The organism is Pseudooceanicola batsensis HTCC2597, from assembly GCF_000152725.1.
Taxonomy (GTDB): Bacteria; Pseudomonadota; Alphaproteobacteria; order Rhodobacterales; family Rhodobacteraceae; genus Pseudooceanicola; species Pseudooceanicola batsensis.
The window spans coordinates 225,579-282,030 of the sequence record NZ_AAMO01000007.1 but is presented as its reverse complement, the minus strand read 5'-3'; the positions used below and the strand labels follow the sequence as shown (position 1 = coordinate 282,030).

Here is a 56,452-nt window from a genome sequence, read left to right as displayed (position 1 = left end):
CGGCCATGTCACGGACCTGGGCGAGGAAGATCATAAGGTCACGCTCCATCGCGGCGGGATCGGTTCGGTCCTTGGGCGCGCGGTCGGGATACTGGTCCCAGAAGATCTTCACCGCGGCTTCGGGATTGTTCTTGAGGTAGACGGTGGCCCGGGCCATGGCACGGCCAACACCCTTGATGACGTCCGGGTTCTCAGCGATGTAATCCTCGGTCGCGAACATGTTGTAGCTGTACTGATTGCTCTCGGCTTCGGGTGCGGGAAGCATTCGCACGTCGTAGCCTGCAACCTTCATCCGAGCGATCCCGCCGGTGAAACTGATCGAGGCATCGGTGACGCCGTTCTTCAGCGCCTCGTGCCCGGGGGTGCCGTAGCCGGTAGCGAGCAGCTTGACGTCGTCCATCGACATGCCGACCTCAGTCAGCTTGGCCTTCAGGTAATTGACCGAACCTGAGCCGAGATCGCCCACGCCCACGGTCTTGCCCTTAAGGTCCTCGATCGTCTGGATCGGGCTGTCGGGCCGCACGATGAAGCGGTTCGTGCCGCGGCGGCTGACCGGGTAGACCGAGACCAGCGGGATGCCCGCCTTGGCGCGCTGGATCATCACCGGGTCGGGCTGGGCGACGCCGACATTCGCACGGCCGGTCAGCAGGAGCTGGACCGTCGCCGCCGAGGACTGGCCGGGAACGACGGTGACGTCGAGCCCTTCATTCTCGAAATAGCCGAGCGCCTTGGGCAGGGTGGCAAAGGGGTAGCCGACGTTCAGGTCGGCGGTGGCGACGGCGAAAGTGACGGGCTTGAGATCGGCGGCCAGAGTGGCCCCTGCCTGGGCCAGCGCGACGACGCCGGCAAGAAGGATGGACTTGGGAAGATGTCTCATGTTGCTGGTCTTTCCTGTTGGCTTGAGTGGTTCTTGTTGTTCGTACCCGGGGCAGGCTCACACCTTGGTGGCGCCCTGTTTCGCGCGGCCCCAGAAGACGACGCGCTCTCCGATCTGCCTGACGATGAAGTGCAGGATGTAGCCGACGATCGAGAGCACGATGATCGCGGCGAACTGACCGGCCATGTCGAGGTTGGTGTTGAAGATCATGATGCGGTAGCCGAGCCCGCCGACCGCACCGAGGAACTCGGAGACAACGGCCATGATGAGCGCCAGCACGACCCCGAGCTCCAGTCCTGCGAAGACCGAGGGCAGCGCGGAGGGAAGCTTGACACGCATGAACACCCGCGCGCGCTTTCCGCAGTAGGCACGCAGCAGGTCCAGCTGATCCGGGTCTGTCCGTTCAATGCCCGCCAGCGTATTGACGAGCACCGGGAAGAAGACCGTGGAGACCACGAGCGCCACCTTGGATTCGATGCCGAACCCGAACCAGATCAGGAACATCGGCGCCAGGGCGGTCTTCGGAACCGACTGGAAAGCGATCACGTACGGGTAGAGCAGAACCCGCACCGGGCGGAACTCAGAGATCAGCAGGGCCAGCAGGAAGCCCAGGGTGGCGCCACCGAAGAAGCCGATCATCACCTCCTTCATGGTGAACCAGAGGTCACGCACGAAGGTGCCGTCCATCATGTTGACGTAGAGCGAGTCCCACACCGCCACCGGCGTCGGGAAGACGGCCGGAGAGATCTCCAGCGTCACCACGAGGTATTGCCAGACGATCAGCAGCACCACGGCGGAGGCCAGCCAGATACCGAAGTCCCGCAACCGTCCGATCATGGCGGCACGGCGCCTTCGACTCAGCCGCGCGCGGCGGGCTTCGGTGCTGTTGGCGGTGGCCGGGTTGGTTTCCATGGTCGTCATCCGTAGGCTCCCACTTTGGCGAACCGGTCCTTCTGCCAGGTCAGAGCGGCAGAGACGCCACGTTCGCGCGATATCTTGACGAATTCATTGGGCTCGGCAGTGCTGAGCCCCAGAACACTCGAGTCCTCCGAAGCCGCCAGCAAGGTGGCGAGGCCCGAAGCCTCCATCTGCCGTCGGGTCGCCGCCTTGTTTTTCACCAGCGTCCCTTCGGGCAGCAGGCACATATGCGCGGCCACCTGGTCCACCCGTGCGGCGAGATCGGCGTCGGGAGTCACCTCGTTGATCATTCCCCGGCGCCAGGCCTCGTCGGCCGACATCGAGCGCCCGGTCAACATCAGCTCGCTCAGCACCTTGGGGCCGATGAGGTTCTGCAGGATCGGGAACATGTTTCCGCCGCCGCCGAACTTGATCTCGGCATCGCCGAAAAAGGCGCTGTCGCCGGCATAGACGACGTCCGATGCCATTGCGAGCGCCAGACCACCCCCCATGCAGGCCCCCTGGACCTGGGCGATCACCGGCTGTGGCAGCCGCCAGATCGCGATCAGCGTCCCATAGGCCAGCCGGAAGTGATAGCGCCAGTAGGGCGGCGTGCGTTCGGGCATGTCCGGGCCCTCGCTCACGTCGTAGCCGGCGCAGAAGGCCTTGCCCGCGCCGGACAGGATCACAACCCGCGTTTCCGGCGTGGCGGCGATCTTTGCCAGGGCGTCCTGAAGTTCGAGGTTGGTCTCGTCCCTCAGCGCGTTGCGTTTCTCGGGCCTGTTCAGGGTCAGCCGGGCGACCTCGCCACCCAATTCGGCAGTGATATATCGGTAATCTGTCATGTGTCTGTGTCTCCGGTCAGGATCAGGCGGGCATCGGCGATGCAGCCGCCGGGGCGGTCGTGTGTGACGATCACCGGGTTGAGGTCGAGCGTTTCCAGCCGCGCGCCGAAACCCGAGGCGATGCGCCCGACGGTCACGATCAGCCGGGCAAGCGCTTCGCGGTCCGACACCGGGTCGCCGCGGAACCCATCGAGAAACCGCCCGGCCCCGCTGCGGTCGATGGCGGCAAGGGCGTCGGCCTCGGTGAAGGGGCAGACCAGCAGGGCCGTGCGCTCCATCAGTTCGAGCATCCGCCCGCCCATGCCGCAGACCACCACCGTACCGAAGGTCGCGTCGCGCTTGGCGCCGACATAGAACTCCGTCCCGCCGTCAAGCTGTTCGGCCACGAAGACGCCCTCGCCGGGCTCCGTGCCGACCGGTGGCGTCAGCGCGGCGCAGAGCCGCTGGTAAGTTTCGGCCGCGATATCCTGAGTGACGTTCAGGGCCACGCCCCCGATGTCGCTCTTGTGGACCGCGCGGGGGGTGTCGATCTTCATCACCGCCCGTCCCAGGTCGGCGACCGCGGCCTCGGACAGCGTGGGATCGGTCGCCCGCAGGGAGCGCGTGACCGGGAGTCCCGCAGCGGCCAGTGCCGGAAAGAGCCGCGCCTGCGGCACGGTGCCGTCAGGCCAGGGCGACAGCGTCTCGGTGCTCACGGCGAGCGTGTCCGCGCTCTCGGGCGCCTCCGCCGTGGCCATGTAGGCGTTGAGGGCGCGCAGCGCGGCCAGCCCCGGCCGGATGCCGCGCAGGATCGGGATCCCGGCGCCGCGCAGCAGGGCGGCGATCGTCTCGTCCGGCGGGGTGACCTGCGTCGGCAGGAAGACCATCGGTTTCGACTGCCGACCGGCCTCCTTCGCCGCCGCCTTGCAGATCTCGTGGTTGAGCGAGAGGCTCATGTCCTCGCTGTCACGGTGAACGCCCTGCACGAAGGTCACGATGTCGACGGACGGATCAGAGGCCACCGCGTCGATCGCCCCGCTCATCCGCTCCTCGTAGGTGCCTGCGAATGCGAAGCCGGTGCCGACGTCGACCGGGTTGCGGGGCAGAACGTCTTCGGGCAGCGCCAGCCGCTCCTGCAGCGTCGCCAGCGTCGCCTCGGAGAGCGGCGGCAGGTCCACGCCCGCCGCTTCGCAGAGGTCGGTGACATTGCCCAGCTCGCCGCCCGAGGTCGAGAGCATCCCGAGGCGGCCGCCCGTTGGATAGACCTTCAGCGTCGCGAAGAGTTCGACCATCTGGGCCAGCTCCTCGAAATCCTCGGCCATGACGATCCCGGCCTGCGCCAGGGCCTGCCGGTACACCTCGCCCGACCCGGCCAGAGCCCCGGTATGCCCGCGCGAGACCTCACCGCCCTTCGCGGTCAGACCGGCCTTGAGCAGAATGATCGGCTTGCCCGCGGCACGCGCCTTCCAGGCGAGGCCGAACAACTGTTCCGGACGGCGCAGCGCCTCGACGAAGCCGACGATGATCCGCGTATCCGGATCCTCGATGGCGTGATGCATCAGGTCCTCGGCGGTGGTCACCGCCTCGTTCCCGGTGGAGGCCACCAGCGAGGCGCCGAAGGGCTGGGCGATCTGCATGAGGATGCTGGCGACCGACCCGCTCTGGCTGATCAACGCCAGAGGCCCCTGCCCCAGCTTGCCCGCCTTGAACGACGACACCGACGCCTTGCGCGTCAGGCTCATGATCCCCAGGCAGTTGGGCCCGAGCGCCGCGACCCCGGCCTCGGCGCAGAGGGCCTTGAGTTCGGCCTCGCGCGCCTCGCCATCCGCGCCGCGTTCGCCGAAGCCGCCGGAGTGGATCATCAGCGCTTTCGTCCCCGCCGCGATGGCGTCCCGGGCGGCGTCGAGCACCATCTCGCCGGGCAGGTTGATCGCGGTGACATCCGGCGCCTCGGCCAGTTCCGCCACATTATCCCAAGCCTTGAGGCCAAAGATCTCGTCCCGCTTCGGGTTGATCATGTAGAGCGAGCCACCGAAGCCGAGCGCCTCGTTCGTGGCCACGAGGCGCGAGGTGAAGCTCACGCTGCTGGCCCGCCCGCTGGCGCCGATCAGCGCGATGGATCGGGGCGCCACGAGCGCCTCCCAGCCGGTGGCCGAAAGGGCGACGCCCGCCTCGGGACTCAGGGGTTTCAACAGGGTCACGACGCAATACTCCTTCGTTGGCCCGCGCGGGGCCTGATCCGTTCCACGGATGTCTCGATGCCCCGGGGGGCGCTGTCGGGCGCGTGCTAGGGCGCCACGGGGTTCTCTGCCTCCCGGACGACGGCGTCGATCCGGGCGAGATGGGCCGCCTTGTCGGCCTCGGGCAGGAAGGCGGCGGTGATCGAATTGCGGGCCAGCGTGATCAGCTCGGCCGCGGTGAGGTCCAGCGCGGCGGCGCACTGGCGATAGTTTTCGTTCACGTAGCCGCCGAAATAGGGCGGGTCGTCGGAGTTGACGGTGACATGCAGGCCGGCCCGCAGCAGCCGCGCGAGGTTGTGCGCCAACGCTCGCGATCCTATCGCCCTACACGGCGCAGTGCCGCATCCTCCAGGCGCGTGTAGCTTCGCGCGTCGACCATGAGACCGGGCTCCTGAATGGCTTCGCCAGCCCCAAAGGCGACGGTGTGTTCGTTCAGACGATCGACAGCTTCCAGGGAGGCGAGGCCGACCTGGTGGTCGTGAGCACCGTGCGCAACAACCAGAAGATGGGCCGGCATGCCCTCGGCATCCTCGGCGACCGCAGGCGCATGAACGTGTTGCTCAGCCGTGCCAAGCACAAGCTCGTGCTCGTAACATCAACCGGCTTCCTCAAAAACGCGGTCAAATGGTCCGAACCCGGTCGCGGGTCCGGACACGACCTCGAGTTCCTCGGGGCCTTGATGCGACGGATCGACCTGATGGTGGCGCCGGACGATCCGGACATGACGCCCACGGCGTCGATCATCGCCTGCGGTGAGGACGGGAAGGTGGTTCAATGACGCTGTTGATCCCAGCGGTCTGGTATCGTGCGCGTGCCATCATCGAGCGTCGATGGGGCTGGAGCCCCGTCGAAGAGGAGGTGCTTCTCGCCTTGCGTGAGAAGCCCGGGACCAGCGCCTCGGTGGCAGTTGAGCTTGGTATTCCCCGTCAGGTGGCAGAAGCGGCAGTGAGCCGGCTGATGCGGTTCGGGTTGATCGAGGTTCGCATCGCGCCCGAGCCTGCACTTGCGATGACAGATGCTGCGCGCGCCCATCTGCTGGCCGGCCGATCGCTCCCTGAACGGGCGCAGCGCCGCGAGATGACGGTAAGCCTCGTCTTCGACAAGCTGGGTGGCTCGGTGTTTCGCCGTCGCGAGGTGGTGATCAAGCCGGTGAAGAAAATCCCGAAAGGGGCGACGATCGTCGACTTTCCGAACGACGACGAGGTTGAAACCGACTCGTCCATGGAAGAGCGCGTGCGCCATCTGTTGAGTTCGTCGCTGCGTCCCGGCGAGGTCTTCGCCATGGTGCGCGCCAACCATTCCGTGTTCGAGAAGCGGTTCATCCACCTTGATCTCGACCGCGCACGGGAGGGTGCGCTTCCCGAAGGCGCGAGCGACGCTCTGCGTGCGGCGGTGCGCGAACATCTCGCCTCCGGTCGTCTTCCAGCCGCCCAACCCAGTCAGCCGGCGCGCCCCGCTTGTCTCGATGCACCGATCGAGACGACTTTGGCGCCGGAACAGATCCTGTTTGGCGGCGGCGATCACCTCGACCGCCTCGAGAATGTTGTGGATGCAGCGCGCAGCGATGTCTTCGTGCTCTCGACCTTCGTCGCCGCGCAGGACGACGAGAAAGCTCGGCATGGGCAGGATCGTGTCTGGGCCGCCTTGGAGCGTGCCGTCCGGCGTGGGGTCCGGGCCCACCTTTTCTTCGGCTCTTCTCTCGACGAAGAGGGCAAGCACACGCGAGCGATGGCGGAGCTCCAGACCAGGTTGCGGGCGGCCGGCGCGGGCGTCGCAACTCATCTCGAACCGGTGCATAGCCACGCAAAGATCCTCGTAGCTGACGACGGCAGCGATGGCGCTCGTGCAATGCTGGGGTCATGCAACTGGCTCCAGTCGCCTTTCCGCGCCCACGAGCTCTCGATCGAGCTGCGCGACCGCTCTGTCGCCGCCTGCCTCGAACTCTTCGGGGCCATAACCGCAGCGGTGCCGACCTCCCGCGACTCGCGCGATGCCATGCATGCCATGCGGACAGCGCTGAGGCTGAAGCCCGGACGGCTGCTCGACGCCGACCCGACAGAAGATGCAATCCCGGTAACGCTTCGCATCCTCCCCGCGCCCGATCACCTGCCGCTGCTTCGGCGCGCCGCTCATGTTGCGAAGGAACGCCTCATGGTGATGACACACCGGATGGGGTCGCCCATGATCCAGAATGTCTTCGATCCGGCACAGGTGGCGTCGGAGCGCATTGAGACGGTTCAGGCGCTCTACTCAGTGCCTTCCGGTGAAGTGAAGAAGCGCGACGTGCGCGCCGCCGGGGAGATGGCCGGCGGGGGTATCGACCTTAGAAGAATCCAAAGCAAGCATGCCATGCTGCACGGAAAGGCTCTGCTCTGGGATCATGACGACATCGTGGTGACGAGCTTCAACTGGGGATCGCAGACCGCCTCGGAAGACAAGCCTCTCGATGAGATCGGTCTCCACCTAAACGGTAAAGGGGTCGCGGACCTCTTGCAGACGATTGTCGACAAACGCGTTCCGGACGGCTCTGCCAGTTAAGTGAAAGCGGAGTGCGGCCCACGTAGAGATATCAGCTTGAAGCAGACTGCCCTGATTTCTGCTGCGAAAGGAGTCACGGCCGGGTGGCGTTTGATAAATGTGGTGGATGGCCGCTTCTGTATTCTCGGCAGAGAACCTTCGCAGATGCAGCGAATTCACACTTTCCGCCCACCACGACATCCGACCCGATCGCCTCTGCAATCACCAGCAAGAAAAAGGCCGAGCCAAGCTCGGCCAAAGTCGAACAGGGAGGTAGGCCGGTTTGGAAACGGGAGGCGTTTCCGTCCGGACCTATCCAAATTTATGTGCTGCTCCTTTGTTCCTCAAGCCGTGTGGCAAGGACAAGGTCTGCTAATTCGTCGGTGAGGTGCACCCTAGCGGGGGGTTTCAATCCCGATTGTACCCCCGTTTCCGCTTGACCCTTTCCAGAGCCAGCATGGCTGCGACGGCCTCGGGCTCGTCGGAGTGCTTCTCCACCAGGAACTGACCGCGTCGGCCGATCCTGCCCCACTCTCGAATTAGATCGACGCCACCGAACAGATCCGGCTGCAGGCTCATCCTGTAGAACCGCCTCATGTTCATGGACGGATCGATGCGACGCAGGTCAACCTGCGCCGGGCCACAGGCGCATTCTACGGCATCATCGAACATATTGGGCGCGATCTTCATGATCCTACAATATCAGGTAGACTCAGATGTTTCTAGTATGTTCTACTTTAGTTCGAGTCGCGGTCGAAATGTTCTGGCGGATTGCTTGTGTACCGATGAATTTCCTCGAGCGGCCCTGACCTGGGACTTAGAACGACACGGAGGCCACAATGCCCAAGAATATTTGCATCTTTTCCGATGGCACGGGGCAGTTGGGCGGCGCTCGGCCTGATCAACGCCTGTCCAACGTGTACAAGCTCTACCGCGCAATGCGACCGGGTCCTGACTCGCCGATAAGTCCGAAGGATCAGGTTGCGTTCTACGATCCGGGCCTTGGGACCGGCGAGTCCGGCGGCATCTTCGGACGGATCAAACCTGTCCTCGAAAGTGCGGTCGGCACTGGCATCGACCGTAACATCATCGACTGCTACGAGCAGATCATCGCGCACTACGAGCCCGGCGACCGCGTCCACCTCTTCGGGTTCTCACGCGGAGCGTACACAGTCCGGGCCTTGGCCAATGTGATGAACCTGTGCGGCGTGCCGACCCAGATGCCGGACGGCAGCGCGATCCCGCGCCACGGACCCCGGCTGCGCAAGATTGCCACGGACGCGGTCAAATTCGTCTACAATCACGGAGCCGGTAAGCCGCGAGGGAAGAAACCGTTCTTTGATCGGAGAGAAGAACTCGGTCGGAGATTTCGCCAGAAGTACTCGAGTTTCCCATTGGAGGGTGACGACAACCAGGGGAATGTGCAGCCCTATTTCATCGGGGTTTTCGATACCGTCGCCTCGCTGAGGACCGCCGTGGTCAGATCCCTCGTGTGGGGCGTTGACCTGCCACTGAACTTTCATCCAGCCGCGACCGGAGCCCGGTTGGTGTTTACGCCGATCGGCGCAGGTTTAGCAATCGCCCGACGCGCGGAGCTTTCATCTCGCGCAGCGGGGCGGGCGATTGCGGTGGTCAGGGCCCGTGCGTAGTCAGCCGGGGTCTGGTAGTCCAAGGCCGAATGCGGGCGTTCTGTATTGTAGTCGGCAGCCCAAGCGGCAATCACGATCCGCGCGTGGGCCAAGTTCCGGAACATGGTCTCGTTGAGCAGTTCATCCCGCATCCGGCCGTTGAAACTCTCTACGAAGCCGTTCTGCATCGGCTTGCCTGGCGCGATGTAGTGCCATTCGATCCGGTGCTCGGAACACCACCGCAGGATGGCGTTGGAGGTCAGTTCCGTGCCGTTGTCGCTGACAATCATTCCTGGTTTGCCACGGCGTTCGATCAGGGCCGTCAGTTCACGTGCCACGCGGCGCCCCGATATCGAGGTGTCCGGTATTGCCGCGAGACATTCACGGGTGACGTCGTCGACCACGTTGAGAACCCGGAAGCGCTGGCCATTGGCGAATTGGTCATGGACGAAATCCAGCGACCAGCGCGCATTGGGCCGCGCCTCGACCAGGATCGGGGCTCGCGTCCCGACAGCCTTGCGCCGGGCCTTCCGCTTGCGCACCGTCAGCCCCTCCTCGCGGTAGAGCCGATAGATCCGGTTGATCCCCGAGGGCTCACCCTCGCGGCGCAGCAGGACGAACAGGCGTCGGTAACCGAACCGCCGCCGCTCGTGGGCCAGGTCCCGCAACCGACCGCGCAGAACCGTGTCCGGGGCACGCCGAGATCGGTAGCGTATCATCGTTCGATCCGCGCCGACGATATGGCAGGCCCGCCGCTCCGACAGGCCATGCTCGGCCCGAAGATACGCGACGGCTTCACGCTTCACGGCGGGCCCTACCACTTTTTTGAAACCAGATCCTTCATCGCAGCCAGATCCAGCATTTGCTCGGCCAGCAGCTTCTTCAGCTTCGCGTTCTCATCCTCCAGCGCCTTCAGCCGCTTGGCCTCTGACACCGTCATGCCGCCGAACTTGGCCTTCCAGTTGTAGAAGGTGCCTTCGGACATGCCGTGCTTGCGGCACAGGTCAGCGCACTTCGCACCAGCCTCGTGCTCGCTCAGGATGCCGATGATCTGTTCGTCCGTGAATCTCGTTCGCTTCATTGTCCGTCCTCAAGATAGGCCGGACTCTAATCGACGGTGGAGGAAAAATCCCGTGGCAGGTCAGCGTCACGGTGGCTACTGCGGTCGCTTTCGTTTTCGGCATGGTTCGAGACTGGAGCTGGATCGTCGTTCTTCCGCTCGGCGGTCTGCTCGCGGCCCTGCTTTGGCAACTCGGTCAGCTCCTCGTCGACAATTTCAAGTTTTTCTCGGAGGATAGAGACCACCGGCTACGTCTTTGGCGCCCAACAGACTGGCCCCAGATCTTGAGGACTGGGCACTTCGCTGCCTGGAACAAGCGAAACTACGACATGTGGCTCGACCCGGACGTCCAGCACGCTCGGCACGCCATGGCAATCGACGAAGACAGGGCGGATTTTCCAAGGGTCGGATGGGCGTCGAAACAAGCCGCGATCGAAACCAAGGACCGACGCCCTGAATGGCTCAAGCAGGTCTGGTTCCCAGGGTGTCACAGCGATATCGGCGGCAGCTATCCCGAAGCGGAAAGCCGACTGAGCGATATCGCGCTGGACTGGATGGTCGAAGAGCTCCGGGAATGCGTCCCGTCGATCCAGATCAACGAACACATGCTCAACAGGTCACCGGATCCCTTGGGCCTTCAGCACAGTGAAGATGCCATGGTCGCGTTTGGGCCGATCCGAATTCCGTGGAAGAAGAAGGTCAGGGAGGTTGGCGACGATTTTCCGCTGCATCCGTCCGTCGAAGAAAGGCTCAAAGCCTCCGCGGTTGCCCAAAGTGGAACGGTCAAACGCTACCGTCCTGAACAGCTTCGGTCGCGTGCGAGCCTGAAGAGCTACTATGACGAATAGGACCATGCCTTGAGTCAGTATCAAGGGCCCGGAGTTCTCGCGTATCGACACCATGCTCAACTCTTGCCGTGAGGTCATCCACCACCTACGATCGCCGATGTGAGTGAACTATTTTCCTTCGATTCTGGGACTGCCAGTCGCAAATGCCTGGCGGTCCTTTTTCGTCAGAACCTTCGATATCGCAACGCCACCTCCCAGCCGCGCAGGCTCATCGCCAGAGCAGATTTATCGCTGATGCAAAGCGTCTGTCACGCGTCGCCCTAGTGCGGTCTGCGCATGATCGCGACCAAACGCCTTTGTCATCTCGGGATCCAATTTGGTCAGAAGCCCCTTTCTCACCAAGCCATTCAATGTCTCAATATCGATGTGACGAACGTGTCCAAGGAGCACATTTGTCTCCAGCACATCCAGCGCGTCGATGATGGCGTTGATCTGAGACATACGGTGCCCTGCAACTCATTTTGATAGAGCACCAGAAGGCCTCTTGGGGCATCTCAAACGCTCGTGTGAAGTGTTACAGAAGTGCCGGGTCACAACAAGATTCATGTACACAGCCGACAGATTGGCGATCAGTACGGGCCGAAACTCGTCGGGTCAGCGAACCCCTTTTACGGGACGATCCCTCGGCCGCGGCCCTGCAATCGCCGCCCCACCAAACTGAGCCGCTTCCCATTGCTCGAACATGTTCGCGAAGAGCCCGGCGCCATCACAGACGCGCTGCTACGTGTCCCGACGCCTGCCATGTCGACCTCCACAACGGCGGATTACCGCGCAGACGCTAAATGGCGTCATTCCAGCTTGCGCGCGGTCGATTCAACTCGTAGTCAAAAGTAGAGCTTCGTTAGGCGAGTTATTGCCCTAATTATTCAACCAATGAGTGTTTTCCGATGCGCCATCTCTATCTGTCTGCATCACTTCCCCGCAAAGCCCAAGCCGGCCAATCCAGGTATCAGCAAACACCGGCGCTAGCTGACCCAGAAATTTCCGGCAGGGCGGCTCCAGTAGAAGGCCTAAACCGGGGTCCGCTGCGATGAAAGTGGCCAAGTCAGAGGCGGCACCGCTTGCTCGCCTGATCGGCACTGACCCCGACCACACGCTCGCATGGGTTTATGTCTGGAATACCTCGGAACTCTCAATCCTTTGGCTCGACCGCCGCGTCCCGCCAAAGTTCATCGACCCTCCCCTACCGAAGGGCGTGCTTGACCAGGCCATGACTGTGACATCCGACGACGTGACCGATTTGCTGAAAGCACTTTCTGAGCGCGCGTCAGATGCATAGCCTACCAAGGCTCGCGCGACACATGCTATATCAAAGTATACATTAATATAGTATTGTTGGAGTATGGTTAGGAATCGTCAGTAGCTCCGGAGACCAAGACATGCGCAAACGCCTCGCTCCTCTCGTTGCCGCTCTTGGCCTTGGGATCGGTCCCTGGAGCGGGACCACAGCCGCTGCTCAAAGCTATCCGATCGACTGTGCCATTTTGCTCTGTCTGTCCGGTGGCTGGCCTGCGTCAAAGCCCTCTGCCCGTGCGCGGGCGGAATTCATCCGGCGGATCACCCCATGGCCAATCGAGCCTCCTCTTCAGATCTGGCGGTGCCCCATGGGCGCAGCCTATCCAAAGAACAGTGACGAAGGCCCCCTCGCCCGCCTGTATGACGCCGTGTTTGACCGATCCGCTCCGAACATGCCTGCGCCGGGTCCAGCAATCTTGAGCCGCAAGCTTTCACCCCAACATCCACACGACGCGGGCGAACTTAAAGACCGGCGACTCCCGGAAGGTTTTGCGCAGCAGCTCGCTCAAGGCGCCGACATCGACATCAGCGGCCCGGAGTTCAACTTCGTCCGTTCGATCCGTGTCTATGATGTCCGTTACGTGGGTCAGTACGACGCGAGTGAGGCAGGGTGCGTGAGATCGGCAGCAGTCTACCTCGGGAGCTATAGCACCCAAGGCGCATTCTCCTGGGCAAGATCCTCGCCAGAAGCCCTGCCCGCAGCCCATGTCGGCCTGGAGACCTGGGGCATGAACTGCCCGGAACTCTACCACAGATCCGTCTTCGTCGACTGGCGAGACTACGAGGGCAACTACGGCTTCGAGCAGGTCAACTACTAACAGCTTTCGTGGCCGGAGCATCAGATCCGATGATCCGCGTCCGTGGCGCCTTCGGCCTTGGCAAGCAACGTCGACGCGTCTACCTCCATGGCCCGCGCCAAGACGATCAGCTCGATCACGTCGATCCGACGCTCACCGCTCTCGACCCGGGCCACGAAGGATTGGTGGCACTTGAGCCGGTCGGCGAGCTGCTCCTGCGTCAGGCCAGCCGCTTTCCGCGCCGCGACCAATGCGTCGCGGAGTGCTTCATGCCCGGAACTCCTGATTGTCTTTGCCACGCGTCACATGCCTCTTGCGACGGGGCTAATCCAGTTTGCAGATTATCTAAAAAGTAGATAGTTTGTGCTCACGAACGATAGCAACGTCGCGGCCATCCTGCGGTGGCGTGCAAGATGACGGTTCTCACTTATTGGGACAGTCAGTCGCCCGCTGTCTGGACGAAGCGGCCGTACTCCTGGCTCACGTCTCGGGCCTCCGCAAAGGCTCGGGCCCGTTCCTCGTCCAGGCAGCGCAGGTAGGACTGGATATCGCGGAAGTAGAGATCGAAGTCGCGGCGGATGAAGTCGGCGTAATCCTGGGCATCCCGGGCGTCATTCGGCACAAATGGTCGCTGCGGCGCGATGCAGGTTTTAGCCGAGGCCGCGTGCACCGAAAGGGGCAAGAGTATACAAAGCGCGAGGAGGAGCGATTTTGGAGCAAAGATTCGGCAAAGCCTAATTCTCTTGATCGCAGGCATGGGAGGCGTCTATCCGTTCGAATGAGCGAGAATCCGCTAGGCGGCGCATGGATATAACTTGTGCGTCAATACTATATCATCGTATGACTGGGCATCAACTGATGATGCCCGGCCATTCGCCTTATTGGAGAGTGTGACCAGGGTGATGGATCTAGAAAAAGAAGCCCCGAATGTGGTCACCGAACCCAGATTCCGCGATCTGGTCGCCAGCGGCTATCGCGTGGAAGTTGTCTGCAAGGCGAATGCCTTCAGAAAAGGCCCCAACTGGCATGGGTCCTGGATCCTGCGCGCCGTCAGCGACGCAGGCGTCGAAAAACTCCTCGTCACCGCGCGAACACGGACCTCACGCAACGACATCAAGATCCGCGAAATCAAGACCGTCACCGGGGTCATCTCCCTGCTTCAAGCCATCGGTTTCTCCCACGCGGATGTGCCGCTCGAAGAAGGCCGACGCACCGTGCACAAGCTCTCCAGCGAAGAGATGGCGGCACTCCGGCTTTAGCGCCCTCCTCCTCTCCCTCCTAAGCGCTCCTGTCTCAGCCCAGATGGTGCTAGTGATGGAGAGCGACGGCACCCTCCGCCCGAGCCAGCGGCAGGAAAGGTTCGCCCGCAATTACAACGACGGCATCGGACAGGGCTCCGCGACCGACGAGCTCAAGGTCTTGGGCGACAAGGCCGCGACGGTCAGCACCTCCGCGTCCCTCCCTGCCCCTCGGGTTCCCAAGCCGCATATCCTCGCCGCAATTGAAGAGACGGCTCTCCGCTACGCCGGTCATCGTGGCCTCCGCGCCGCGGACATCACCGTCACCAACTGGCTCAATCTCTACCGCGCCAATATCGAGATCGAGAGCGGCTACAATCCGCACGCAGTTTCTCGGGTCGGCGCCATCGGCCTCGGACAGCTCATGCCGGACACCGCTCGCGTCCTAGGTGTCGATCCCAGGGACTGGCAGCAGAACCTGACCGGCTCGGCGCAATATCTCGCGATGATGTTGGCCGAGTTCGGCGACGTACGACTGGCGCTCGCCGCCTACAACGCCGGGCCCGAGGCCGTCCGAAAGCACGCCGGCATTCCCCCGTTCACAGAGACCCGGAACCACGTCCAGCGTGTGCTGGCCGTCGTCCATCGACTGGAAGGAGCATCTCAATGAAGTCCCGATCCTATTCGCTGCACATTGCCCTCATCGCGCTCTTCGCGCTGCTGGCCGATCCCGCAATGGCGCAGAGCATCGACCTCTCGCCGATCCAGAGCCTCCTGCAGGGTATCGTGGACGCGCTGACCGGTCCGCTTGGCGTGGTCATCGCCACCCTGGCCGTGCTCGGCGTGTTCCTCAGCTGGTTTTTTAACATCATCGACCTGCGGCAGGCCCTCTGGGTGCTCGTCGGCATCGCGGGCGTCGCCGCCGCGCCGACCATCGTCGCGGCCGTCTTCGGCTCCTGATCGGAGGCCATCGTGGCAGAGCGTTCCCCCCTCTTCCTGGGCCTCGTCCGACCGCCGAAGCTCCTCGGCCTGCCGATCATGTACGCCATGGTCTGGCTCTTCGGATCGGTGCTGCTCTTCGTCTGGATCCAGCACCTCGCGGTGCTGGGCCTGGCCGCAGTGCTCTACCCCGTCCTCTGGAAGGCGGCCGACTGGGACCCCCGGTTCCTCGATGTGATGGTCACGGCGCTCCAGGAAACGCCACCAACGCGGAACCGAGGCGTGCACGGAGGCGACAGCTATGCCCCGTGATGCCGCGCTCGACGAGCGCACCCTGATGCCGGACTGGTACGCGCGAGAAAAGCGTCTCGCCCATATGCTGCCCTATGTCAGTCTCGTCGATGACCTGACGGTCCGCACACGGGCCAACGAGATTTTCCAGTGCGTCCGGATCAGCGGGGTCAACAGCTACACGACCGACGACGCCTATCTCGACAAGGTCACGGCGCTCTTCGCCCGCATCATCGCGCAGCTCGGCCCGGAGTTCAGCTACTACGTCCACAAGGTCTCCAAGGCGATCACGCCCGACCTGCTGCCGGTCCGGGGCGATACCTTTGCGGCCGCCGTCGATGCGACCTGGCGCCAGAGGCTCGCGACCAGCGGGCTTCGCGACAAGACATTGACCCTGACCGTCATCCATCGCCCACCACCCAGAAGCTTTACCGAGTTCCTGAACGGCAGCGATCCGGAGCGGCTGAAGGAACAGACCCGAAAACGCCTGCGGCGTCTGAAGGACGCGGTCGGGGTGTTTCTCTCGGGGCTCAGCAATCTAAAACCGCGCCTCCTCTCGGCCGCCTCTGGTGAACTGGTCGGGTTTCTGGGCGCGCTGAACACGGGCCGCGAGCTGCCGCTCTACCCGGCGAACCGCTTCGGCTTCCTCGCCACCAATGTCGCCAATACCCGCGTGACCTTCCTGGAAGATCATTTCGAGCTCTCCGAGGGCGTCGTCGGCAGGCGCTTCGGCAAGTGTTTCACCATCGGGGAGTATTCTGAGGCAACAACCTGCACCATGTTCGACATGTTGAACCTGCCAGTCGACATGATCGTCACGCACTCCTTCACGCCCATCAATTCGAACCTGATGGCCGGACGGATCAAACGGCAGAAACGGCAGATGCAGGCCTCGCGCGATGCCGCCCTGTCGCTCCTCGAGGCGCTCGACATCGCCCATGACGATCTCGAGGCCAAGCGCCAGAGCTTTGGCGAGCATCACATGGTCGTCACCGTCTTCTGCGAAACACTCGACGAGTTGGAAACGCTTGGCGCCGAGATCGTCAACGCGGCCGCCGCCGAGGGCGTGAAAATGATTGGCGAGCGGGTCGCGGCCAAGACCCACTATCTGAGCCAGCATCCGGGCAACCAGCCGAAACGGGTCCGCGCCAGCGCTGTGACCAACCGCAACTTTGCGGACTTTGCTGCGCTGCATCGCACCCAACTCGGTAAGGACAAGCATCAGCTCCCCTGGGGCCAGGAGATCACGGTCTTTCCGACGCCCGAGCAGAGCGCCTACCGCTTCTCCTATCACGAGCAGGGATCGCCCGACAAAGAACCGACCGGCGGCCACACCCTGATCCTCGGACGCCCGGGCTCCGGCAAATCCGTCCTCTCGGCGTTCCTCATGACGCAGGCCCGCCGCGTCGGAGCACGGATCTTTGTCTTCGACTACCGGCTCGGGATGGAGATGGCGGTGCGGGCCAATGGCGGGCGATACGCCTCGGTGAAAGCCGGTCAGGCCACGGGCCTGAACCCGCTCTGGACAGAGGTGGACCCGCGCGGCACGGCCTGGCTCTCGGACTGGCTGGGCTCACTCCTGCATCGCGCGGACAAGCCGCTCACGCCCGCCCAGACCAACCGCATCCAGGAGGTGGTCCGACAGAATGCGACCGCCGCCAGCCCGGAGCTGCGCAACTGGAAGGACTTTGCGTCGCTCTTCGTCTCGACCGACGACAGCGGCGATCTGCATGAGCGGCTCCTCGAATGGACCGAAGAGGGACGCTACGGCTGGATATTTGGCCAAAGCCTGAAGGACACGTTCTCGCTGGAAGGGGACGTTGTCGGCTTCGACCTGACCGGCATTCTCGACAGCGAGAGCGAGAAGGAACGGATGGCGGTCCTCAGCTATCTCTTCCGCCGGATCGAGCGCGAAATCGAAGACCGTCGCCCGACGATCATCATCATCGACGAGGCCTGGAAGGCCCTCGACAACGCGTATTTTGCCGAACGGCTCTCCAATTGGCTGGTGACCGCCCGCAAGCAGAACACGGTCGCCGTCATGATGACGCAATACGCAAGCCAATTGGAGCGGACCCGCACCGGCAAGACCATCGTCGAGGCCGTTCCGACCCATATCCTGCTGCCGAACATCCGGGCCCATGCCGCGGACTACGCCATGCTGAACCTCTTCGAGAAGGAGCTCGACGTGCTGCTGAACACCGGCAGCGACAGCCGCCTGGCACTCATTCGCGATGACACCGGCTCGGTTGTGGTCGACGCCGATCTGTCGGCCCTTGGGCCCTACCTGACCATCCTCGGCGGCATGGAAAAGGGCGAGGCCCTCGTGGGCGCCGACTACCGGGATCGCCCGGATTTCTGGAGGCGCCTATGATCCGTTTTCTTTTGGTGCTCATCGGTCTCGGCACCCTCGCGGCCTGCGAGCCATACCAGGAACCCCGCGCCAACTGCTTCAGCTTCGCCGCGAGCGACCCAGGCGCCGATGATTGCTCCTTCACACCCTTGGCCGGCGCGACCTTTGCGGACCTGCGCCGTGAATAGCCCCGCGCTGATCTTCGCCCTCGCGGTCCTGGCCGGGCCGGTCGCCGCGCAAGGCGTCCCGACCAATGACAACGCCCTGACCGCGCGGGACATCGTGGAGACCGCCGACCGGGAGACCGATCTCGCCCTCCAGCGCGACAAGCTGGCCGTCAAGGAATTAATCTCCGAGATCGAAGAGGAACAGCTCGCCGTCCTGCGCAACATCCTCGAGGCGCAGACCAGCTTTGGCGGTCTGGGCGTATCCGACATGGTTTCGGACCTAGAGACCGGGAATCGGGATGCCGAGCGGTCGGTCGAAGCTGTCTACGGAAACGCCGATGTCGATCCCAATCCCGGCGGCGCGGCGATGTTTGGCGATGCGGCCGAGACCATTGAACAACTGATCATCCGCGTTGCCCGCGACACCCATGGCCAGCCCGGTGTCGGCCGCGCAGGCCTCTCGGTCGTGCAGTGGCGGGCGCTTCTGCAAGCCCTGATATGGCAGGAGAGCCGGTTTTCCATCGGGGCGCGCTCCCCGGTCGGAGCTTTCGGTCTCACCCAGATCATGCCGGGCACCGCCAGCGATCTTGGCATCAACCCCGCCTATTACGACAGCCCCTATCTGCAGGTCGAAGGCGGGGCGCGGTACCTCGCAAGGCAGCTCAACACCTTCGACGGCAATGTCATCAACGCGCTGGCCGCCTACAACGCCGGTCCCGGTCGCGTGTTCGAGTATGGTGGCGTGCCGCCGTTCAAGGAGACCCAGCACTACGTCCGGGTCATTCCCGAGCGCTACAACCTCTACCTCTCCCGCATCGGCGGGATCGAGGCGCTCGGCACCATCGACCCGGCGCTTCTCGCGAACTCCAATCTCTCCTTCGCGGGCTTTGGTGCGGCCCGGTACGGCAACGCCTCTCCGGTCGCGATCCGCCAGGCCGCCCTGCGCATTCAGGACATCGTTCTGCGGATCCGGGGAACCACCGACGTTCAGGACAGCATGGCGCTCAACACCTATGCCCGCGCCGAACTGGTCCGCTTGGTCGCTGCCCGCGTCCGCCTCAAGGCCGTGCGCACCAAGCCATTGACCGCCGCCCAGCTTGCCCAGGCCTCCGCCCGGATGGCCGAGGCCGAGTTCATGGACTTCACGATCAAGGAGGTACGTTGATGCCGGTAACCTGCCCCCCGTCCAGTTGGCTCCGTCACGCCGCCGTCGTTGGCGTGCTGGTCCTGTCGAGTCCTCCGTACCTAATCAGCGGCGTCGCGCAGGCCCAGGGCGTGCCCGTCGTCGACACGCAGAACATCGCCCAGAACATCCAGCAGCTGCGGCAGATGATCGAGGACGAACTGCTTCAGAACGAACAGCTGACGCAGCTGCGCGAACAACTGACCACCCTCAAGGAACATCTCGCGGAACTCCAGCGCACCTATCAGGCCCTCACCCGTCTCGCAGAACTGCCCGAGATCATCCGTACCCAGATGGAGGATGAGCTGAACGGCCTTCTGGACCAGGAGTTCGGCGACATCATCGCCACGATTGAGGCGATCAAGACCGGGGATTTTTCCCGACTGACCGGGTCTGGTGCCAGCCAGATCGAAACCCAGATGGACCGGGTGCTGGCCGATCTGGGCTTCGACGAGGACACACTCGCGGAGATGGCGCGCAGCGGCAATCCCGGCGCCGAACGCGTGGCGACCCAGGCCACCACCGGGGCCCTCGTCTCCGCTGCCGCGCAGAACAGCTACGATGACGCGGGCCAGTCGCTGCAACGTGTCGAGCGGCTCGTCAGCCTCATCGACGACATGGACGAGCTGAAGGAGAGCGTCGATCTCAACACCCGCGTGACCGCTGAACTTGCAATCGCCCTTGTCGCCATGTGGCAGCTCGAGGCGGTCCAGACCGTGGGCGACGGAACCGGCGGCGTCATCGATGCCGCCACCATCGCCGAGGAGCAGAAGTTCATGGACTTCACCCTCCCCGAGCTCCGGCCCGAGTGAGGAGATGGCGCGGTGGACGAAGAGCTGGCGATCATCGAAGAGGAACTGGTCTATGGGGCGCTCCGGCGGGAACGGCTCTGGCAGCGCCTCGGGCTCGTGGGCCTGATCTTCGGCTGTCTCGGCTGCCTGAGCGCGGCCGCCGTCGCCATCCTCGATGTCGATCCCCCGCCCGTCGTCGTACCCTACGACCCGGCCACCGGGTTCGCGCTTCCGGAAGCCTCCGTCGGCGCCACCTCCGTCACGGAAAACCGCGCCATCATCGAGGCCGAGGTCTTTCGCTACGTGACCGACCGCGAGGTCTACAACCAGCTCGACAACGATGTCCGCATCCGCAGCGTCCTCCGGCGCTCGGATGGGGCCGCGCAAGCCTCGCTCCGGCGCATCTGGAACTCGGCCAATGCCGACTATCCGCCCACGATCTACGGCCCAAACGCCCGCCTCGAGGTCGAGATCCTCAGCATCAACCGCATCGGGGCCAACCGCGCAACCGTGCGCCTGCGCAAGCGTCTGACGTCGATCAACGGCGTGCAGGCCGGTCTCTTCACCGCCACCCTCCTCTTCGAATTCCGCCCCGAGACGCGCCGCACCATCGACGAGGTCTGGAACAACCCCTTCGGCTTCACCGTCGTCGAATACGCCATCCGCTCGGACAGGCTGGAGAACTGACATGCGCCAATGCCTCTCCACCCTGTTAAGTCTGGTCCTGCTGACCGCCCCTGCCCTTGCGGAGCAAGTCCCCCGGAGCGGCCCGAACGACAAGCGCGTCCGCATCGCCACCTACCAGGACGGTCAGGTCTTCCGGCTGAGCGTGTCGCTCACCCATGTCACCACAGTGGAATTCGGTGAGGGCGAAAGCATCAGCTCGATCATCGCGGGCGACACCGTGGGCTTCGAAATCGACGGCGTCCCCGGGGGTCGCGCCTTCGCCATCAAGCCCCTCGCCCGCGGCGTAAAATCCAATGTCACCGTCTACACCAACCGGCGGAGCTATTATTTCAACGTGGAGGAGGTCTCGAGCCCGACCTTCTACGTCGTCCAGTTCCGCTACCCGGGCGACACCCGCCGCCCCTCGAACGCCATCGCCAAGGCGGCCCCGAACCACAACTACGCCGTGAGCGCACGCAAGGAGTTCACACCCTCCCGGATCTGGGACGATGGCACCTTCACCTACTTCGCCTTCAGGCGGAACGCGCCCGTCCCGGCCATCTTCCGATACTCCGGGGGACGGGAGCGCACGGTGAACACCGGCGCCGTCGAGGATGGCGTGATCCGCGTCTCCGGCGTCAACCGGTATTGGGTCCTGCGGCTCGGGGACGACACCGTCTGCGTTTCCGCAATAGTGCCCGAAGGGGGAACGTCATGAGCGATGATCCGAACCCCGATCTGGAAAAGCGCCTCGCCGCGCTCGAACAGGGGACAGCGAGACGGGTCTCACAGGGCAAGAGGCGATCCCCGCTCCTCGCCCTCCTGATGGCCGGCCTGATCCTTGCGGGCGGTCTCGTGCTCTATGTCTTCTCGCGACCGGATGTGGAGGTGGCTCTGCCGACCGCGACGCCGGACGAGTTCCAGCAGGAAGGCGACGGGTTTGGCGAGATTGAGCCCTTCCGACCACCGCCGCCGCCGGAGCCCGAGGTCGTCATCGTGCCCGAACCTGCCGAACCCAATGCCGAGCTCCTGAAACAGATCGCGGCGCTGCAGGCCCAGATCGAGGAATTGCGCTCCGCACCGCCGCCCGAGACCGGCGAAGACCCGGCAGCCGCGGCAGCGATCGATGCGCTGACCGCGCAGGTCGCGGCCCTCCAGAAGGCCTCGGAGAACGCCCAGGCGGAATTCCAGAAGGAACTCGCCGCCCGTGACCGCGAGATGCAGCAACTGCGCATGGATCTGGAACTCGCGCAGCTCGAGGCCAAGAAGCCCGTCCTTGCCCCGCCGGGTCCGTCCGAGGAGGACCTGCGGGCGCGGGAAGCGGAGCGCCTGCGTCAGGAGGAAGAGGCGCGGCGGATGGAAGAGTTGCGCAGGCGGGCCGAAGAGGAACGCGCCTTTCAGCAGCGACGGGTGGCCTCGCCCGTCATCGCCTTCGGGGGCGCAGGCGCGGACGGCTCCCAATCAACCGAACTGGCGAAGCGTACCCTGAACGAGGTTACCGACTTCGTCCGAAACGGTGCGCTGCCGAGCGATGTCACCCAGGCCGAGGTCATCGCCAACCCGTCAAACACCGTAGTCCAGGGCACGATGATCCAGGCGGTGATGGAGACTGCGCTCGACAGCTCCCTGCCCGGCCAGACCCGCGCCATCATCTCCGAGGATGTTTACAGCTACGACGGGTCTCGCCTGCTGATCCCGCGCGGCTCGCGGCTGATCGGGCGGTACCGCTCCGGCGTCGAGATTGCGCAGCGCCGTGTCACCATCGCCTGGGACCGCATCATCCTGCCGACCCAGCAAACGATCCGGATCAGCGCCTTCGGCGGCGACGAACTGGGCCGCTCCGGCGTCACCGGGTTTGTCGATACGCGGTTCGCGCAACGCTTCGGCTCGGCGGCCCTCATCTCGATCATCTCCGCCGCCCCAAGTGTCGCAGCCGGCGAGGTCAAGAACAAGAACACCGCAAGCGTGCTCGAGGATGTGGGCGACGATCTGGCCGACGCGACTGACAGCGTCATCGGCGAGTACCTCTCCATCGGCCCCGTCATCTACATCGACCGGGGCGCCCGCGTCACCGTCATGGTCGACCGCGATCTGGAGATTTTCTGAGATGACGGTCAGCTACCTCCAGGCCTCGCTCGACAAGCTGAAGGACGCCGCCCGCGACGACGTCATCGAGATTTGTGTGAACCCCGACGGCTCCTGCTGGGGGGAATTCCAGGGCGATCATTTCATGCGGGCGCTCGATGACCGCCTGACCGTCACCGAACTGCGCGACCTCGGCAACCAGATCGCCTCCAGCGCCAATACGACCATGAGCAAGGACAAGCCGATCGTCTCGGTCTCGATCGCCTATCGCGGGCGGCCGATCCGGGCGCAGGTCATCACACCCCCGGCCGTCATCTCCGGCATGTCGATTTCCCTGAGGTTCTTCTCCAGTCTGCCGCTCGACGAGATCGAGTTGCGCTATCTCTACGGCAAGGAGCGCAAGCTCGAGGAGCTCCGCCAGCAGAAGAACCGGACCCTCCGCGAGGTCGTGGCCTCCGGGGTCATCACCGACGCCATCCGCTTCTGCGTCGAGAACAAGCTCAACATGATCGTCTCCGGCGGGACCTCCACCGGCAAGACCGTCGCCGCCCGGAAAATCCTGTCCTACGTCAGCGCCGAAGAACGGATCGTCACCATCGAGGAAGCGGCAGAACTGCTCCCGACCCAGCCGAACGCGGTCACGCTCATCGCCAACCGCGATGCGGAATTCCAATCCGCCGACATCCTTCTGACCGCAACCCTGCGTATGCGCCCGGACCGGATCATCCTCGGCGAAGTTCGCGGCAAGGAAGCCATGACCTTCCTCGAAGCAATCAACACCGGCCATGGCGGGTCCATGACGACGCTTCATGCGGAAACCCCACAGCTCGCCGTCCAGCGCCTCGCCATCGCCGCCCTCAAGACCGAGATCCCAATGACCTATCAGGACATGGTCCAGTACATCGAAAGCTCGATCGACGTGATCATTCAGGCCGGGCGCGAAGAGGGCCAGCGCGGCATCACCGAGTTTTACTTGCCAGGAACAGAGTTGGAGGAAAGGCAGACGCCATGAAACGGTTTGAGTATGAGATCCTGTTCTTCGAGGTGAAAAAGACAAAGGACTTCGAGACGATGCGCCGGACCCTGAATGACCACGGGGCAGACGGATGGGAAGTCATATCCGCAGAAGCAGGCGATTATGGGTACACCACGTTCTTGAAACGCGAACTTGACCCCAACACAGCGTCCGGAGCGCCATGATACGGCTCGCGCACATATTGGTCATGGCGGTGGTCACGTCCGCCACGAGCAGCATTGCTGAACGCAGTCAAAGCCCGGCGCGTCTCAACACGCCGGACGTCTGCCCCGACCAACCTCCTGAGCCGGAATGGATGAGGGAGATGGGACCGCGCGATGCCCACAAGAGGTTGCTCATCCAGCAGATCTACAGAGCCGAGAGCATGCAGCGTATCGTGGAGGCCCAGAGCTGTGAATGCGCGACGCGATATCCTCCGTGGGATGCAGCCGAGGCCGAGTACCGGGACCGGTACGCCACCGGGGAATACTGGGACATCGTCGAGGCAACTTCAGAAAGTCGGCGGTTGGCGAACGAGCTCCGGAAAATTGCCAAGCCGATTTGTGAAGCGGCCGGGAACTGGTAGTTGGAGGCCTGACCATGAGCGTTGTCGCGTACTTCGTCGAAACCGCCCAAGGTTACCTGGATACCGTAGCAGAAACCCAGTTCGGGGCCGTGGCTTCGACGGTCGGGACGCTGCTTGTGCTCGGAGCGACGCTTGTCGTGGTCCTGGTCTGTCTGAACATGATCTACCAGTACCGCGCCATGGACGGCCGCACGGCATTCTGGTTGGCAATCAAGATCGGGCTCATCGGTGTCTTTGCGACAAACTGGGTCGAGTTTAACGCATTCGCCACCGCCATATTGAGCGGCATCGACAGTATCGCAGGATCCTTGGTGGCCTCGGTTGGAGGAGGATCGCCTGGTCCTTCCGGGACGTTCGCGGAAGAATTCGACGAACTCATCGCCGCTCTCGGGGATTACCTCAACGCAGCGGGCTCTGAACTCAACTGGATGGCGGGCGCGTTGCTGGACACCTTGGGCGTCCTGCTTCTTTCGATCCTGGGCGGCCTTGCAGCCTTCATCGTCATTGCCTCCCGGCTCATGATCGCCCTGTTGATCGGGATCGCTCCGATCATGATTTTCCTGACTCTTTTCGATGTCACGAAAGACTATTTTGCGCGCTGGCTGTCCGCGCTCGTCTCGTTCGCGATGTATCCAATCGTTGTCGCCGGAATATTCGCGACCATCACGGGTGTTTCGCGTGCACTGCTCGCAGAACTAGGCGATCCGGAGGGCGCATCGAACATCGGCGCGCTGATCCCCTTCTTCATGATGGTGCTCATGGCCAAGGGCTTTATCATCGCGACGCCCTTCATCGTCAGGTCGGTGTCGGGAAACATCATGATGCCGGCGCTCACCGCAGGTTTTGGGGGCAGCTATTCCTTCGCCCGCGGGTTGGCTGGAAGTCAGCAGGTCTACAACAGGTACGCAATTGGTGGCGCGACAGGAGCCGAGTACGCCGCGCTGCGGGCTCGGCAATTCCTCGGCGTTCAACCACTTCCCGCCCGTCCGAATTCTGCCGGGGGTCCCTCACCGCATCCGGGTAGTCGTGCGACCGGAACGGGGGCGCGGATGTTGGCTCAGTTGGCTCGACTGAGCAGGTTGGGAAAGCGGTAGAGCTTTGCCAAGTCGGCCGTGCTGCTCTCGTAGACTAATCCTCTCGGCAAGACAGGCGATAAGCTGTCGTTAGCGGCGCGGTAACCGAACGACAGCTTTGCCTCCGAAATCGCAACCATGCTAATCCATCGGGAGTGCCAGGGCATTGGCTTGAACCTAGCTGGTTTTTTTCTGCTTCGATGTGCTGACGGGATAGCCAAAGGACAGAAAGAAATGCGAAACGCGGATAGTCCCATATTTCGGCCCAAAAGTGGGATCGCGCTCATGCTCTGTGTCGAAATCTGCCATGCCGAAAATCTGCGATGGCCGAGTGATCGACGTGCCGCTCGCTGTCGGCTTTAGTCTCAGCTCGGCAGCTAGCGCGGCATCGTCAAGCGCTTGCCGGATGGGCGGTACGACCTCCGTCTCGGGATCGAGAAGCACCCCTACCATCGCCGCGACTGCCTGGTCGCGACTGTAAATCCCAGTGACGAAACGGCCGAGACCCCTGTTTTGGAGATAGTGGTCGCGATGTTTCTTTTGACGGCCGAGGCGTTTGAACTCGAACACCAACTTGATTTCCCGGGTCTCATCGTTCCAGCCGTAAACAATATCGGTGCGGCGCTCTTCGATCCAATCACCAGTCGCGGGGTCGATCTCGCCAATAACATTCTCGGCTGCCCACATGCCTAGCAGGCCTCGCTCGCGCGCAACGTAGTTGTCGACATAGACCTTGAGCTTCTTGGTCAGCTTGTCCTCCTTGGTCTTCGGATTGAAGTCCGGGAGTTCGCGAACGGACAAGTCTGCCCAGCCCTGCAGCAAAGCGTCGACCGCCGCCGTAGCGGGCTGAAGCGGAAATGCCGTGAGCCAATCAGTCGTTGCAGTCACGCAATCACCGTCTGCTTACCTTGCTCTGCACGGGCTTGAACGTCGCGTACAATCCGCTCGGCGTCTCGCATCGCCTGTCGGACCGTCCAACTGCGCCGCGTCAAGGGTCGAACCAGATAAAGCGCCCCATCCACCCAGAGCAGAGCGTCGGGCACGAGCGTGAGGAAGTCGCCTGATGGCAGCGCACGGAGACCCGAGCTGCGCAACTGAGCTAGGGTTTCCAAGACCAGCTCGTCACTCACTTCAGTGTCGAACTCGGCGCTTCTGTCTTCGTCGCTAGAGAAGAGCACCCGGACAATTCCCGATGGCCCTGCGCGAGAGGGATCACTGGCTGCAATTTCGACCCGAAAACTGCCCCGTCCGCCCATGCGCTTCCGCCAGTCGGTCAGTGACTGGGCGAGCGCCTTTGCGTAGATGCCGAGATCCTCCGCCTTCACGAGATGCTGTGCCGGAGTGTCGAGGCTCTTGAAGCTGCGAGGACGGATCGAGGGCATCAGGAGGCTGACAGTTTCGCGCACGAGCCTCCGCTCGTCTTGGCTCAGCCCAAAATAAGTAAAGATCGCATCGTCCAACTCGCCGTAAAGAGCCGTGTATCGTGGCGCTTGCTTGAATTCGTCCAAGCGGGCAATCTCGTCGAGATGGGCCGATACCCGTTCGACCACGCCCACCGCCGCCTTGGGATCGGGCGCGATCGAGGGCTCGAAGAATGGGAAGGTCTCGACGTCCGCGAGATGGACACCGTTGCGCTCGCACAGCATCTTCCAGCCTCGCATCATCAAAAAGTAGCGAGCCAATGATGACCGCAGAAAGACTGCGGCAAACTTGAGCAGCCGCGCATCGGCCTTAGGGCCCGAAATCACGCCGACACTATGGGTGAAGGATGCCGGCCGGTCATAGTAGACCGCCCGAATGTTATGCTCCTCTCGCGAGAAGCCGTCGGGAAACAAAACACGTGGCCCATCGAAGACCGCCATGATGGCCTCGTTGAGACCGACCACCGTGGTTTGGTCGGCCGGCCAGCTCGAGAGCAGGGCCTTGTGAAGTACGGGCGAACCGGCGCTGAGCGCGGCGACGGGCACAAACCGACGTTGCTTGAGCGGTTCAGCGCTCATCGCATCGCGACTCTTGTCGTTGAGATGGATTCCTTTGCGATATACCCATCGGCGTGAAGCCTTCTGCCCTCGCCAAAATTCGGCAAAAGTCCCGCGCATCGTGAGACGGGTCCAGATCGCCAGATCGCTCGCATCGCCCCACATCATTGTGACTAGCAATTGCGGGTCATCCGCTACCGATCGTGTCTGGAGCTTGTGCCGATCGGCAGACTGCATGGTGAGACGGCCGAGTGCGAGACTGAGGTCAGCCTTGGGCACGAGGTATTCGAAGGTCTCGTCGAACGGCACAAGGTTTCTTGCGTCGGCGGATCGGCCTTCGCCAAGAAATACGTGGCAGGTGTTTTCTGCCGTGGGGAACAGCAGCCCCTGCAGATCACCGAAATTGATCAGGCGGGTTGGCCGGTAGGTATTGAGCAAGGTCTCGACGAAATCCTCGCTGGATGCACCGAGCAACTGGCCAATCGGCAGTATAAGACATATGCGCCCGCTCTCGGCGAGGAAGTCCGCGGCTCTTAGTGCATAAGCACCGGCAATTTGCCGACGGACAAAAGGAACGCCTGCCTGTTCGGCCCAGTCGTCGGCGGAAGTTCGGCTGGCGCCCTCCGGCTCGGCCCAAGGAGGATTGGAAATGATCAGCGAAAAGCGCCTTCCGCGGAACGCGTGAGCCTCGCGGAAGAAGTCGCCCTGCTCTGATCCGTGCGCCAGGTTGCTACCCTTGAGCGGCGGCAACTTGGTTCCGTCACTTTCCTGGGCTTCGAGGATGTCGGCCGGGTCGAGCCCTTCGAGCAGCGACAGATACAGGCTGAACGCGGTGACGCGGCAAGCCATAAAGTTGATATCGCTACCGAAAATACGTCGTTTGAGAAGGTCGCCCCGCTCGGCAAAGCCCAGTTGTCGGCCCAGTCGCGCCTCCTGAAGCGCCAGCAAACGGCGATACGCGGTGGTAAGAAGGATTCCCGATCCGCAAGCCCCATCGAAAATGACCTCGTCGAGAGGATCTTGCGAGGCCAGAAAGGCCTGGTCGACCGCCAGCATCGCCAGATTGCGTGGGGTGTAATAGGCGCCTTCTTTGGCCTGTTCTTCCGGGGTCAAAAATTTCTCGTAAAGCCCAGACAGAAGTTCGACAGGAATGTAGCTGAAATCATAGTTCCAGAAGTCTCCCTGGCCTGTTTGCATGTCGGTGCGGCGGAGAAACTGATTGAGGAGCGCGAAGCCGTTGGCGGTCAAGGCCTGCCACGGATCATGACGATCATCCCCGAGGAAGTCGCCGTTGAAATCCGAGCGCAGCTTGTCGATGAGCGACCGCAGCCCGGGACGATCTGCATCAGCAACAAGGTTGTGCAGTTGACCGACACCGCGGCGGCTCCGATAGGTCTCACCGACGATCTCGCGATGCTCGAGATAGGAGATGAAGAGCACCTGCCCCATTAGAAGCTCGGCCAAATGTCGCCGAATCCGCTCGCTCGCAATGCCATCAAAGCCATCTTCGGTGAGCTTAGCCACGGCGTTCGTGAGGTTGTGAAGCAGCTTACGGTCGACACGTGCTTTCACGTCGAACCATTTCGGAACGCGCCGCGACAGATTGGCCGTCGCGACGTCGAGCGCGGAAAAAGGGCCGTCCGGCCGGGCGTCGGCAAGGTGGAGGCGTTCACCCGCTTTCTTGAGCTTGCGTGCGGGCAGTGCGAGTGCTTTGTCGCCCACGACTTCGATCACGACCGTGGCTAGATTCTGGTTCCAGATCTTCTTGCGTGCTTCGTCGAGCGCTGCGCTCGACAACCGTGCGCCGTCCTCGCTGACGAAGACGACGGTCGGCACGCCTTCCACTTCGAACACCGCCCGAGCGCGAATCGCCCCCTCGGGCTTGAGCAATGTCTTGATCTCGAGCGCATAGGGATGCGCATCGGGGATATCCTCGCCGCGCCGGTGCAGCACCGCTGGCTCGGCAGAATAGCCGAGTCTGTCGAGCCATTTTTCGAAAGCATCCGGACTCATCGCGTACCTCTCGCACAAATCCAGGACCGGAACATAATGGGAACAAAAACACTTCGCAAGCGAGGCGAAGTGGTGTTGTTCCGTGAAATGCGGAGGTATCTCATGCCGATCGCCGTTGATAACTTGTCGAAGGCACGAAGCTGGCGCGGTCCTCATGAACCCCGCGAGTTGCCGGAAGGCTGAAGAGATCCATCTGAGCGTGATTTGCGTCTGGCAAAGCGAAACCGTCGCGCAGTATGGCCAGATGACGATCGAGTTCCATCAAGAGGACGTCGGCTCCGCAGACAGTTTCGTTGGATTCAAGAAATGTCCAATTGCCGTCAGAAGCCAATCCCAGCCTCTGACCCCACAGACTGATGAAGGATCGATTCCGCAGCTCCTCGCGCAAGAGGGCGAAAGACGCTTTATGCGTTTGCAACTCCATGCTGAACTGTTCGCGCAAGAGGACTGCAATGCGAAGCACGAGGATGGTTTGCCAGCCGAACTTTGCCGGTGCACCTTTGCATCTAGGCCGCACGTCGACTGAAACAAGGGCGCGCCGACTAGTCCACTCTCGGAGCTTTTCCGTTGAGAGGCCCGTCAATTCGCAGGCGACCGGCGTGGGTACAAGGCGCAATGGAAACTCTCCCGAGATCGGGTACCGCACCCGACCTTGTCAGGAAAACGGGTATCATACCCGTTCTTGGCGGTAAATGCATTCCGGGCCAGAAGGTACGTGAAATCGTGCAGCTCGCCCTTGTCCGTTTGGACCAGTACGTCCGCTTTAAGTATCAAAAAATCGAATACACGAATGGCGACAAAGCGGAGTGTTCGGAACTTCAGCCTGCAGGCCCCCCGAGCAGAAGCTTTCGACCGTGGTTACCAATTCACAATCCCTACCTAACCCCAATCCTCACACCCGTCCGCCGATCCAACTCCTCCATCCCCGCAGCGATCTCCCCTTCCAACTTGTCGAGATCATCCAAGGCCCCTTCGACCTCAGCAACATCCCGATCAGTCGGATTTTCGACCATCAACTCCGCGCTCCCCGTCAGGTCCATCTCCAGCTGCCGCCCGTCCGCCGCCAGGATTTCGGCCCGCTTCTTGGTCTCCGGCGCCGATAGCATATTGCCGGTCTCTAGTTTCAATTCGCCCTGCCGGGCAGTCGCGACGGCTTCACCATCCACCATACCCCGTGTCGGTGGTGCCAAGGGCATCGCCTGCACGCTCAACGGCACCTTCGCCGGTCGCTGCGGAGACGGACCCTTCGGAAACGGCATCTCGCCATCCTGCGCCGCGTGAATTTCCTTGAAGAAGGGGTCCTCATAGTAGACGACCCGCTTCGCCCGGATCGGCATCTGCGCATCGACCACGACGACGATCTCATCGAGCGGCAACCGCCGCGCCTCGTCCTCGGGAAGAAGCGAGGTCTCTTCTGTCCGCGTCGACTGGCTACGACCCTCGAACGGGTTCTTTCCGATGGAGCGGGAGCGGGTCACCACCGTCTTCGTGGTCTTGCCGACGGCCTTGCTCAGCTCTTCTATGGTCTTCTCGTCCGAGGGTGTAAGGTAGAGTTTGACGCCGGCGTTGCCTTGGAGCGCGCGACGGGTGTTTTCACCGTAGATCTCGTCGATCGCCGGAATGGTCTGCGTGACCACGGCCAGATGGCCGCGGTAGTGCCGAAGCACTTCGATGCTTTCCGCCACAATCGGCATCTTTCCGAGTCGGTTGAACTCGTCGAGCATGATCATCACCGGCCAAGGCTCTTCCGGCCCCGGCTCCTTGTCCTGCAATGCGGAGAGCAGGTCGGAGAAAAACAGCCGGATCAGCGGCGCGAGCGGTTTGACCATGAGGGGCTGGACGACAAGGTAGACGCTGAACGGGGTCTGCCGGATGGTCCGAAAATCAAAATCGGAGACCGAGGTGGCCTCGTCGATCGCCGGATTCTGCCACTGATCGAGGCCAGAAGTCATCAGGAGCGAGACATAGGAGGTCAGCGTGTCGTTGTTGGTCGAGGCGAGCCGGATGAAGATCAGCTTGGCCGCCCGGTTGTCGACCTCGTGGGCGCGGGCAAGATATTCTTTTTGCTTGTTCCCGCCTGACGCTGAGATCCTATAGATCTCGCCAAGGGTGGGACGGCGGCGCTGGAAGGCCAGCAGCCCCGCCGCGACGAAGAGATCGATGCCGCCCTTTAGAAGACCTTGGACCCGGTCGTTGTCGTTCTGCAGGAAAAGCGTCGCCAGGAGCTGCAGCTCCATCTGCTGGCGTGCGGGGTTTCTCAGGCCATAGATGCGCAGGAGTGGATTGTAGCGATGTGTCCGCTGGCCCTCCCAGTCGGTCGGCGCGAAGCGGTATACACGGTCGCCCTGCCCCGCACGATGCCGGGAGGTCGCCTCGTAGCACTCGCCCTTCACGTCGAGCACCACGGCCGAGCCCTGCCAGGTCAGGAGGTTCGGGATCACGAACCCCGTGGTCTTGCCGCGCCCGGTCGGGGCGACGATCAGCGCATGGGGGAACACCGTCGAGGAGAGAAACGGAGCCCGCGATCCGGGCTTGCCCAGCTTGCCGATGATGAAGCCCGTGCCCGGGGTGCCGAAGAACCCGTTGCGCTTCATCTCGCGGCCGGTCTGCCAGTGGGTCATGCCGAACCGGGTGAGCCCCGATCCGGACATCGCCAGGCTCATCAGGAGACCCGCCACCCCTGCCCCGCCCATGATGAGGTTGATCAGGCGGAAGTCCTCGGGCCGGTACACCCGGATCGAGAGGTAGTTGCGCGCGATGTAGAAAAAATCGATCTCGGCCTGGAAGCCGACATCGCGGAACGTCAGTACGGCCGAGGCGATCACGTAGCCCATGGCCACCGCCACGAGCGTGACCGACAGGACCCCTAAGGCGAGCTTGGCGGGTTCGAGCGGTCCCATCAGTGGGTCTCCCCACGTTCGGTCTCGCCATCGGTGAGATCGGCCCGGTCCCGCTCGTATTCCCGATCGGCGATCTCCTCGACCACGGCGCGCGTCGCCGCGCTGTTGGCGGTCGCGGCGTCGGATTGCAGGTAGTGCTTGGCGGCATAGAGCCGATCGAGGCGGTCTTCGATCTGGTCTTTCAGGACGTCGACATCGCCGTCGCGCAACCGGTCGATCTGGGCCTCGTTCAGGTCCCGCTCAATGGCGTCGCGGTACGTCGCCCGCTGCTCTGCTGTCTCGAAGGGCGACGACCAATCCGCCGCGCGTTCATGATCGATGACGCGGCGGACCTCATCAGACTCGACGCGCTCGCGGGTTGCGGCTGGGGCATACTCCCGCAGGAGGGTGTCCAGGCCTTCCCGCTCAGACCGGATCCGTTCATAGTCCATCTCGGTGACGGTCTTGTCGCCGTCGCTCCCCGACAGAAGTGCGGCCTCTCGCGCGGACATCCTCTCCAGATAGTCCCGCTCAACATCACGGGACATGCGATCGCCGTGCTGCTCGATCGTCTCCCGGATCAGAACCTCTGCCCGTTGCGCGGCGACCGGATCCAGCCGACCCGCCTTGAGATCGTCATTCAGGTCCTGAACCGCCGAACTCAGGTCAACGCCATTCCCGTCCGTCGATCGGTCGTTCTCCAGAAGATCACGCTCGACGACGACGCGTTCGAACCGCGTGAACTCGTTCGGCGCCCGGTCGAACTGATCCGTCACGCCACTCCTGATCTCGGTGACGGTGGAGCGACTGTCCCGTTCCGCCGCGCGCCGCACCTCGTTGATCGCTTCTGTGTCCCGCGTCTCGACAACTGCGGCATAGGTCGCGCCAAGCCCGCGGGTGAGATGCGCGGGCATGTCCGGGTACCGGTCCCGGAAACTCTCCGAGACCGCCTCCGCCATCGGCGTCCGGACATCGCGCCCGTCCATGATCCGGTCAACCTCAAGAGCAATGTCACTGGCCCGGGCGTCATCGGTGATATGTTCACGGTAGGGCTCGGACCGGTCGATCACGTCGCCCGGTCGCGCCAGGATCTCCGGATGCCCGGCCAGCCAGTCGCGCTGCTCGATCTCGATCCGCCGTTCCGCGCGGGCCAATGCCTCCCGGCCCCGGTTGTCGATCTGACGATCCGTCAGACCCTCGGCCCGCATCTCGCGACGGATGGTTCCTTCCATTACCCGGACAGACTCCGGATCGTAGTGGACGCGCTCCGCCACGGTCTCGACCTCGGTCACCCCATCCCGGCGCAGTACGCCCGCCCGCTCCAGTGCGGTCCCGAGCTTCACATGCGCCCGGTTGAGCGTCTCCCGCGCCGTCTCCAGATCGTCCCGCCGTTCGAGGTTCAAACCGTCCCGCTCTGCCACCCGGCTCAGATCATCCGCGATCCATTGCCGCTCGAGCGCGGCGTTCTGTGCGCCCGTCTCCATCCGGGCCACCACCACTGAACTGCTGATGCCGGTCCCCCTTAGCGCGGTGTCGACCTGCGCGCGGATCTCCGGATCGCGCAGCCGATCGAGCTGGGCCGCGTCGATGTTCTGCTCTGAATAGACCCCGCCCTCAGAGGGTCGTTCGGTCAGCGTCCCCGACCGAAGGCCGAGCGGCTGCATATGCGCGAGCCGCGACTGGATCTCGTTGAGACTTTTCTCGAGCCGCGGCCGCTCGGCCTCAGGTTTCTCCGCGATCATCCCCTGGATGCGCTCGACCTGCTCGGCATAGCGTGTGCGCAGGTCGTCGAACGTTTGATCCTCGGCCATGTAGACGCCTCCTTCCGATGTGAGTTTGCCGCCCTTCGCCAGAAGCTCCCCGGCCCGGAAGAGCGCATCGGCAATATCCTCGCGGGCCTCCTTTGACGCCTCAGCGGCAAGCGAGCGGTAGACGGTTCGGGTGTTGGCGATCTCTTGTAGGGCGCGATCCAGATCGGCCCCGACGCGGGCCCGGGGCGCGGCCACGCGACCCTCCGCCTTCGCCGCGTAGACCTCGCGGGTCCGGGGTGGGTAGTGCACCTCGCCCCGGTCGATCCGCCGCGTGGCCTCCAGCTGGACCCCGTACTTCTCCGCCTCCTCCACCATGGCGAGACGGAAGTCGTCGTAGTTGAACCGGTGGTTCCGGCCGAGATAGAAGAACTCGCCCTCCTGCGACCGCCGGTTCAGCACAAGATGGGCATGCGGATGATCCCGGTCCTCGTGCACCGCGATGATGTAGTCGAAGTGCCCCTCATCGGTCTGGAGGAACCGCTCCGCGACATCCGAAGCGATGTCGCGCACATCCTCGCCGCGGGTGCCGATCGGGAAGGACATCAAGAGATGCGTGGTCTGCCCGAGCTTGGGTTTGAATCCGCCGTCCCACCTCTTCGCGAAGCGCTCGATGAGGTCCTTGATCTCGCCCGCCTCAAGCTTCTCCTTGCCGTCCAGAAACCCGCTGCTGTCGACGATGAAACTCGACTTCGTGGTGAGGTAGTCTAGCTGGTTCGTCAGTTGCGATTTCGTGTGGGTGCCGCCGCTCCGGATCGCCTTGAAGACCGCAGCCCGATGACCGGCGGCGGCCCGGACAAGCTGCTTCTGTTTTGAGACATGGAGACCCTGCATGGAGCCCCGGATCCGGCTCCAGCCATCCCGGAAGATCTCGCCGGTGACATCATGAACCGCATCATTCAGCCGCATGAGCAAACTCCCTCAGAACGGCCGCAGCCTCCAGCTGCATCGCGTCCCGGCGGCGGCGCACCAGCAGGTCGATCTCGTCCGCCGCATCCAGGACGAACCGCGCCAGCGCCCGCATCTGCGCCAGCCGCAGGTCCGAGAATTCCATCCCTGCGCCATCCCCCGTCCGGTTGGCCTCGGCCATCCGTTTGGCGATCTGCGCGACCCCGTTTCCGACCTCGTTCAGAGAGGTCCGGAGCCGCCCCATCTCGGCCGCCACGCGGGCGTCCGGAACGAAGACACCGCCTGCACCCTGCATCAACCGACGCAGCCCGTCAGCCCGCGTTTCGATCCCCGCCGCAGACAGCGCCGCGTCAAAGGCCGCCATCTCCTCCGACGTCAATTTCACACTGACGGCGACCACCGGAACAGCCGTGTCGCGCTGCCGTTCCGCGTCACTTTTGAGTGTGTACTGGATAGCCCGCGACGTGACCCCGAAGCGCGTGGCCAGCTCTGAAGTCGACATGCCTTCGGCTGCCTCCCGGACGATCTCCATCCGCTCCGTCTCTGTCAGCCGTTTGGTCCGGGTCATGCGAAGAAAGCCCCCCTATTTCCTGCCATCTTCATACGAGGCCGCCTCCACCATACGAAACTATATCAACGTGTCAATACTATATGATCGTATGCACAACGCACTGGCGGCCTCGTATTCCGTTTTCCGCCGAGCGGCCCCGGTGCAACCGGGGGCGCGAGGCCGCGGCCCGAAGGGTCGCCAGCCTCCCTCTCCGACAGCGCCCCGCCCGCCCATGATTGCGCCCGCGCCCGAGGGTCTGTCCGGACACGGGGCACCCCGTGTTTGGACGGACACGAGGGGCGGCGCACCTTCCCTCCGACGGGGCTGACAGACAGGGTCAAGGGAGGCCAGATTTGGCTCGGCCCAAATCTCTGCCGCAAAAACCGGCAGGCCCCGCCTGACTGTTTTTGGGGATGGCCCCCTTGAGGCTGGCTGGCAGACCTGTTCGCGGCTCTCTCCCTACCCCTCCCGTCAGGACCCGGAACGGTCCTGACGGGAGGGCTCGACGCGCAGGTCGACAGACAGAAGGGCCGCCTTTCGGCGGCCCATCAGGGGTGCGATCAGTCCTGCGGTTCTTTCGAGCTGGGAGGAAACATCACCAGCTCCTGGACGGCGACCGGGAAGTCGAGCTTGAGGCTGAAGAACTCCGAGCCGTCCCCGGTCCGGGTATTGCGGAACATCGCGCCGACGCGCTGGAAGCGGGTACGGACCTCGCCCTCGGCATCGGTGAACTTGACGGGTACGGTGGCAACGTAGTGGGTAGTCATCTGGGTCTCTCCTTTTTGCGATGAGGATCACCTGGCACGGGGGACCGAGGGTCGGCCGCAAGCGCAAATGCGGAGGGTCCGCGACCCCGGGAGTGGAAGCCGTATTTGGGCTTGCCGACGCTTCAGCGGAGGGACCGGTCGACCCGCCCCCGTGCGATCCGAAATGATGTGCAAAGAGGAGTGAGCCGGATGTCTCGCCCGCACCGAACATGCCACCGCCCATGTCAAGGTCGAGGGGGTGGTGCGAGGTCCGGATCGACACCCTTCGCGGCGGCGAAGGGATGACGTGTCAGTCCCCGGGATCGCGACGAGATCGGGGTCGGCCTCAAGCTCGTGCGTCCGATGGCCGGGCTGGTGTCTGGGGGTCTCTGGACGCTCGTCGCCGGGCACGGCTTTGCCATCAGCCGGGTCCCGGAAGGCAGTCCTTGTCGTGGACCATCTGTGCGTCGGCCGGCGACCGAGACCCAAACGTCAAGCACTCCGACCCTATAGTTTCGGCGAAGCGGCTTTTGTGCGGGTTGAGAGCCCGCCCGATGTCACTCGAGCATCCGAAACACTCAAACCCCGCGCATCGTGAGACAGCAGAAAAGGCCGCCCGAAGGCGGCCTCCTCTCTCACTTGTCGGTCTGCTTCTGCGCCGGATCGGCGACCCGCATCACCGTCAGGCCCTTCGCTTCGGCCTTCTGCCCGAGGTTCAGCGCAACCCCGTTGCCTCCGAAGAGAACGACCCCCGTCGCGGCGAACTTGTCGTCCAGCATCTCGTCATTGCACTTGAACGGCGCCGCACGACCATGCGCGGACCAGCGGGGATCAAACCGCGCCTGCGCGACACCCCGGGCTCGGGCCCATCTGGCGGCGATCATCTCGGCGCCGTGCTTGCCTCCCTTGTGGCAGATGAAGATGTCCTGATTGCGGTTCTGCCGGATCCGGTCCCGGACCTTGTCGAGGGTGTTGAAGATGACGTCGATATCGGTCCAGTCGGTGGCGCCGGAGACGATCAGCGGGACCCCCTCGACCTTCGACTTTGCAGCGGTCTCGCGGTCATGCTGTTCCAGGAGCTGCCGGGCTTCGAAGACCGCCCCGGTCTCCTTCGCCCGGACGCTCGCCCGCGATCCCGAGGCCGGGATGAAGGCATGTCCGGTCTCGACCTCGTAGCATTCCGCCGCCGCCTCGGCCATCGTCTCGACCGCACCGACGATCTCCCTCAGTTGCAGGAAGCGAACCTGCGCCTCCTCGAGGGAGGTCTCCGCGATCTCCGATCCGTCGTGCGACTTCGCCAGGGCCCCGATCTTGTCGGCGGTCCGGTCCAGCTCCTTCGTCAGCGCCACCTTCCGGCGCTGCAGGATCGTGGCGAGCCCGTGCGCCAGCGGTTCGATCTCGCCCTCGAGGCCGGTGCCGCGCAGCTGCCCGAGCAGCGCCTCGAAGGTCTCGCGCGTGATGGCATCCTTCAGGATGTCGTCTTCCGGGATCGGCAGGACGGCGCCCTTCTCCGTCAGCCCGAACAGTTCGATGGTCTCATAGGCGGTCACTTGGTCGTAAGCCATGTCGGTATCTCCAGATGGTTGGGGAGCCACCACGTGAGTGTGGGGGCATGGCCGAATGTCTGGTTCACCGAATCTGTCCGGGTCAGGGACGGCGCAGCCGCCGGCTTGCCGGGCGCAAAAGTTTTCCGGGCGGGTCGCATCCATGTGACCAACGCCGAACACGCAACCACCGCCACCACGCCCCCTGCCCTCTCCGAAAAGTTTTGCGATCCTTGAGGCGGGCTGATTTGGGGGCCATCCGGAGGATATGCTTCCACTCTCATGTGTGTGTGAATGACGGTAGGTTAGCCCGACGTGAGCAGGCAAACGGCGGGACCGGACGCGGGAGACGGATGAAGCGGAGGGATCGTTTTGGCCCCGCCAAAACAGACCGGAGTGCAATCCGGCGGAGCGGCCGGGGAGCGCCGTGCTCGCGAGCCGGGCAAACCGGGAGCCAGGTGCAACGCCGCGGTGAGGCCGCATGGCCGAATGCGCGATCGGCCCCGGGCCGATCCTCCCCTGCGACACGCGAAGCCGAGCGGGGGAGAGCCGCAAGGCTGGGGGCGAAGACGTTCGAGCGGAAGATCGGCTATGTTGATTTGCAGCTTCGTTGAATGCCTGCACCAGACATCGAACTCAAAGCAGGCACCTAACATTGACTTTTAGGTGGCATTTTGCTACCTATAGATCACCGAAGGAGACGACCATGGCGCAATCCGTAAAACTGGCCGACGAGATCATGTCCCTGGTTCGTCGCGAGGCAGACCTGCACAGCCGGTCGGTTGCAGGGCAGATCACTCACTGGCTCAAAATCGGCCGGGCCATCGAACACTCCGGCAGTTTCGATTACGCGCGTATCACTGCCGCCCTCGAAGGACGGCTGGATACGACCCAGCTTGGCGCTGAAGAAGAAGTGGCCTGGCTCGACGCCTTCACGGAAAAGATGTCTTATCCGTCCGAAGCCGAAGAGGCGTTCTTCGCGAAGCGCCAGGAACTCGGTCGCGGTGTCGGCCTCGATGCCGGCGGCAATCTGGTCTATGCAAAGGACGGCACCGCCGCATGAGGCCAAGCCTCGTCCTGATTGCCGGACCGAACGGGGCTGGCAAATCGACCCTCTACCAAACCCGCGTCGCCCCCAGCTTCGCAGGTCCGTTCATCAACGCCGACATCATTCAGCGTGACGAGCTCCGGGACCCGTCGATGGAGGCGTCCTACGAAGCGGCCAGAATTGCCGAGGCCCGGCGGACTGACTTGATGGAAGCGAGCCAGAGCTTTGCGACGGAGACGGTGTTTTCGCATCCGTCCAAGCTCGACATCATCGAGATCGCGCGGACCCGCGGATACCTTGTCGTGGTCATGCATGTAGGCGTCGACAGCCCTGACCTCTCGGTTCATCGCGTGCAGGGACGGACGGAAGAAGGCGGCCATGATGTCCCGGAGGAGAAAATCCGCGCCCGCTTCGACCGAGGCCAGCCGCTTATCCGCCAGGCCGTCCTCCGCGCCGATCGCGGGATGGTCTTCGACAACTCCGGCCTCAATACTCCGCCGAAGCAAATGCTGGTCTTTGCCAACGGGCGGCTGGTGAGAGCCGACCCGATCTTGCCGGAGTGGATCATAAAAGCCTATGCGGCCGATTTGGTATTCTGATCCACGGATATGAAAAGGCCGGGGGTCAATCTGGAAATCCAGTTCTACGCGATGTACCGTCTCGCGAACGACAGCGAATTTACATCGAGTGGGTATGAATTCAGATAGTCGGCAGCCGTCAAATCATTCAAAGTGGCCAAGTGAAGACCGTCTTCGTGCAACGAGAACGGGCCTTGCCAGTCAATAGCGCTGATCTTGGGCCAAATTTGCGTCCAGACCTCATCACGATCTATTAACTCGCGTTCGCCTTCATCTTCAAGAATAGTGACCTGCCCCCCGCGAAATCCCTCACCATGATGTAGAGTCTGCGCCAACTCTGAAGGAGCAGACGAATGCGAAAGAGCCGTTTCACCGAGGCGCAGATAATCGGGATGATCAAGGAGCAGGAAGCCGGTATGCCGACAGCCGAGGTGTGCCGCAGGCATGGGCTGAGCACGGCGACCTTCTACAAGCTGAAGTCCAAGTATGGCGGCATGGAAGTGTCCGAGGCGGCCAGGCTGAAAGCCCTCGAGGACGAGAACGCCAAGCTCAAGCGCCTGCTGGCGGATACGATGCTGGACAACGTTGTCTTGAAAGACCTGCTGGGAAAGAGCTGACGACGTTGACCAAGCGGCGAGACGCGGCGCTCCGAGTGATGCGGGATCACGACATCTCGCAGCGCCGGGCCTGCAGGCTGGTCGGTGTCGATCCCAAGACTGTCCGGCGAGACCGCCCGCCGGACAGTGCTGAGATCCGCAAGGAGATGCAGGAGATCGCCGGCAAGCGGCGTCGGTTCGGCTATCGCCGGATCGGCATATTGCTGGAACGCAAGGGCATGATCATGAACCACAAGAAGCTGTATCGCATTTACCGTGAGGAAGGGTTGTCGGTAAAACGGCGCCGCGGCCGGAAACGGACGCGCGGCACCAGAGCACCGATGCCCGTTGCCGCGTGTCCCAACGCGCGCTGGTCCCTGGACTTCGTGTCCGACAGTTTCGGCGCCTCGCGGAAGTTCCGCATCCTCGCCGTAATCGACGACTGCACGCGGGAATGCCTGTGCCTCATCGCGGACACGAGTCTGTCGGGCGCACGAGTGGCCCGGGAACTCAGCGCCCTGATCCGGGTCTACGGACAGCCGGGCTGCATTGTCAGTGATAACGGGACGGAGTTCACCAGTCGGGCCATCCTGAAATGGGCTGACGAGAACAGGGTGCCCTGGCACTACATCGATCCGGGCAAGCCGCAGCAGAACGCCTTCATCGAGAGCTTCAACGGCAGCCTGCGCGACGAGCTCTTGAACGAGGAGATATTCGACAGCCTGGACGATGCACGCCGCAAGCTGGCCTTGTGGCGCTACGATTACAACACGGTCAGGCCACACTCGTCGCTCGGCAACCAGACGCCGCAGCAAGCGCGGCGGGCGCTTGAGCAAATTGAGGGCTCCGCGCCCGGCGCGCTTGCGCCAGACGGAGAACCGGAATACCCAAATCCAAACTGCAGACTCTCGTTATGAATGAGGGACCGGCAGGGGGCAGGTCAGGAGTCACCGATGTCCCGAATACAAGAAAAGAAGACCATCACCACGGCGACCTCCCCATTCATTGTCATTGGGGTCGACGTCAGCAAGGATCAGCTGGACGTGTATGTTTCGCCGGCTGGCAATCATCACAGCTTCAAGAATGACGCTGGAGGCGCTGTCGAACTGGTCAACGTCTGCCGAGATCACGATGCCGATCTTGTGGTCCTCGAGGCGACGGGACGCTATCACAGGATGGCGCATGAAACGCTTCACGGGGCTGGTGTTAAGACTGCTGTCGCGAACCCTGCTCGAAGCAGGAATTTCGCGAGGTCAATAGGTCGCCTGGCCAAGACCGACAGGATCGATGCGCAAGTCCTGGCTGAGTATGGTGAAAGGCTTCGACCTCCGGCGAGTACACCCCCTTCCAAACTGCAAGCAAAAATTGCCGAGATTACAGTCGCTCGGAGGCAAATCGTCGATGAAATGAAGATCCTGAAACATCAGCAAACACAGACACTGGACGACCTGGTGATCGCGCAGATCGCGGCGCGCATTTCTCTGTGTCAGGGTCACTGCAAAGATCTCGAACAGCTATTGGCCGAATTGATTCAAGAAGACGATGGCATCAGGCGAAAGCATGAAATCCTTACATCGATACCGGGCATCGGCCTGACCACTGCTGCAACTCTGATATCCGAGCTGAACGAACTGGGAGGCGCGAATGCCAAGCAGATCGCATCTCTTTCCGGTGTCGCGCCCATGAACCGTGATTCAGGCAGCTTCCGCGGAAAACGTAAGATCGGCGGCGGACGCAAACCAGTGAGAGACGTCATGTATATGGCTGCCGTCGTCGCGATCCGCTGGAACAAGGACATGGCCGCTTTCTATCAGCGCCTCAAGAAGGCGGGCAAACCTTTCAAAGTCGCAATCACCGCCGTGATGCGAAAGCTCCTCATACTCGCGAACACGCTTCTCAGCGAAAACAGGCTCTGGTCAGAAACACAGCCTTGATTTTCAAGACAGATGCTTTCCTTTCAGCCTTGGCCATCAGGTTGCGGTGCGGTTCGTGGGGAGGTTGCGCTGTCCAGACGCGCACGGCCGTCCTGACCTGCGGCTGGACCTTCGGCGGCTCGGGAGACGAAGAAGACCGCCTCCCGCCCGTTCAGCCTCTGGCCGCTCCGGTCGGTGAGGCCAATGGCACTGCCGTTCCCCAGAAAGACGATCAGGTACTGACCGAGACGATCTTTGATCACCTGGTAGCCTTCGTTCGCCCAATGGACGGTTTCACCGCCATCCACGGCGGCCTTGATATCCTCGAGGGTCATCTGACTCTCCAGTTCATGAGATGGTTAGAAAGGACCCGAGGTCCGTCCTGGTGTCGGGCCTCGGGCATTCTGGCAGCAGGGCGAGGTCGAACAACCTGCCGCCCGGGACTACTGTCAGTCCACCAGATCTCGCATGGCCAACCAGTCCTGAAGACCGAGGATCGTCTTGCCCCTTGCGACCTCCACGATCCAACTTGATCGCGGATCCTCGCGGGCCTCGCTACCAAAACGCTCAATCTGTCCGTTGGCCATCCATGACTCTGGCTGGATCCGCATCAGCCAGTCGGCCAGGCTCGGGATGCGACCCTGGCAGTCTTCCCGGACATGCTGCTCGCCGATCCAGCGCACCGGAACGTCGCGACCGGCGCTGTTGGTCACGACCAGCCCGAAGACGCGCTCGGCTTCAAAAATGCCCTGCGTGTGGTGCCGCAGGGCACGGTGCGTGAAGAGCGCCAGATGCGCCTTGCTGGCGTCGAACCATGTATGGATGCCTCGTTTCGTGCAAGTTGGTTTTCCAACTTCATGGCGTGTGATCGGCTGCGGTCATGTATAAGGCCTCATTGTTGCGGCACTTTCAACGACCGCGGGCCGGTATGGAGATGCGCGGATCGGGTCCAAATCAGTCATTCGGACTCTGAGTTCCTGGTTCGACACTGGTTTTCCCAATCCGGATCTGACCGATCAATTCCCATGCATAGTTGAGTAGCTCCTCACACGCCCGACGGATCAGGCGTCAATGGCGTGATTTCTGGTTCACGCCGTTGCCACCGGATTTCGATAGTCTTCTCCCTTCATCATCATTGCCCAGATCGCTCGGGCCATCTTGTTCGCCAGTGCAATTGCGACCAACTTTTTCGGCTTTCGTTCCAGCATGCGCGCGAGCCATTCAGTGGGTTGCTTTCCGAAGCGAGTTATCGCCACGATGACGGACATCGCACCACTAATCAGATTGGTTCGTATGTCTTGTTGGCCGTGCTTCGAGACCTTGCCGAGCCGTTCCTTGCCGCCCGACGAATGCTGCTTCGGCACCAAGCCGAGCCAAGCCGCGAAGTCCCGCCCACATTTGAAACACCTCATATCGGGCGCGAATGCCTCGATTGCTATCGAAGTCTGAAGACCCACGCCGGGCATTGACTGCAGCCTCTTCGCGGTCTTCGACGAGCGCACCACCTCTTTGATCTGATCGTTCAGCTCGGATATTCGACTTGTCAGGGCCTCAATGTGCTCGAGGTACATAATACCTGTGGCCCGCACCAAGTCTGGAAGGGTGGCGTCTTTGTCTTCGACCAGACGCGCAAGTTGGTCTGTCCTGAACCTGCTCTTTGGCGCGATAACGCCGTATTCCGCTAGATGGCTGCGTAGCGCGTTCAAGGACTGTGTCCTCTGATGGACCAGCATTTGTCGGGTTCGAAAGATCATCGCGCGAGCTTGACTGTCTTCGGACTTAATCTCGACGAAGCGCATGGTCGGCCGGCTCGCGGCCTCCGCGATCGCCTCGGCATCTGCCATATCGTTCTTCTGCCGTTTGACGAACGGCTTGACATATTGGGGTGGGATAAGCTTCGCTTCGTGCCCGAGCTCGGAAATCGCACGAGCCCAACCGTGCGCGGTCGCGCAGGCCTCCATGGCAACGATGCAATTCGGCTGTTGTGATAGGAATGGCAAGAACTGAATCCGAGTGAGTTTCTTGCGGAAGTGGGCTGTTCCATCGGGTCCAGCTCCATGAACCTGAAAAACGCTCTTTGCCAAATCAACGCCGATAATGCTGACTTCATTCATTTTGTTTCTCCAATACTGCGGATTTCGCTTTTTCTGCCTCGCGACAGTACGATCCCGGCGGGAGAGGCATCCACACCATCAGTCGTGAACGGCCTGATAGTCGGATGGCGTTCCGCCATACTTCCGGGCGGAACTTTCGGCATGATGGAGGGGATGGGCCATGTCACAGGCCCTCATCGAAACTGTGGGAGCATTCAACGTAGCGGTCGGCATGATCGAGGGTGATGCTGTCGGCGATGACATCCCAGGTCAGCGTGCCGTAGCCGCCCTCGTTGTTCTCGAAGCCGGGATGCTGGTGATAGGCGACGGACCAGGCGAAGTCGCCAACCTTCGTGCAGAGTTCGTCAGGGAGCGCAATGCCTGCGGGCTGCACCGTTACGTCTTCGATATTGCCGGAATCGCCGTAGCCTTCGTATTCGGCGGTGACCTCGGTGATGCCGAGGCCTCGCAATTGCGGGAGCAGCTCGTTTCGGGTGGCCTTGTTGGCGGCTTCGCGCTCGGCCTGCCATTTTGCCATCGTCTCGGCAAAGGTGGTCTCGGAGTTGGTCATGGGTCTGGTCCTCTTGTCTGAGATTGGGGAAAGCGCCGAGGGGTCCAGAGACCCGCCACGGCGGCGGAACGCGAGGGGGCAAAGCACCCTTCCACGTTCCCCCGACCGAAAGCCCGCTTTTCCTTTCAGGCGGCTCGCTCCGCCGCCGTCGGAGATCCATCCCCCACGATCCGGGCCAGGATGGCGGCGGTATCGACGCCCTCCCCGTGGGGTACGAAGACCCGAAGCTGGAAGGCGATGATCTCGGTGAAACACCCCATGGCCTTCAGCCCGTCGATCATGCCGCGGTCGGCCCCGTCGATCTCGAGACGGGCCGCGCCCGCGACCCGGCGGCGGGTGAGCGTGAGACCTCGGCCCAGATCGACCGGCGCGGTGGACCCGCGCGCGGCCGTCAGCATGTCCTGCGGGGTTTTCGGCGTGCCCACCATGAATCGGGCTCTGAGTGCGGCCGCGCCGTCCTCGCTGACGGTCCGGCCGATCATACTCCCCTGCCCTTCGGGCGTGACCCGGTAGATGCGCTCGTTGCCCGAGGGGATATCCTTCCAGATCGGCAGCAGAAGCCCGGTCAGCAGATAGAGCTTTGTCGTGGTCACCTTGGGCAGGCCATCGGCCTCCTCGTCCCAAAGGCGGCGGGACTCGGGCTTTTCGATCTCCTCCCAGGCGGAGGCCTGGAATTTCCCTTCCTCGACATAGGTGGACCCGCTCGGCCGGATCACCTTGCGCATGAGCGTGACGATCTCCTCGTCATACATCTGCATCGGACGCGACGAGATCAGTGCCGCGCGACCCGACGCACGGTTGATCATTGGCAGCTTGTCGAGATTCCGGTTCAAAGCTTCTTCTGCCGAGAGGACATGGACAGGGTCCGTCACCTCAAGTCCGATTATGCGCGTCACCGCCCCCGAACGCGGACAGGTCCAGAGGTCTTCCACCGAGACCTGTTCGATCCGCTCGCCGCGCAACGTCTCGACGCCGAGATCGAGCGTGCCCGCGGCCCGCGCCCGCTCGGTCTGATCGGCAATCCGGCTCATGAACTCGGCGAAGAGCGCATTCTGCATGTGGATTGGCAGCGCCAGGACACGGTTGAGGAAGCGCTGGATCGGCGGCAGCTCTTCCAGCAGCACGCCGTCCTGGTCGATCAGTCGAAGAGCTGTCCAATCGCTGAACTGTTCGTAGCTCATGGCCGCCGCGCGCCCGGCGGCGAGATCGGCGTAATAGCCGCGTAGCGCACCCCTTGCGATCGGGCTTTCGAGATTGTCTTCCTCGCGGAACATGCCCTGGGAGCCGGTTTCGCGCTGGCCCTTCGTGAGCGCCCCCAGCTGATCGAGCCGCCGGGCGATCGTGGAGGTGAAGCGCTTTTCACCGTGAACGTCCGAGGTGCAGACCCGGAAGAAGGGCGCGCTGACCTGGGCGGAGCGATGCGTGCGGCCGAGCCCCTGGATCGCGGCATCGGCCCGCCAGCCGGGCTCCAGCAGATAGTGCCGCCGCCGCTTCTGGTTCTTCGCCGTCTTTGCGGCATGGTAGGACCGGCCCGTCCCGCCGGCATCCGAGAAGATCAGGATTTCCTTCTCGCCATCCATGAAGGCGCGGGTTTCCGAAGAATTGCTGCTGGCGGAGCGTTTCTCGATGAAGAGTGCTCCGTCCTGCGACTTCAGGGGGCGGATGGAGCGCCCGGTCACCTCGGCCACGACCTCATCCCCGAAGGCCCAAAGGATCTGATCGAGCGCCGATGGGATCGGGGCAAGTGACATGAGCTCCATCATCGCCGCATCGCGCAGGGCTTCGGCCTCGCGGGAGACGACCAGGGCACCATTCGCATCCCGGAGCGGCTCGGCCACCATGTTTCCATCGATCTCCACGAGCTTCTGGGCATGGATCGGGAAGGCCTGTTCGAGGTAACTCAAGACGTAGTCGCGGGGCGTGAGCGCACCTTCCACGAGCTCGTCTTCGGGCTCCATCGCTTCAAGCCGACGCTTCAATAAGCTCTCGCCCGTGGAAACCACCTGGATGACGCAGGCAAATCCCTCGGCCAAATCATCTTCAATGGCACGGATCACGGTTGGGGCTTTCATGCCCATCAGAAGGTGGTTGAAGAAACGCTGTTTGGTGCTTTCGAAACGGGACTTGGCCGAGGCCTTGGCGGCGGAGGCGTTGGTCTGGCCGGAGGCATCGTTGACCCCGGTCGCGGTCAGGGCGGCCTCGAGATTGTGGTGGATCGTCCGGAACGCGCCGGAATAGGCGTCATAGATCTCGATCTGGGCGGGTGTCAGTGCATGTTCGAGCACATCATATTCTACCCCGTCGAAGCTGAGTGCCCGTGCCGTGTAAAATCCGAGGGTCTTGAGGTCGCGGGCCACGACCTCCATTGCCGCCACGCCTCCGGCTTCCATCGCCGAGACAAAGCTCTCCCGGCTCGGGAAGGGATAGTCCGGACCCTGACCCCAGAGTCCGAGGCGGGAGGCATAGGCCAGGTTCTGCACGCTGGTGGCCCCGGTCGCCGAGACATAAAAGACCCGCGCCCGGGGCGTGGCGAGCTGCAGACGCAGCCCGGCGAGACCCTGCTGGGAGGGTTTGACCCCCCTGCCCGCGTCGGACCCCGCGGCGTTCTGCATGGCGTGGGCCTCATCAAAAGCCAGCACGCCGTCGAAACCCTCGCCCATCCAGCCCAGAACCTGGCTCAACCGGGTCGTCCCGCATTTGCCTGCGGACCGGAGTGTCGCGTAGGTCACAAAAAGGATGCCATCGCCCATGGAGATAGGCTGGTCAGGCTTCCATTTGGAGAGCGGCTGGATGTCGGCGGGCGAGCCGCCGAGATCGGTCCAGTCGCGGATCGCGTCCTCGATGAGCGTGGCGGATTTGGAGATCCAGACCGCCTTGCGACGACCCGCGAGCCAGTTCACCAGGATGAGCCCGGCGCATTCGCGGCCCTTGCCGCAGCCGGTGCCGTCGCCGAGGAAGTAACCGAGCCGATAGGCGCGCGCCTCCGGGTCATCATCAGCACGGCTCATCCGGGTCTGGTCCTCGTCAATGGTAAACCGCCCCGGCGAGTCGCGCCCGTGGGCGTCGTTTGCCATCAGGATGGTCTCGAGCTGGGCCTCGGAGAGATGACCCCCCTCGATCAGGCGACCGGGCAACCTCAGGTCCGAGGCAGCTTCATTCGACGGGACCGGGGGCGCGACAGATGCCATCGCAATACTCTCGACGAGCGGGGTCGGATGTTCCTGGGCCCCCGTGATCTCAATCCGCTGCGGGCGGTAGCGGGCATAGATGTCGGAGACAGGTTTGTTCTCGCGGGGGGTGGCGAGGCAGGTGAAAGCCAGCGGGATGGCGGCGTGGGTTGTCGATTTGGCAGGCAAGGTTGCGGTGACCGGGCGCTTGCGCGCGACGGGCAAACCGCCCTGCCGTGAGGAAGACCGGACCTGCGCTCTGGTCTGGACCGGAGCGGCGGCAGGTCTCAACTCAGCGATGTCTTCGACGATTTGCCGCGCCGCATCCAAATCGTCGACGGCCGTGCGGACGAACTCGACGTCTTCGTGCACCTTGTCCAAGACCATCAGCTGGGTTTCCACCGTGGTGCCGAGTTTGCGGTAAACGTGGCCGGGGATCGTGAGCGCGAGGTGAGGCTTTGCGATGGCCGAGGCCCGTGCCCAATGCGCCGCGTCCCGTTCCGGCGTGAAGCCCATCGGCATGATCGCCGCGAGACGTCCGCCGGGCGCGAGGCGCTTGGCCGCGGAGATCAGATGTTTCGCGGCGATGTGCTTGTCACGTGACCGATCAACCGACGAAGCGAAGGGTGGGTTCATCACGATGACGCTTGGAAGATCGGGCACCGACAGGAGATCGTCGATATGTTCGGCGTCGAGGCCGGTCACCTCGCACCCGAACACCGCCTCGAGCAGCGCCCGGCGGAAGGGATCGATTTCGTTGAGCATCGGTTTGCCACCTGCGCAAACTGCAAAACCAGCCAGCGCGCCGGTCCCGGCCGAAGGTTCGAGGACGGTTTCGCCAGGGCGAATGGCGGCTGCGCTTATTGCCAGTGCAGCAAAGGGCAGCGGCGTCGAGAACTGTTGAAGGCGAATCTGTTGCTCGGAGCGCCGGGTCTCCGTCAGGAGCCGTGAGGCGAACAATCTGGCCGTCGCGAGCACGTCCGAACCGCTGTCCCGCATGATCGTCGTCACAGTGGCGGCCTGCATCAGGTCATAGGCCATGCGCCAGGACCACGCCCCGCCGGCATCGCTGCCGCCGAAGGTCTCGCGCATGATCCGGGCAAGAGACGAGCTCTTGAGCGGTTGCTTTTCAATCTCGCGGCCGATCAGGCGAATGGCCTGCAGAAGGTGGGGTTTCGATGGGAAATCGCGTGCGAGTGCCGGGCTTCGGTTGTCCATATCGTCTGTCCTTTGAGTCAGGTTGTGGGTCCGACAGGACAGAAAGCCGCCTCTGCGCTTTCAAACGCGCGGAGGCGGCTCAAGGCTGAACAGATAGCGATGTTGCCGGCGGTCAGGAACCGTTCCCGGCGAAAAACTCGGCTAGAACCGGACTCGCCTCACTCTTCGCCGAGCCGAGGAGCTCGGACCCGGCGAGCGAGGCTTTCGACAGACGCACGAGGCCGCCTGTCTCCTCGATGCGGTAGCAGCGACGCTTTTGCCCTCCGCGCCGGTAATGGGTGGCGGTCACGATCTGGCAGGTGCTGCCATCGGTCAGGGTGACCGGCGCGGCGAGTTTGATCCTGTCGCCCTCGTCGTAGTCCGGGATTGCCGCCCAGTCGCGACAGCGCTGGCGCCAGGCATGAGCATAACTGTCGGGATCCTTCAGAACGGAAAGAAGGGCCAGCAGGCTGAGCGGCGCGCGGGACACCACCGGCCCCGCGCTCTCCTCCATGTCCTTGTATCCCCAGCACCCATCATCAAAGCGGGTCAGAAACACGGCTCCGAAGGTGATCGATCCGCCAGCATCGGTCACATAGGTTCTATCATCAACCGGCGTGCCGTCGAGATTGGTGACTTTCACTGCTGCATACCAGGTCGACCCGACCTTGCAGGCCTTGAGCAACACTGTCTTGCGCGTATCCGTCTCGAAGGTGCAGAGCCGGGCGATTTCTGCCTTCTCGTCTGCGTAGGTTTTGACGCGGCGGTCGGTGTAAAAGAGCCAACCCACTATGCCGCCCTCCGATCATCGATTTCGATGAGCGCATCGAGCGGCACCCGGTAGGGCAGCATCTCGTCGAAATCCTCGCAATTGCCGAAGTTCTGCACGACCGCATGGGTGTCGCTGGCATCCCTGAGGATCACCCGGAACGTCCCGCCGAGGCCCGAGGGCACGTCATAGGTCCCGCCGATCAGATAGTCGGCGGCGCGACGCAGGAAGACGCGGATCGTGTGGCCATCGGTCGCCAGCCGAATGGTGTCATGACCACGGTCGATGAGCATTTGCACATCATCAAGAATGTCGGTGTAGAACTGGCCGGTCAGATCGCGAAACGCCGCCTGCCGGGCCGCCATCCAATCCGGGTCCCGGAACGGGTTGATGCCCTCGGCAAAAGCGTAGGAGGGATCGGCGCGTTCGGTTGTGACGATCCGCGTCGTCGTGCCGTCGATACCGTTCGAGCGCAGATGCACACCAGTGCCGACGATCAGGATCAGGGCGGGTTGGCCGACCGGCCCGTTCCAGTTGGGCAGGAAGGTGGAACAGCCGCGCGCATGCGCGATCTGCGCCGCGACGCTGGCCGCGGAGAAGCTAAGAAGTGCCATGGGATTTACCTGTGAGTAGGAGGGAAGGGTGCGACCCGCGCCTACGTTTCGGTGCGGGTCGCCTGCTCGATCAGGCCGCTTCTGCGACCTCGGTTTCGTCTTCGGGTGTCTTGGCCTCGCTGGCATCAACCGGCTCGACACCTGCCGTCTGCATCATCGGAGGGCACCAGGCCGCGACCGCCGCCCGCTGCGCCTCCGTCAGCGTGGCGAAGGGCTCGGCGAAGAGCTTGTCGCAGAATTCGACGACTTGCTTCTTGGTCGAGGAGGCCAATGTCACCGCCTCTTGTGCAAGCCCCAGCTCCTCGCCGAGGATCTTCAGAAGCCAGGCCTTCTTGAAGCGGTTGAAAAGCGCCGCGTTCGGCGTCCAATGCGCCCGGATGTCCGGCATGATCTCCACCTCGAAATCGTGCATCAGGCTGTCGCGCTGCCGGTCCCGTGCGAAGCAGGACTGGGTGGTCGCTGCCGTGGCATAGGCCACGAGTTTGGCCTTCTCGCCCGCATCGAGCGCCCGGAACAGAGCGAACTGGTCGGCGGGGGATCTCGCCTCGTCGGCCCAGGACAGATCAAGAGCGTCATGAGCCTCGGCCACTTGTTCGAGCGAGGTGCTGTCGATCTCGTCCATCTTGGCGTGGGTACGATACTCCTGGCGCGCATCGACCTTGATCGCCTGGGTGACGCCCATACCGCTGGTCAGCACATCCGTGATCAATTTGAAGAGCGTGAGATCGAGCGTCGCCTCCGGGTGCATCGTCATCGCCGCGCCGAGCGCCATCGCCCGTTCAGTCTTAAGATCCTCGGTCAGCGAGGCGGGATAGGTGATCTCATCGCCGTCTGCGGCGCCCTTGTCGCTCGGTGCACCGGTGCCTTTGCCAGAACGCTCCGCCTTGTCTTCAGGGCGCACCATCCCGACATGCAGGGAGATCCTGCCATGCGACCAGGACGCGATCACGCCGGAGCGCGCAAGATCCTCGGCGCTATAGGCCTCCTGCAGGGCCCGCGCCTCGGCTTCCAGCGCGTCCACGCGTTCGTAGAGTTCATTGTACGCCTCATCCTCGAGCTCTTCGTTTTCCATCTCGTGTTCGAGTTTCTCAAGCTCGGCGGTGATCTCGTCGACCCGCCTCGAACCCTTCTCATCGGGTTCGACCGGACCCGGATAGACCCGGCCATAATCCGCCATGGCGGCATAGTCGTACTGGATGACCGCATCGGCCCAGGCAAAGCCGATCTCTGCCCGCGCTTCTTCGGCGGCGGCGGCGAGTTTCTCCAGCAGGATCGTTTCGACCAGCGCGGAATCCTCGAGGACGGAATGCTCATCAAGCAGATCGGCCGCGATTGCACCGCCACGTGCCTCGTAGTCTTTGCGCACAAAGGCCCCGATATCGTCGCTGACCTGGACGCCGCGGGATTTCAGCGCGTTCCGCACGGTGTAGGCCTGGACATAGTTGTCCTCTTTGGTCAGCGCCTCGAAGACCTCGCGTTGCACCTCCTGGCTGGGATGATCGGCGAAAGCTTTCATCGTGTCGAGCGTGATCGACTTCGCGCGGGCCGCGGCACGGATATCGGGATGGATGAGCCCGTAGCGGAGACGGCCTTTCACGGCAGCCACGGTCGTGCCAAAAGTCCTGGCGATGGTCTCGGGTGTCTGGCCGTCGACCTCCATCATCCGGGCGAAGGCCTCGAACTCGTCGATGGCGTTCATCGGCGCCTGGGTGATGTTCTCGGTGAGCGAGAGCGCGGTGGTCACATCGCAATCATCAGGGACCAGGCGGCAGTCGATCTTGGTGCGGTTGGTGAAGCCCTTGGCGGCCTTGTCGGCGACCAGCTCCAGAAGCGCCGCGTGACGCCGGCCGCCGGCGAGGACACCGAACTTGCCATCAATCTTCTGAACGAGCAGAGGCTGAAGAAGGCCGAGGACGGCGATGCTGGCCTTCAGATTTGCGATGTTCTCCGAGGCATAGGTCTCGGCGGAATTGGTCCGTACGTTCGCGGGATGGGCGACAAGATCGCCGATGGCGACGGTGGTGGGTTTGAACGACTGAGTCATGACATGTCCTTCTCGACGTGATTGAGAGGGCCGCGAGTTTCCGTGCGACCGATCCCCGGATCCGGGAACCAACAGGACAAGAGGCCCACTTTCCCTTTCGAAGGGTCAGCGGGCCTGTCGGTATTGAAGAGGGAGGTGCGCCCTGCCCTACCAGTCACGCGCCATCATGACGGTCAGCACACGCATGGTGGTTGCAGGGTTCTCGGGCGTCTCGGCACCGTAGCGGAAGTCGGAATCGGCCTCATACAGATCCAGTTTCCAGAACACAGTCTCACCCCGGATCGTCACCGCCCCGAAATCGTGCCAGCCTTCGGGATCGTTGTCCGGCTCGAATGTATCAAAAGCACCGGTGGCCTGGACGGCTTCCATCACGAAACCATCGCCGGCCTCGATCAGGGACTGGGTTACAACCAGCCGGCCCTGGATCGGCTGATCCGGGGTGATGCCAAGGCAGGCAAACCTGCGGAAGGCGTCGTTCTGGGCGGCGATGACGGTGGCGTTCGGTCGGGGATAATCTGCGGGTTCGGCATGGCTCATGGGTCTGTCCTTTCGGGATGTGTTGAAACCACCAAACCCAAAGCCAGCTTTTCCTTTCACCACGCCCTACCAGCCCGGACAGCCCCGGCCTCAAGCGGCCTGTTCCCCCTGCCCCGCCTCCGAGGCCGCGACGAGATAGTCACAGGCACGCTGCGCGTCCGCCGCATGTTTGAAGATCGCCCGCTTGTCCGAGCGGAGTACGCGGACCCAGTTGTCGAGATAGGCCGCGTTCAGCTCCAGCGTATGCGCGGAAAACCCCAGCTTCTGACCCAAAAATACCGTGCAGAGTTCCGCCACGATTTCTTCCCGTGCATAGGCCGTGTTGCCAAACCTGGCATCACCGTAACTTCGGTTCAGCCGATGGCGCGGTTTCGTCCAGTGACCCAGCTCGTGACCCCAGACGGCGTAGAAATTCCGCGGGTTCTCGAAGAGCTCGATCGGGGGCATGTAAATCTTGTCGAGGTTCGGAACATAACATGCTTCCCGACCAGAGAAGCTGACATTGGCACAGATTGCCTCGAAGAAGCTCTGCATATGCGGGATCGGTACGCGTTCGGGATGAACTTCCGGTTCGGCCGCAGCGGGATGGAAGCGAGGGTCCAACCCCTCAATCTGATCGGCGTTAAAGACGCGATAGGATTTCATGAAGGGGATGGTTTTGGGGTCTTCGGTTTCCGCCTCCCCGCCGTGGGCGCTTTCGGCCTGTTCGCGCTCGGCCGTTCCGTAATAGACGACCACCGACGATTTCGAGCCCTTGATGACTTTCGCATCGAGCTCGTTTGCCTGCCTCAACGTCATCCAGTAGGGCGAGGTGTATCCGGCCATCATGGTGCGCATGGTCAACAGGAAGTTATTGACGCCCTGATAGGGTTCGCCGTTCTGCCTCAGCGGCAAGGAACTGCCGCCGACCGTCCAGGGCTTGCGCCAGGGCAGCACGCCCCGGTCGATGATCTTGATGAGTTCGATGGTGATCGACGCCGCGGCGTCGAACTTTGGCTTGCTGGATTTGGCCATGATGATCTCCGATGTCTGGTAAGTGTGCAGACCCGGAGGTACCGTCAGGGAAACACCCTTGGAGGGGACGGCAGGGTCCGTCCAGAACCCTGCCAGACCCCCACTCCGTGACTCTGGATCCGGCAAAACCCAAAGCTTGCTTTTACTTTTTCATATCACTGACACGAAATGTCCTTCGGCACCCGTCCAGCGGAAGCCCCGAAATCGCGCCAAGCTGACCCTAAGACCCTTGAGCAAGACACCGAATTCGCTCATTTAGTGATCCCCATGTGCCTCGGTAGCTCAGCGGTTAGAGCTGACCGCTCATAACGGTTAGGTCGCAGGTTCGAATCCTGCCCGAGGCACCACGCGGACATGGTGGAATGGTAGACACCGGAGACTTAAAATCTCCTGCTCGATCGAGCGTGCGGGTTCGAGTCCCCGCTGTCCGCACCACTTTATAGGCCTAACGCCTTCAGCGACTGGAAGCCGGTTTGGTTCCAGGTTTGTCTTCACACCTACACAAAGATTGGTCTCGCGGTTCTACAGCGCCTTACCCCCTCATAAAGACCGGCAGGTAGGCGATTTGCAAAAATGGTCATGACCGACAAGGGGCAACTATCGAGACCATTCTAGAAACAGCATTAGCTCTGCTGCAATTCTCGCACTAGATCGGGCATGTGCTCGGCAATCAAAGCGTATGTCAACTGTTCGCCACGCTTGCTGAGTTTCTCGATCCACTCGTCTGGCATCGCAGAGAAGTCGGTAGGATATCCATGTGCGTCTTCTCGTGATACAAGATCCGATGGCGGAAAGGCGAGGCGGGAGTCATCCTGCCCAAGGAAGGGCATGGCAAACCCCTTGATCTGTCCAGAGGACTTTAAATCGAACAGACGCTTCACTGCCGCGTTCTGAGCCCTATCAAAGATGCAAGTGAACGTGCTTGTAAGCCGCGCCATGAAAAATTGGCTGGGCGGATCAAATCGCAAACCGTAACCCGCGCGGCAGCAGATGATCGTGTCCACGCCAGAAACGTTCAGGCTTACCGAAGAGTCCCGATCAGGCCAAAGCGGCGCAAGGCCCAAATTGTCGTATGCCCCGCCGTCGGTCAGGGTGACGTGCTCCTCGCGCCGCGATCCGTCCGGATTGTTGAAAGCGAGACGTTCATCAAGCGCCGGCAGAAATAGCGGATATGCCGCGGAGGCCATGACTGCGTGCGCTAGAGTCGTCTGTGAACCGGCAAGTTCCCCAAGACGCCACGACCCGGACTTCTCTCGCGAAAAATAGAACGCCGACCCTGTGCGCAAATCTGCAGCATTAATAATCAGAAGTGGGCGCGTCGCGGGCAATTCTCGCAACTTCAGTCCGTGAAAGACATCTTCGTCCAAAGCTCTACGTAGGATCGTCGTCCTGCTCGCGAAACGCGGCAGCGGTGCGCGTAACTTGTCGAAGCTCCAGCGTTTGCGCGCTGTCGGTGGCAGTAGCCGCGAGAGGAGGCGCGGTCCGGTCGCGATCGCCAAGATTGCGAGGTTGATCACCCCAAGAAGGGTAGCACAGTAGACCGCGCGCAGGCCTTCGGTGGTCGTGAACACCTTGCGCAAGGCCGGACGCACCAAGCCGGAGGAAAGCAACGAACGCACCTTCGTCTCGAAGACCGGAAACGGTTTTTCATTGGCCGCATAAAGTGCGCCAATGACGCTTCCCCCCGACACGGTGGAGATGACCCGAACTTCGTCAAGAATTCCCAGATCATGCAAGGCGCGCAGACAGCCTAGGTGGAAGGCGATGGCACGGGATCCACCGCCTGAGAGCGAGAGGCCGATGACGGGCTTACTCATCGAACCGTCCTTTCGGCTAGCGGAGAAGAAGCTTCGCTATGGCGCATAAACACGACAGCGAGTTCGGCCTCCCCAGCAATCAACATCAGGCCGGGCAAGGTATCCATGTCAAATATGGTGGCGAGCCAATTGATCTGGGACAGGTCGGTAACGCTCGGCATCACCCCGACCAGTTGCGGATGTGAATGCCACTCACCGACGTAACGCAGCTGTCCCTGTGTCTCCGCCATAGATCGGTCGATCATCTGTTGGACGCCATCGGTGCCGCGAACGAAGCCGGTTGGCGATCCGATGCTGTCAGCAGGTGCTTTGGCGGCATCGGCAAGGTGTATTTTCCGAGCAGGAATGTCGACGACCCCGAGCAGGATACCTCCCGTCTCGTCCGGCAGGCATTCATCGCGCATGGCCGCGATGCGCGAGCGGAGACCGGCGTCGAGTGAGACCTGCCAGCCATCGACATCGAAACGACGCACATCCTCCGCAGGATAGGAGAAGCTCCTGACTTGGCCCTCCGTACCAAGCGACCAGATCCGGATGATTCCTTCATCAGTGTCGGCGGCCCGTCCCAGACCTTCCGCAACCAGCCCACTTAGGGCCATGACACGCGACTCCGGGATCAGGTTTGTGATGGCACGGCAGGCTCCGGTATAGGCGAATGTCCGCACCGGGGTTTCCAGATGACCCGAGAGAGCCTC

Annotated in this window: 54 protein-coding genes, 2 tRNA genes and 2 pseudogenes (2 of these 58 only partly in view); 27 read left to right on the top strand and 31 right to left on the bottom strand. The window is 62.7% G+C overall.

Translation table 11 applies throughout. The annotated features are described in order from the left end of the window. The 5 genes from OB2597_RS01385 to OB2597_RS01365 form a co-directional block, all read right to left on the bottom strand. Positions 1-877 carry the 5' portion of an ABC transporter substrate-binding protein gene (locus OB2597_RS01385; RefSeq protein ID WP_009803711.1) on the bottom strand. Its footprint begins 203 nt before the window's first position, so 877 of the gene's 1,080 nt are visible here — the first part of the coding sequence; it begins with the start codon at positions 875-877; its stop codon lies off the left edge, out of view. Positions 878-934: 57 nt separating this feature from the next. Then, the gene (locus OB2597_RS01380) at positions 935-1,798 is read right to left on the bottom strand and encodes an ABC transporter permease (RefSeq protein ID WP_009803710.1); all 864 of its coding nucleotides are present in this window, start codon (positions 1,796-1,798) and stop codon (positions 935-937) included. Beyond that, entirely contained in the window at positions 1,795-2,619 is an 825-nt protein-coding gene (locus OB2597_RS01375) for an enoyl-CoA hydratase/isomerase family protein (RefSeq protein WP_009803709.1), read from the bottom strand. The genes OB2597_RS01380 and OB2597_RS01375 overlap by 4 nt, the downstream gene beginning before the upstream one ends. Further along, a complete protein-coding gene (locus OB2597_RS01370) occupies positions 2,616-4,799 on the bottom strand; it encodes an acetate--CoA ligase family protein (protein ID WP_009803708.1) in 2,184 nt (727 codons plus the stop codon). The genes OB2597_RS01375 and OB2597_RS01370 overlap by 4 nt, the downstream gene beginning before the upstream one ends. Before the next feature lie 86 nt (positions 4,800-4,885). Continuing rightward, positions 4,886-5,143, bottom strand: coding sequence for an amidohydrolase family protein (locus OB2597_RS01365; RefSeq protein WP_009803707.1), 258 nt, complete (start codon positions 5,141-5,143; stop codon positions 4,886-4,888). An 8-nt stretch (positions 5,144-5,151) separates the two neighbouring features. On the opposite strand from OB2597_RS01365, the gene OB2597_RS01360 reads away from it, so the two are divergent. After that, positions 5,152-5,616: a C-terminal helicase domain-containing protein gene (locus OB2597_RS01360; RefSeq protein ID WP_084658483.1), complete on the top strand. Its 465-nt coding sequence runs from the start codon at positions 5,152-5,154 to the stop codon at positions 5,614-5,616. After that, a complete protein-coding gene (locus OB2597_RS01355; protein WP_009803705.1) occupies positions 5,613-7,376 on the top strand; it encodes a phospholipase D-like domain-containing protein in 1,764 nt (587 codons plus the stop codon). Before OB2597_RS01360 ends, OB2597_RS01355 begins: the two co-directional genes overlap by 4 nt. A 387-nt stretch (positions 7,377-7,763) precedes the next feature. On the opposite strand, the gene OB2597_RS01350 is transcribed toward OB2597_RS01355, so the two are convergent. Further along, positions 7,764-8,045 (bottom strand): WGR domain-containing protein, encoded by a 282-nt coding sequence (locus OB2597_RS01350; RefSeq protein WP_009803704.1) that lies wholly within the window; start codon positions 8,043-8,045, stop codon positions 7,764-7,766. Between the two features lie 149 nt (positions 8,046-8,194). Between OB2597_RS01350 and OB2597_RS21175 the strand changes: the two are divergent. After that, positions 8,195-8,818, top strand: a pseudogene (locus OB2597_RS21175) (phospholipase effector Tle1 domain-containing protein); the annotation flags it as partial. A gap of 56 nt (positions 8,819-8,874) precedes the next feature. On the opposite strand, the gene OB2597_RS01345 reads toward OB2597_RS21175, so the two are convergent. After that, a protein-coding gene (locus OB2597_RS01345) for an IS3-like element ISOba1 family transposase (protein ID WP_086000820.1) occupies positions 8,875-10,064 on the bottom strand; the annotation gives its coding sequence in 2 pieces (ribosomal slippage) (positions 8,875-9,812 and positions 9,812-10,064; 1,191 coding nt in all). A gap of 71 nt (positions 10,065-10,135) precedes the next feature. Here OB2597_RS01345 and OB2597_RS01335 point away from each other — a divergent pair. Beyond that, complete coding sequence (locus OB2597_RS01335) at positions 10,136-10,891, top strand: phospholipase effector Tle1 domain-containing protein (RefSeq protein ID WP_238529688.1); 756 nt, start codon at positions 10,136-10,138, stop codon at positions 10,889-10,891. A gap of 225 nt (positions 10,892-11,116) precedes the next feature. Here the strand turns inward: OB2597_RS01335 and OB2597_RS01330 are convergent, their stop codons facing one another. Then, positions 11,117-11,332, bottom strand: coding sequence for a hypothetical protein (locus tag OB2597_RS01330; RefSeq protein ID WP_009803702.1), 216 nt, complete (start codon positions 11,330-11,332; stop codon positions 11,117-11,119). Positions 11,333-11,921: 589 nt separating this feature from the next. Between OB2597_RS01330 and OB2597_RS01325 the strand changes: the two genes are divergently transcribed. Next, complete coding sequence (locus tag OB2597_RS01325) at positions 11,922-12,170, top strand: hypothetical protein (RefSeq protein WP_009803701.1); 249 nt, start codon at positions 11,922-11,924, stop codon at positions 12,168-12,170. 100 nt (positions 12,171-12,270) lie between these two features. Next, positions 12,271-13,005: a hypothetical protein gene (locus tag OB2597_RS01320; protein WP_084658477.1), complete on the top strand. Its 735-nt coding sequence runs from the start codon at positions 12,271-12,273 to the stop codon at positions 13,003-13,005. Between the two features lie 20 nt (positions 13,006-13,025). Here the strand turns inward: OB2597_RS01320 and OB2597_RS01315 are convergent, their stop codons facing one another. Continuing rightward, positions 13,026-13,283 (bottom strand): helix-turn-helix domain-containing protein, encoded by a 258-nt coding sequence (locus OB2597_RS01315; RefSeq protein ID WP_040608795.1) that lies wholly within the window; start codon positions 13,281-13,283, stop codon positions 13,026-13,028. A gap of 140 nt (positions 13,284-13,423) precedes the next feature. Beyond that, positions 13,424-13,606, bottom strand: coding sequence for a hypothetical protein (locus OB2597_RS22685; RefSeq protein WP_322786290.1), 183 nt, complete (start codon positions 13,604-13,606; stop codon positions 13,424-13,426). Between the two features lie 280 nt (positions 13,607-13,886). Between OB2597_RS22685 and OB2597_RS01305 the strand changes: the two genes are divergently transcribed. Genes OB2597_RS01305 through OB2597_RS01240 form a run of 15 tightly spaced genes read left to right on the top strand, consistent with a single transcriptional unit; the run spans position 13,887 to position 25,392 of the window. Further along, positions 13,887-14,243: a hypothetical protein gene (locus OB2597_RS01305; protein ID WP_040608793.1), complete on the top strand. Its 357-nt coding sequence runs from the start codon at positions 13,887-13,889 to the stop codon at positions 14,241-14,243. A gap of 43 nt (positions 14,244-14,286) precedes the next feature. After that, the gene (locus OB2597_RS01300) at positions 14,287-14,892 is read left to right on the top strand and encodes a lytic transglycosylase domain-containing protein (RefSeq protein ID WP_040608792.1); all 606 of its coding nucleotides are present in this window, start codon (positions 14,287-14,289) and stop codon (positions 14,890-14,892) included. Beyond that, positions 14,889-15,182, top strand: a complete 294-nt coding sequence (locus tag OB2597_RS01295) for a TrbC/VirB2 family protein (protein ID WP_009803695.1) — start codon at positions 14,889-14,891, stop codon at positions 15,180-15,182. Before OB2597_RS01300 ends, OB2597_RS01295 begins: the two co-directional genes overlap by 4 nt. A 12-nt stretch (positions 15,183-15,194) precedes the next feature. Continuing rightward, the gene (locus OB2597_RS01290; protein ID WP_009803694.1) at positions 15,195-15,473 is read left to right on the top strand and encodes a type IV secretion system protein VirB3; all 279 of its coding nucleotides are present in this window, start codon (positions 15,195-15,197) and stop codon (positions 15,471-15,473) included. Then, entirely contained in the window at positions 15,463-17,826 is a 2,364-nt protein-coding gene (locus OB2597_RS01285; protein ID WP_009803693.1) for a VirB4 family type IV secretion/conjugal transfer ATPase, read from the top strand. Before OB2597_RS01290 ends, OB2597_RS01285 begins: the two co-directional genes overlap by 11 nt. Then, positions 17,823-17,993 (top strand): hypothetical protein, encoded by a 171-nt coding sequence (locus OB2597_RS22220; RefSeq protein ID WP_009803692.1) that lies wholly within the window; start codon positions 17,823-17,825, stop codon positions 17,991-17,993. Before OB2597_RS01285 ends, OB2597_RS22220 begins: the two co-directional genes overlap by 4 nt. 7 nt (positions 17,994-18,000) lie before the next feature. Beyond that, a complete protein-coding gene (locus OB2597_RS01280) occupies positions 18,001-19,137 on the top strand; it encodes a lytic transglycosylase domain-containing protein (protein WP_238529691.1) in 1,137 nt (378 codons plus the stop codon). Further along, positions 19,137-19,967, top strand: coding sequence for a type IV secretion system protein (locus OB2597_RS01275; protein WP_084658471.1), 831 nt, complete (start codon positions 19,137-19,139; stop codon positions 19,965-19,967). The genes OB2597_RS01280 and OB2597_RS01275 overlap by 1 nt, the downstream gene beginning before the upstream one ends. A 12-nt stretch (positions 19,968-19,979) precedes the next feature. Continuing rightward, the gene (locus OB2597_RS01270; protein WP_009803689.1) at positions 19,980-20,633 is read left to right on the top strand and encodes a virB8 family protein; all 654 of its coding nucleotides are present in this window, start codon (positions 19,980-19,982) and stop codon (positions 20,631-20,633) included. A gap of 1 nt (position 20,634) precedes the next feature. After that, the gene (locus OB2597_RS01265; RefSeq protein ID WP_009803688.1) at positions 20,635-21,330 is read left to right on the top strand and encodes a TrbG/VirB9 family P-type conjugative transfer protein; all 696 of its coding nucleotides are present in this window, start codon (positions 20,635-20,637) and stop codon (positions 21,328-21,330) included. Then, the gene (locus OB2597_RS01260; protein WP_009803687.1) at positions 21,327-22,718 is read left to right on the top strand and encodes a TrbI/VirB10 family protein; all 1,392 of its coding nucleotides are present in this window, start codon (positions 21,327-21,329) and stop codon (positions 22,716-22,718) included. Before OB2597_RS01265 ends, OB2597_RS01260 begins: the two co-directional genes overlap by 4 nt. A gap of 1 nt (position 22,719) precedes the next feature. Beyond that, positions 22,720-23,709, top strand: coding sequence for an ATPase, T2SS/T4P/T4SS family (locus tag OB2597_RS01255; RefSeq protein WP_009803686.1), 990 nt, complete (start codon positions 22,720-22,722; stop codon positions 23,707-23,709). Next, the gene (locus tag OB2597_RS01250; protein WP_009803685.1) at positions 23,706-23,897 is read left to right on the top strand and encodes a hypothetical protein; all 192 of its coding nucleotides are present in this window, start codon (positions 23,706-23,708) and stop codon (positions 23,895-23,897) included. Before OB2597_RS01255 ends, OB2597_RS01250 begins: the two co-directional genes overlap by 4 nt. After that, positions 23,894-24,298: a hypothetical protein gene (locus tag OB2597_RS01245; RefSeq protein WP_009803684.1), complete on the top strand. Its 405-nt coding sequence runs from the start codon at positions 23,894-23,896 to the stop codon at positions 24,296-24,298. The genes OB2597_RS01250 and OB2597_RS01245 overlap by 4 nt, the downstream gene beginning before the upstream one ends. A 14-nt stretch (positions 24,299-24,312) precedes the next feature. Continuing rightward, positions 24,313-25,392 carry a type IV secretion system protein gene (locus tag OB2597_RS01240; RefSeq protein ID WP_009803683.1) on the top strand — a complete coding sequence of 360 codons (1,080 nt, stop codon included), beginning with the start codon at positions 24,313-24,315 and terminating at the stop codon, positions 25,390-25,392. A 156-nt stretch (positions 25,393-25,548) separates the two neighbouring features. On the opposite strand, the gene OB2597_RS01235 is transcribed toward OB2597_RS01240, so the two are convergent. The 8 genes from OB2597_RS01235 to OB2597_RS01200 all read right to left on the bottom strand — a co-directional run bounded on the left by OB2597_RS01235 (position 25,549) and on the right by OB2597_RS01200 (position 37,820). Further along, positions 25,549-26,259: a hypothetical protein gene (locus tag OB2597_RS01235; protein WP_009803682.1), complete on the bottom strand. Its 711-nt coding sequence runs from the start codon at positions 26,257-26,259 to the stop codon at positions 25,549-25,551. Continuing rightward, entirely contained in the window at positions 26,256-29,363 is a 3,108-nt protein-coding gene (locus OB2597_RS01230; protein WP_009803681.1) for an N-6 DNA methylase, read from the bottom strand. The genes OB2597_RS01235 and OB2597_RS01230 overlap by 4 nt, the downstream gene beginning before the upstream one ends. A 100-nt stretch (positions 29,364-29,463) precedes the next feature. Next, entirely contained in the window at positions 29,464-29,979 is a 516-nt protein-coding gene (locus tag OB2597_RS21170; protein WP_084658467.1) for a hypothetical protein, read from the bottom strand. Positions 29,980-30,238: 259 nt separating this feature from the next. Then, positions 30,239-32,263, bottom strand: a complete 2,025-nt coding sequence (locus tag OB2597_RS01220) for a type IV secretory system conjugative DNA transfer family protein (protein WP_009803679.1) — start codon at positions 32,261-32,263, stop codon at positions 30,239-30,241. Beyond that, entirely contained in the window at positions 32,263-34,959 is a 2,697-nt protein-coding gene (locus OB2597_RS01215; RefSeq protein WP_009803678.1) for a relaxase/mobilization nuclease domain-containing protein, read from the bottom strand. Before OB2597_RS01215 ends, OB2597_RS01220 begins: the two co-directional genes overlap by 1 nt. Beyond that, a complete protein-coding gene (locus OB2597_RS01210; RefSeq protein ID WP_009803677.1) occupies positions 34,946-35,527 on the bottom strand; it encodes a helix-turn-helix domain-containing protein in 582 nt (193 codons plus the stop codon). The genes OB2597_RS01215 and OB2597_RS01210 overlap by 14 nt, the downstream gene beginning before the upstream one ends. A 542-nt stretch (positions 35,528-36,069) precedes the next feature. Beyond that, entirely contained in the window at positions 36,070-36,276 is a 207-nt protein-coding gene (locus OB2597_RS01205) for a hypothetical protein (protein WP_009803676.1), read from the bottom strand. Between the two features lie 614 nt (positions 36,277-36,890). Next, positions 36,891-37,820, bottom strand: coding sequence for a DUF2493 domain-containing protein (locus OB2597_RS01200; protein WP_009803675.1), 930 nt, complete (start codon positions 37,818-37,820; stop codon positions 36,891-36,893). 685 nt (positions 37,821-38,505) lie between these two features. On the opposite strand from OB2597_RS01200, the gene OB2597_RS01195 reads away from it, so the two are divergent. The 4 genes from OB2597_RS01195 (at position 38,506) to OB2597_RS01175 (ending at position 41,955) form a co-directional block, all read left to right on the top strand. Then, the gene (locus OB2597_RS01195) at positions 38,506-38,862 is read left to right on the top strand and encodes a TA system antitoxin ParD family protein (RefSeq protein ID WP_009803674.1); all 357 of its coding nucleotides are present in this window, start codon (positions 38,506-38,508) and stop codon (positions 38,860-38,862) included. After that, entirely contained in the window at positions 38,859-39,446 is a 588-nt protein-coding gene (locus OB2597_RS01190; RefSeq protein ID WP_009803673.1) for a zeta toxin family protein, read from the top strand. Before OB2597_RS01195 ends, OB2597_RS01190 begins: the two co-directional genes overlap by 4 nt. A 332-nt stretch (positions 39,447-39,778) precedes the next feature. Continuing rightward, positions 39,779-40,938 (top strand): IS3-like element ISOba2 family transposase gene (locus OB2597_RS01180; RefSeq protein ID WP_238529670.1). Its coding sequence is split into 2 segments (ribosomal slippage): positions 39,779-40,028 and positions 40,028-40,938, totalling 1,161 coding nucleotides; the frame shifts between segments, so codons are not numbered across the junction. A gap of 36 nt (positions 40,939-40,974) precedes the next feature. Beyond that, positions 40,975-41,955 (top strand): IS110 family RNA-guided transposase, encoded by a 981-nt coding sequence (locus tag OB2597_RS01175; protein WP_050759174.1) that lies wholly within the window; start codon positions 40,975-40,977, stop codon positions 41,953-41,955. 23 nt (positions 41,956-41,978) lie between these two features. Here the strand turns inward: OB2597_RS01175 and OB2597_RS01170 are convergent, their stop codons facing one another. The 11 genes and pseudogenes from OB2597_RS01170 to OB2597_RS01125 form a co-directional block, all read right to left on the bottom strand. Continuing rightward, positions 41,979-42,269, bottom strand: coding sequence for a hypothetical protein (locus OB2597_RS01170; RefSeq protein WP_009803671.1), 291 nt, complete (start codon positions 42,267-42,269; stop codon positions 41,979-41,981). A 114-nt stretch (positions 42,270-42,383) separates the two neighbouring features. Next, positions 42,384-42,758, bottom strand: coding sequence for a DUF6915 family protein (locus OB2597_RS21720; protein WP_456153956.1), 375 nt, complete (start codon positions 42,756-42,758; stop codon positions 42,384-42,386). Between the two features lie 264 nt (positions 42,759-43,022). Further along, positions 43,023-44,048, bottom strand: a complete 1,026-nt coding sequence (locus OB2597_RS01160) for an IS110 family RNA-guided transposase (RefSeq protein WP_009803669.1) — start codon at positions 44,046-44,048, stop codon at positions 43,023-43,025. Positions 44,049-44,129: 81 nt separating this feature from the next. Continuing rightward, a pseudogene (locus OB2597_RS22725) lies at positions 44,130-44,210 on the bottom strand (DUF6915 family protein); the annotation flags it as partial. A 1-nt stretch (position 44,211) separates the two neighbouring features. Further along, on the bottom strand, positions 44,212-44,598 hold the full coding sequence (locus tag OB2597_RS01155) for a DUF6878 family protein (RefSeq protein ID WP_009803668.1): 387 nt from the start codon (positions 44,596-44,598) through the stop codon (positions 44,212-44,214). 125 nt (positions 44,599-44,723) lie between these two features. Then, a complete protein-coding gene (locus OB2597_RS01150) occupies positions 44,724-48,983 on the bottom strand; it encodes a strawberry notch-like NTP hydrolase domain-containing protein (RefSeq protein WP_009803667.1) in 4,260 nt (1,419 codons plus the stop codon). Positions 48,984-49,095: 112 nt separating this feature from the next. Continuing rightward, on the bottom strand, positions 49,096-49,752 hold the full coding sequence (locus tag OB2597_RS01145) for a DUF6927 domain-containing protein (protein ID WP_009803666.1): 657 nt from the start codon (positions 49,750-49,752) through the stop codon (positions 49,096-49,098). Then, on the bottom strand, positions 49,752-50,345 hold the full coding sequence (locus tag OB2597_RS01140) for a hypothetical protein (protein ID WP_009803665.1): 594 nt from the start codon (positions 50,343-50,345) through the stop codon (positions 49,752-49,754). The genes OB2597_RS01145 and OB2597_RS01140 overlap by 1 nt, the downstream gene beginning before the upstream one ends. Before the next feature lie 70 nt (positions 50,346-50,415). Beyond that, a complete protein-coding gene (locus OB2597_RS01135; RefSeq protein ID WP_009803664.1) occupies positions 50,416-52,389 on the bottom strand; it encodes a ParB/RepB/Spo0J family partition protein in 1,974 nt (657 codons plus the stop codon). Positions 52,390-52,536: 147 nt separating this feature from the next. After that, the gene (locus OB2597_RS01130; RefSeq protein ID WP_009803663.1) at positions 52,537-52,926 is read right to left on the bottom strand and encodes a DUF3768 domain-containing protein; all 390 of its coding nucleotides are present in this window, start codon (positions 52,924-52,926) and stop codon (positions 52,537-52,539) included. A 90-nt stretch (positions 52,927-53,016) separates the two neighbouring features. After that, positions 53,017-53,940 carry an ArdC family protein gene (locus OB2597_RS01125; protein ID WP_009803662.1) on the bottom strand — a complete coding sequence of 308 codons (924 nt, stop codon included), beginning with the start codon at positions 53,938-53,940 and terminating at the stop codon, positions 53,017-53,019. A gap of 271 nt (positions 53,941-54,211) precedes the next feature. On the opposite strand from OB2597_RS01125, the gene OB2597_RS01120 reads away from it, so the two are divergent. Then, positions 54,212-54,287 (top strand) — tRNA-Ile (locus tag OB2597_RS01120). Between the two features lies 1 nt (position 54,288). After that, positions 54,289-54,375 (top strand) — tRNA-Leu (locus OB2597_RS01115). Between the two features lie 188 nt (positions 54,376-54,563). Here OB2597_RS01115 and OB2597_RS01110 read toward each other — a convergent pair. Next, positions 54,564-55,757, bottom strand: coding sequence for a patatin-like phospholipase family protein (locus OB2597_RS01110; protein ID WP_009803661.1), 1,194 nt, complete (start codon positions 55,755-55,757; stop codon positions 54,564-54,566). After that, a protein-coding gene (locus OB2597_RS01105) for a ThiF family adenylyltransferase (protein WP_009803660.1) crosses the window boundary here: on the bottom strand, positions 55,754-56,452 show its 3' end. 1,587 nt of this gene lie beyond the right edge of the window; only the last 699 of its 2,286 coding nucleotides appear in the window; its start codon lies off the right edge, out of view; it ends in the stop codon at positions 55,754-55,756. Before OB2597_RS01105 ends, OB2597_RS01110 begins: the two co-directional genes overlap by 4 nt.

Coding starts and splice junctions, on each gene's coding strand:
- OB2597_RS01150 (WP_009803667.1), bottom strand. CDS start 48,983: ATGGACAACCGAAGCCCGGCACTCGCACGCGATTTCCCATCGAAACCC.
- OB2597_RS01125 (WP_009803662.1), bottom strand. CDS start 53,940: ATGGCCAAATCCAGCAAGCCAAAGTTCGACGCCGCGGCGTCGATCACC.
- OB2597_RS01265 (WP_009803688.1), top strand. CDS start 20,635: ATGCGCCAATGCCTCTCCACCCTGTTAAGTCTGGTCCTGCTGACCGCC.
- OB2597_RS22220 (WP_009803692.1), top strand. CDS start 17,823: ATGATCCGTTTTCTTTTGGTGCTCATCGGTCTCGGCACCCTCGCGGCC.
- OB2597_RS01160 (WP_009803669.1), bottom strand. CDS start 44,048: ATGAATGAAGTCAGCATTATCGGCGTTGATTTGGCAAAGAGCGTTTTT.
- OB2597_RS01350 (WP_009803704.1), bottom strand. CDS start 8,045: ATGAAGATCGCGCCCAATATGTTCGATGATGCCGTAGAATGCGCCTGT.
- OB2597_RS01285 (WP_009803693.1), top strand. CDS start 15,463: ATGCCCCGTGATGCCGCGCTCGACGAGCGCACCCTGATGCCGGACTGG.
- OB2597_RS01175 (WP_050759174.1), top strand. CDS start 40,975: ATGTCCCGAATACAAGAAAAGAAGACCATCACCACGGCGACCTCCCCA.
- OB2597_RS01260 (WP_009803687.1), top strand. CDS start 21,327: ATGAGCGATGATCCGAACCCCGATCTGGAAAAGCGCCTCGCCGCGCTC.
- OB2597_RS01130 (WP_009803663.1), bottom strand. CDS start 52,926: ATGAGCCATGCCGAACCCGCAGATTATCCCCGACCGAACGCCACCGTC.
- OB2597_RS01355 (WP_009803705.1), top strand. CDS start 5,613: ATGACGCTGTTGATCCCAGCGGTCTGGTATCGTGCGCGTGCCATCATC.
- OB2597_RS01275 (WP_084658471.1), top strand. CDS start 19,137: ATGCCGGTAACCTGCCCCCCGTCCAGTTGGCTCCGTCACGCCGCCGTC.
- OB2597_RS01135 (WP_009803664.1), bottom strand. CDS start 52,389: ATGACTCAGTCGTTCAAACCCACCACCGTCGCCATCGGCGATCTTGTC.
- OB2597_RS01305 (WP_040608793.1), top strand. CDS start 13,887: ATGGATCTAGAAAAAGAAGCCCCGAATGTGGTCACCGAACCCAGATTC.
- OB2597_RS01380 (WP_009803710.1), bottom strand. CDS start 1,798: ATGACGACCATGGAAACCAACCCGGCCACCGCCAACAGCACCGAAGCC.
- OB2597_RS01190 (WP_009803673.1), top strand. CDS start 38,859: ATGAGGCCAAGCCTCGTCCTGATTGCCGGACCGAACGGGGCTGGCAAA.
- OB2597_RS01200 (WP_009803675.1), bottom strand. CDS start 37,820: ATGGCTTACGACCAAGTGACCGCCTATGAGACCATCGAACTGTTCGGG.
- OB2597_RS01110 (WP_009803661.1), bottom strand. CDS start 55,757: ATGAGTAAGCCCGTCATCGGCCTCTCGCTCTCAGGCGGTGGATCCCGT.
- OB2597_RS01325 (WP_009803701.1), top strand. CDS start 11,922: ATGAAAGTGGCCAAGTCAGAGGCGGCACCGCTTGCTCGCCTGATCGGC.
- OB2597_RS01330 (WP_009803702.1), bottom strand. CDS start 11,332: ATGTCTCAGATCAACGCCATCATCGACGCGCTGGATGTGCTGGAGACA.
- OB2597_RS01215 (WP_009803678.1), bottom strand. CDS start 34,959: ATGCGGCTGAATGATGCGGTTCATGATGTCACCGGCGAGATCTTCCGG.
- OB2597_RS01220 (WP_009803679.1), bottom strand. CDS start 32,263: ATGGGACCGCTCGAACCCGCCAAGCTCGCCTTAGGGGTCCTGTCGGTC.
- OB2597_RS01205 (WP_009803676.1), bottom strand. CDS start 36,276: ATGACTACCCACTACGTTGCCACCGTACCCGTCAAGTTCACCGATGCC.
- OB2597_RS01195 (WP_009803674.1), top strand. CDS start 38,506: ATGGCGCAATCCGTAAAACTGGCCGACGAGATCATGTCCCTGGTTCGT.
- OB2597_RS01295 (WP_009803695.1), top strand. CDS start 14,889: ATGAAGTCCCGATCCTATTCGCTGCACATTGCCCTCATCGCGCTCTTC.
- OB2597_RS01140 (WP_009803665.1), bottom strand. CDS start 50,345: ATGGCACTTCTTAGCTTCTCCGCGGCCAGCGTCGCGGCGCAGATCGCG.
- OB2597_RS01170 (WP_009803671.1), bottom strand. CDS start 42,269: ATGACCCTCGAGGATATCAAGGCCGCCGTGGATGGCGGTGAAACCGTC.
- OB2597_RS01250 (WP_009803685.1), top strand. CDS start 23,706: ATGAAACGGTTTGAGTATGAGATCCTGTTCTTCGAGGTGAAAAAGACA.
- OB2597_RS01320 (WP_084658477.1), top strand. CDS start 12,271: ATGCGCAAACGCCTCGCTCCTCTCGTTGCCGCTCTTGGCCTTGGGATC.
- OB2597_RS01155 (WP_009803668.1), bottom strand. CDS start 44,598: ATGACCAACTCCGAGACCACCTTTGCCGAGACGATGGCAAAATGGCAG.
- OB2597_RS01255 (WP_009803686.1), top strand. CDS start 22,720: ATGACGGTCAGCTACCTCCAGGCCTCGCTCGACAAGCTGAAGGACGCC.
- OB2597_RS01210 (WP_009803677.1), bottom strand. CDS start 35,527: ATGACCCGGACCAAACGGCTGACAGAGACGGAGCGGATGGAGATCGTC.
- OB2597_RS01300 (WP_040608792.1), top strand. CDS start 14,287: ATGGTGCTAGTGATGGAGAGCGACGGCACCCTCCGCCCGAGCCAGCGG.
- OB2597_RS01240 (WP_009803683.1), top strand. CDS start 24,313: ATGAGCGTTGTCGCGTACTTCGTCGAAACCGCCCAAGGTTACCTGGAT.
- OB2597_RS01230 (WP_009803681.1), bottom strand. CDS start 29,363: ATGAGTCCGGATGCTTTCGAAAAATGGCTCGACAGACTCGGCTATTCT.
- OB2597_RS01375 (WP_009803709.1), bottom strand. CDS start 2,619: ATGACAGATTACCGATATATCACTGCCGAATTGGGTGGCGAGGTCGCC.
- OB2597_RS01245 (WP_009803684.1), top strand. CDS start 23,894: ATGATACGGCTCGCGCACATATTGGTCATGGCGGTGGTCACGTCCGCC.